The 55,611-nt window shown below is 67.3% G+C and carries 57 protein-coding genes and 2 pseudogenes (1 of these 59 only partly in view); 20 read left to right on the plus strand and 39 right to left on the minus strand.

Annotation, left to right across the window (positions count from 1 at the left end):
* Positions 1–14 precede the first annotated feature (14 nt).
* The 4 genes from GH815_RS19235 to GH815_RS13855 form a co-directional block, all read right to left on the minus strand.
* Positions 15–377, minus strand: a complete 363-nt coding sequence (locus GH815_RS19235) for a DUF4172 domain-containing protein (protein ID WP_343030883.1) — start codon at positions 375–377, stop codon at positions 15–17.
* A gap of 75 nt (positions 378–452) precedes the next feature.
* Entirely contained in the window at positions 453–623 is a 171-nt protein-coding gene (locus GH815_RS13845; RefSeq protein ID WP_153749369.1) for a hypothetical protein, read from the minus strand.
* Positions 624–762: 139 nt separating this feature from the next.
* Complete coding sequence (locus GH815_RS13850) at positions 763–1,197, minus strand: hypothetical protein (protein ID WP_246176442.1); 435 nt, start codon at positions 1,195–1,197, stop codon at positions 763–765.
* 241 nt (positions 1,198–1,438) lie between these two features.
* Positions 1,439–2,158, minus strand: a complete 720-nt coding sequence (locus GH815_RS13855; protein ID WP_153749371.1) for a ParA family protein — start codon at positions 2,156–2,158, stop codon at positions 1,439–1,441.
* Between the two features lie 586 nt (positions 2,159–2,744).
* On the opposite strand from GH815_RS13855, the gene GH815_RS13860 reads away from it, so the two are divergent.
* Genes GH815_RS13860 through GH815_RS13870 form a run of 3 tightly spaced genes read left to right on the plus strand, consistent with a single transcriptional unit; the run spans position 2,745 to position 7,648 of the window.
* A complete protein-coding gene (locus tag GH815_RS13860; RefSeq protein ID WP_153749372.1) occupies positions 2,745–3,335 on the plus strand; it encodes a helix-turn-helix domain-containing protein in 591 nt (196 codons plus the stop codon).
* Positions 3,322–5,673, plus strand: a complete 2,352-nt coding sequence (locus GH815_RS13865; RefSeq protein WP_153749373.1) for a relaxase/mobilization nuclease domain-containing protein — start codon at positions 3,322–3,324, stop codon at positions 5,671–5,673. The genes GH815_RS13860 and GH815_RS13865 overlap by 14 nt, the downstream gene beginning before the upstream one ends.
* Positions 5,666–7,648 (plus strand): type IV secretory system conjugative DNA transfer family protein, encoded by a 1,983-nt coding sequence (locus tag GH815_RS13870; protein WP_153749374.1) that lies wholly within the window; start codon positions 5,666–5,668, stop codon positions 7,646–7,648. Before GH815_RS13865 ends, GH815_RS13870 begins: the two co-directional genes overlap by 8 nt.
* 250 nt (positions 7,649–7,898) lie before the next feature.
* Here GH815_RS13870 and GH815_RS13875 read toward each other — a convergent pair whose 3' ends face one another.
* The gene (locus GH815_RS13875) at positions 7,899–8,342 is read right to left on the minus strand and encodes a thermonuclease family protein (RefSeq protein ID WP_343030884.1); all 444 of its coding nucleotides are present in this window, start codon (positions 8,340–8,342) and stop codon (positions 7,899–7,901) included.
* A 365-nt stretch (positions 8,343–8,707) separates the two neighbouring features.
* Here GH815_RS13875 and GH815_RS19240 point away from each other — a divergent pair, with 365 nt between their 5' ends.
* The 4 genes and pseudogenes from GH815_RS19240 to GH815_RS13895 form a co-directional block, all read left to right on the plus strand.
* Positions 8,708–9,340, plus strand: coding sequence for a hypothetical protein (locus tag GH815_RS19240; RefSeq protein WP_246176443.1), 633 nt, complete (start codon positions 8,708–8,710; stop codon positions 9,338–9,340).
* On the plus strand, positions 9,258–10,679 hold the full coding sequence (locus tag GH815_RS13885; RefSeq protein WP_455363783.1) for a Y-family DNA polymerase: 1,422 nt from the start codon (positions 9,258–9,260) through the stop codon (positions 10,677–10,679). The genes GH815_RS19240 and GH815_RS13885 overlap by 83 nt, the downstream gene beginning before the upstream one ends.
* On the plus strand, positions 10,676–13,978 hold the full coding sequence (locus GH815_RS13890; RefSeq protein ID WP_153749376.1) for an error-prone DNA polymerase: 3,303 nt from the start codon (positions 10,676–10,678) through the stop codon (positions 13,976–13,978). Before GH815_RS13885 ends, GH815_RS13890 begins: the two co-directional genes overlap by 4 nt.
* A 499-nt stretch (positions 13,979–14,477) precedes the next feature.
* Positions 14,478–14,633: pseudogene (locus GH815_RS13895) on the plus strand (helix-turn-helix domain-containing protein); the annotation flags it as partial.
* A gap of 267 nt (positions 14,634–14,900) precedes the next feature.
* Here the strand turns inward: GH815_RS13895 and GH815_RS13900 are convergent.
* The 6 genes from GH815_RS13900 to GH815_RS13925 all read right to left on the minus strand — a co-directional run bounded on the left by GH815_RS13900 (position 14,901) and on the right by GH815_RS13925 (position 19,974).
* Positions 14,901–15,293 (minus strand): hypothetical protein, encoded by a 393-nt coding sequence (locus GH815_RS13900; RefSeq protein WP_153749377.1) that lies wholly within the window; start codon positions 15,291–15,293, stop codon positions 14,901–14,903.
* Positions 15,294–15,464: 171 nt separating this feature from the next.
* Positions 15,465–15,908, minus strand: coding sequence for a hypothetical protein (locus tag GH815_RS13905; RefSeq protein WP_153749378.1), 444 nt, complete (start codon positions 15,906–15,908; stop codon positions 15,465–15,467).
* An 83-nt stretch (positions 15,909–15,991) separates the two neighbouring features.
* Positions 15,992–17,731, minus strand: coding sequence for an alginate export family protein (locus tag GH815_RS13910; protein WP_211365088.1), 1,740 nt, complete (start codon positions 17,729–17,731; stop codon positions 15,992–15,994).
* A 1-nt stretch (position 17,732) separates the two neighbouring features.
* The gene (locus GH815_RS13915) at positions 17,733–18,527 is read right to left on the minus strand and encodes an SDR family oxidoreductase (protein ID WP_153749379.1); all 795 of its coding nucleotides are present in this window, start codon (positions 18,525–18,527) and stop codon (positions 17,733–17,735) included.
* Between the two features lie 46 nt (positions 18,528–18,573).
* Positions 18,574–19,353, minus strand: coding sequence for a 7-alpha-hydroxysteroid dehydrogenase (gene hdhA / locus GH815_RS13920; protein ID WP_246176445.1), 780 nt, complete (start codon positions 19,351–19,353; stop codon positions 18,574–18,576).
* A 36-nt stretch (positions 19,354–19,389) separates the two neighbouring features.
* Positions 19,390–19,974: a hypothetical protein gene (locus GH815_RS13925; RefSeq protein WP_153749380.1), complete on the minus strand. Its 585-nt coding sequence runs from the start codon at positions 19,972–19,974 to the stop codon at positions 19,390–19,392.
* Between the two features lie 293 nt (positions 19,975–20,267).
* On the opposite strand from GH815_RS13925, the gene GH815_RS13930 reads away from it, so the two are divergent.
* The 4 genes from GH815_RS13930 (at position 20,268) to GH815_RS13945 (ending at position 22,306) form a co-directional block, all read left to right on the plus strand.
* Complete coding sequence (locus GH815_RS13930) at positions 20,268–21,083, plus strand: hypothetical protein (RefSeq protein ID WP_153749381.1); 816 nt, start codon at positions 20,268–20,270, stop codon at positions 21,081–21,083.
* Positions 21,084–21,358: 275 nt separating this feature from the next.
* Entirely contained in the window at positions 21,359–21,703 is a 345-nt protein-coding gene (locus GH815_RS19535; RefSeq protein ID WP_407072186.1) for a DUF2252 family protein, read from the plus strand.
* A 19-nt stretch (positions 21,704–21,722) separates the two neighbouring features.
* Positions 21,723–21,977: a type II toxin-antitoxin system HicA family toxin gene (locus GH815_RS13940; protein WP_153749383.1), complete on the plus strand. Its 255-nt coding sequence runs from the start codon at positions 21,723–21,725 to the stop codon at positions 21,975–21,977.
* Positions 21,974–22,306: a type II toxin-antitoxin system HicB family antitoxin gene (locus GH815_RS13945; protein WP_153749384.1), complete on the plus strand. Its 333-nt coding sequence runs from the start codon at positions 21,974–21,976 to the stop codon at positions 22,304–22,306. Before GH815_RS13940 ends, GH815_RS13945 begins: the two co-directional genes overlap by 4 nt.
* Positions 22,307–22,664: 358 nt before the next feature.
* Here GH815_RS13945 and GH815_RS13950 read toward each other — a convergent pair whose 3' ends face one another.
* The 14 genes from GH815_RS13950 to GH815_RS14015 all read right to left on the minus strand — a co-directional run bounded on the left by GH815_RS13950 (position 22,665) and on the right by GH815_RS14015 (position 34,067).
* Positions 22,665–23,690 (minus strand): type IV secretion system protein, encoded by a 1,026-nt coding sequence (locus tag GH815_RS13950; protein ID WP_153749385.1) that lies wholly within the window; start codon positions 23,688–23,690, stop codon positions 22,665–22,667.
* Entirely contained in the window at positions 23,690–24,109 is a 420-nt protein-coding gene (locus GH815_RS13955; protein WP_153749386.1) for a hypothetical protein, read from the minus strand. Before GH815_RS13955 ends, GH815_RS13950 begins: the two co-directional genes overlap by 1 nt.
* A gap of 17 nt (positions 24,110–24,126) precedes the next feature.
* A complete protein-coding gene (locus GH815_RS13960) occupies positions 24,127–25,161 on the minus strand; it encodes an ATPase, T2SS/T4P/T4SS family (RefSeq protein ID WP_153749387.1) in 1,035 nt (344 codons plus the stop codon).
* Between the two features lies 1 nt (position 25,162).
* Positions 25,163–26,485, minus strand: coding sequence for a TrbI/VirB10 family protein (locus GH815_RS13965; RefSeq protein ID WP_153749388.1), 1,323 nt, complete (start codon positions 26,483–26,485; stop codon positions 25,163–25,165).
* A complete protein-coding gene (locus GH815_RS13970; protein WP_153749389.1) occupies positions 26,482–27,198 on the minus strand; it encodes a TrbG/VirB9 family P-type conjugative transfer protein in 717 nt (238 codons plus the stop codon). The genes GH815_RS13965 and GH815_RS13970 overlap by 4 nt, the downstream gene beginning before the upstream one ends.
* On the minus strand, positions 27,195–27,842 hold the full coding sequence (locus GH815_RS13975; RefSeq protein ID WP_153749390.1) for a virB8 family protein: 648 nt from the start codon (positions 27,840–27,842) through the stop codon (positions 27,195–27,197). The genes GH815_RS13970 and GH815_RS13975 overlap by 4 nt, the downstream gene beginning before the upstream one ends.
* 14 nt (positions 27,843–27,856) lie before the next feature.
* On the minus strand, positions 27,857–28,654 hold the full coding sequence (locus GH815_RS13980; RefSeq protein WP_153749391.1) for a type IV secretion system protein: 798 nt from the start codon (positions 28,652–28,654) through the stop codon (positions 27,857–27,859).
* Entirely contained in the window at positions 28,651–29,724 is a 1,074-nt protein-coding gene (locus GH815_RS13985) for a lytic transglycosylase domain-containing protein (RefSeq protein ID WP_211365090.1), read from the minus strand. Before GH815_RS13985 ends, GH815_RS13980 begins: the two co-directional genes overlap by 4 nt.
* Positions 29,725–29,848: 124 nt before the next feature.
* Entirely contained in the window at positions 29,849–30,061 is a 213-nt protein-coding gene (locus GH815_RS13990; RefSeq protein ID WP_132694189.1) for a hypothetical protein, read from the minus strand.
* Positions 30,058–32,454, minus strand: a complete 2,397-nt coding sequence (locus GH815_RS13995) for a VirB4 family type IV secretion/conjugal transfer ATPase (protein WP_153749393.1) — start codon at positions 32,452–32,454, stop codon at positions 30,058–30,060. The genes GH815_RS13990 and GH815_RS13995 overlap by 4 nt, the downstream gene beginning before the upstream one ends.
* Entirely contained in the window at positions 32,444–32,722 is a 279-nt protein-coding gene (locus GH815_RS14000) for a type IV secretion system protein VirB3 (RefSeq protein WP_153749394.1), read from the minus strand. Before GH815_RS14000 ends, GH815_RS13995 begins: the two co-directional genes overlap by 11 nt.
* 22 nt (positions 32,723–32,744) lie before the next feature.
* Complete coding sequence (locus GH815_RS14005; RefSeq protein ID WP_132694272.1) at positions 32,745–33,035, minus strand: TrbC/VirB2 family protein; 291 nt, start codon at positions 33,033–33,035, stop codon at positions 32,745–32,747.
* A 20-nt stretch (positions 33,036–33,055) separates the two neighbouring features.
* Positions 33,056–33,790: a lytic transglycosylase domain-containing protein gene (locus GH815_RS14010; protein ID WP_153749395.1), complete on the minus strand. Its 735-nt coding sequence runs from the start codon at positions 33,788–33,790 to the stop codon at positions 33,056–33,058.
* Positions 33,747–34,067, minus strand: coding sequence for a hypothetical protein (locus tag GH815_RS14015; protein ID WP_246176447.1), 321 nt, complete (start codon positions 34,065–34,067; stop codon positions 33,747–33,749). Before GH815_RS14015 ends, GH815_RS14010 begins: the two co-directional genes overlap by 44 nt.
* 354 nt (positions 34,068–34,421) lie before the next feature.
* Here GH815_RS14015 and GH815_RS14020 point away from each other — a divergent pair, with 354 nt between their 5' ends.
* The 4 genes from GH815_RS14020 to repC all read left to right on the plus strand — a co-directional run bounded on the left by GH815_RS14020 (position 34,422) and on the right by repC (position 37,139).
* Positions 34,422–34,580 (plus strand): hypothetical protein, encoded by a 159-nt coding sequence (locus tag GH815_RS14020; RefSeq protein ID WP_407072185.1) that lies wholly within the window; start codon positions 34,422–34,424, stop codon positions 34,578–34,580.
* 222 nt (positions 34,581–34,802) lie between these two features.
* Entirely contained in the window at positions 34,803–35,456 is a 654-nt protein-coding gene (locus GH815_RS14025; protein ID WP_246176448.1) for a hypothetical protein, read from the plus strand.
* Positions 35,457–35,694: 238 nt separating this feature from the next.
* Positions 35,695–36,537, plus strand: a complete 843-nt coding sequence (locus GH815_RS14030; protein WP_153749397.1) for a hypothetical protein — start codon at positions 35,695–35,697, stop codon at positions 36,535–36,537.
* Positions 36,534–37,139 (plus strand): replication initiation protein RepC, encoded by a 606-nt coding sequence (gene repC, locus GH815_RS19500; protein ID WP_153749398.1) that lies wholly within the window; start codon positions 36,534–36,536, stop codon positions 37,137–37,139. Before GH815_RS14030 ends, repC begins: the two co-directional genes overlap by 4 nt.
* Positions 37,140–37,315: 176 nt before the next feature.
* On the opposite strand, the gene GH815_RS18870 is transcribed toward repC, so the two are convergent.
* Complete coding sequence (locus GH815_RS18870) at positions 37,316–38,206, minus strand: thermonuclease family protein (protein WP_170290354.1); 891 nt, start codon at positions 38,204–38,206, stop codon at positions 37,316–37,318.
* 580 nt (positions 38,207–38,786) lie between these two features.
* Here GH815_RS18870 and GH815_RS14045 point away from each other — a divergent pair.
* The 3 genes from GH815_RS14045 to GH815_RS19410 are packed head-to-tail and all read left to right on the plus strand — an operon-like array spanning position 38,787 to position 39,825.
* Positions 38,787–39,356, plus strand: coding sequence for an ArdC-like ssDNA-binding domain-containing protein (locus GH815_RS14045; RefSeq protein ID WP_343030887.1), 570 nt, complete (start codon positions 38,787–38,789; stop codon positions 39,354–39,356).
* Positions 39,293–39,637 carry a zincin-like metallopeptidase domain-containing protein gene (locus tag GH815_RS19505; RefSeq protein WP_343030888.1) on the plus strand — a complete coding sequence of 115 codons (345 nt, stop codon included), beginning with the start codon at positions 39,293–39,295 and terminating at the stop codon, positions 39,635–39,637. Before GH815_RS14045 ends, GH815_RS19505 begins: the two co-directional genes overlap by 64 nt.
* Positions 39,634–39,825, plus strand: a complete 192-nt coding sequence (locus GH815_RS19410; RefSeq protein WP_153749400.1) for a hypothetical protein — start codon at positions 39,634–39,636, stop codon at positions 39,823–39,825. The genes GH815_RS19505 and GH815_RS19410 overlap by 4 nt, the downstream gene beginning before the upstream one ends.
* A gap of 135 nt (positions 39,826–39,960) precedes the next feature.
* On the opposite strand, the gene GH815_RS14055 is transcribed toward GH815_RS19410, so the two are convergent.
* Both GH815_RS14055 and GH815_RS14060 read right to left on the minus strand, forming a co-directional pair.
* Entirely contained in the window at positions 39,961–40,530 is a 570-nt protein-coding gene (locus GH815_RS14055) for a PIN domain-containing protein (RefSeq protein ID WP_153749401.1), read from the minus strand.
* Positions 40,527–40,991 (minus strand): helix-turn-helix domain-containing protein, encoded by a 465-nt coding sequence (locus tag GH815_RS14060; protein ID WP_153749402.1) that lies wholly within the window; start codon positions 40,989–40,991, stop codon positions 40,527–40,529. The genes GH815_RS14055 and GH815_RS14060 overlap by 4 nt, the downstream gene beginning before the upstream one ends.
* Before the next feature lie 103 nt (positions 40,992–41,094).
* On the opposite strand from GH815_RS14060, the pseudogene GH815_RS14065 reads away from it, so the two are divergent.
* Positions 41,095–41,670: pseudogene (locus GH815_RS14065) on the plus strand (PepSY domain-containing protein); the annotation flags it as partial.
* Between the two features lie 224 nt (positions 41,671–41,894).
* Here the strand turns inward: GH815_RS14065 and GH815_RS14070 are convergent.
* Positions 41,895–43,979, minus strand: a complete 2,085-nt coding sequence (locus GH815_RS14070; RefSeq protein WP_170290355.1) for a methyl-accepting chemotaxis protein — start codon at positions 43,977–43,979, stop codon at positions 41,895–41,897.
* A 478-nt stretch (positions 43,980–44,457) separates the two neighbouring features.
* On the opposite strand from GH815_RS14070, the gene GH815_RS14075 reads away from it, so the two are divergent.
* Positions 44,458–45,591: an IS110 family RNA-guided transposase gene (locus GH815_RS14075; RefSeq protein ID WP_153749404.1), complete on the plus strand. Its 1,134-nt coding sequence runs from the start codon at positions 44,458–44,460 to the stop codon at positions 45,589–45,591.
* 439 nt (positions 45,592–46,030) lie between these two features.
* Here the strand turns inward: GH815_RS14075 and GH815_RS14080 are convergent, their stop codons facing one another.
* The 10 genes in view from GH815_RS14080 to GH815_RS14125 are tightly spaced (at most 25 nt apart) and all read right to left on the minus strand, a layout consistent with a single transcriptional unit that may run on beyond the window.
* Entirely contained in the window at positions 46,031–46,561 is a 531-nt protein-coding gene (locus GH815_RS14080; RefSeq protein WP_153749405.1) for a 2OG-Fe(II) oxygenase family protein, read from the minus strand.
* A 25-nt stretch (positions 46,562–46,586) separates the two neighbouring features.
* Positions 46,587–46,955, minus strand: coding sequence for a response regulator (locus GH815_RS14085; RefSeq protein WP_153749406.1), 369 nt, complete (start codon positions 46,953–46,955; stop codon positions 46,587–46,589).
* A 24-nt stretch (positions 46,956–46,979) separates the two neighbouring features.
* Entirely contained in the window at positions 46,980–47,243 is a 264-nt protein-coding gene (locus tag GH815_RS14090; protein ID WP_153749407.1) for a hypothetical protein, read from the minus strand.
* Entirely contained in the window at positions 47,231–49,507 is a 2,277-nt protein-coding gene (locus GH815_RS14095; protein ID WP_153749408.1) for a chemotaxis protein CheA, read from the minus strand. Before GH815_RS14095 ends, GH815_RS14090 begins: the two co-directional genes overlap by 13 nt.
* Entirely contained in the window at positions 49,500–49,898 is a 399-nt protein-coding gene (locus GH815_RS14100; RefSeq protein WP_153749409.1) for a response regulator, read from the minus strand. The genes GH815_RS14095 and GH815_RS14100 overlap by 8 nt, the downstream gene beginning before the upstream one ends.
* Before the next feature lies 1 nt (position 49,899).
* Positions 49,900–50,766, minus strand: a complete 867-nt coding sequence (locus GH815_RS14105; protein WP_153749410.1) for a CheR family methyltransferase — start codon at positions 50,764–50,766, stop codon at positions 49,900–49,902.
* A complete protein-coding gene (locus GH815_RS14110) occupies positions 50,759–51,388 on the minus strand; it encodes a HEAT repeat domain-containing protein (RefSeq protein WP_153749411.1) in 630 nt (209 codons plus the stop codon). Before GH815_RS14110 ends, GH815_RS14105 begins: the two co-directional genes overlap by 8 nt.
* Positions 51,357–52,484, minus strand: coding sequence for a chemotaxis-specific protein-glutamate methyltransferase CheB (gene cheB, locus GH815_RS14115; protein WP_153749412.1), 1,128 nt, complete (start codon positions 52,482–52,484; stop codon positions 51,357–51,359). The genes GH815_RS14110 and cheB overlap by 32 nt, the downstream gene beginning before the upstream one ends.
* 25 nt (positions 52,485–52,509) lie before the next feature.
* On the minus strand, positions 52,510–54,180 hold the full coding sequence (locus tag GH815_RS14120; RefSeq protein WP_153749413.1) for a chemotaxis protein CheW: 1,671 nt from the start codon (positions 54,178–54,180) through the stop codon (positions 52,510–52,512).
* A 22-nt stretch (positions 54,181–54,202) separates the two neighbouring features.
* Positions 54,203–55,611, minus strand: partial view of a methyl-accepting chemotaxis protein gene (locus GH815_RS14125; RefSeq protein WP_153749414.1) — the 3' portion only. It continues 574 nt past the right edge of the window; the window shows 1,409 of its 1,983 coding nt (coding positions 575–1,983); its start codon lies off the right edge, out of view; it ends in the stop codon at positions 54,203–54,205.

Raw genomic sequence — 55,611 nt, forward strand, 5'->3', positions numbered from 1 at the left:
AATCCGTGACCGGATCAGATCGGAATTACTGACCGGATGTTATCGGAATCGCTGACCGGATGAGCCCGGAACGCACATGCTGGTGCACCGTTAGCCTTCTGCCCGAACTGGCGGCGCAAGGAGGACTGCACGCCTGCGCGGTCCGGCACCTCGCCCGCGATCAAGCTGGTGCGGATTGCCTCTTCGCTCTGGCGTTCTATCCGCAGCCGGTCGCACTCTCCGCCGGTCACATGGCGGACCGCCCCAGAATTCCTCCAGACGACGAACGGAACCATCGCTCGAGAGGTTCGACGGCGGCGCTGTCTAGCGGAAGTTCGGCCAGTCAGGGTGCGTCCAGTTCCAGCGCATGAGCTATAGGGACCCATTCCATAACTCATCAGGCGCGCGTCTTTCGGTGGTGCCGATACCCTGAACTGCCTTGGGTCGTCTTTCCTGCGTGCATGCTTGTGCGTTCAGGCGGCCTTGACCATCGGCTCGTAGCGCACCTCGGTCATGGCTTCTTTCAGCCAGGCGGGTTGCAGATCGCCATTGTTCCACTGGTACAGATAGCCAACGAGCGTATCGGTCTTCTTGCAGAGAATCCGCAAGATGGGTTCGCCGGTCAGGCGGGTGTTCGGGGACATGATGCGCTCCTCTTACCTGGACATCAAAACTGGTGAACATGGAGGTCAATGAATACTTGCCGGTCGTGTTAACGGGAGGATTCTGCAGCTGCAAGATTAACCGGAGCATTGCGCGAGGAATTCCCGCGCCGAGTGCAACTTATCTTTTTGGACAGGGTACTTCCGGCAGGCCGGCCTCTTGCTGCAACGCGGCATCTGCCCTGATCTGGACGAGCAGAGCGTCGATTTCGGCCCAGACACGGGGCTCGACCTGGCCACGGATGAGAGTCCATTTGCTCAACACGTCGAGCGGATCATGGGCGCGCAGGAGAGCGGCCAGCGCCTCATGATCGACAGCGAGGGAGGTGCGCGCGCGCCATGCCGTATTCCGGCTGCGCGGTTCGGTCGATGGCGGTACGAACTCCGGTCCGACCTGCCAGTTCCTGACCGCGCGGCGCAGGGCGGCCCGGATGACCTGGGCGGGCGCGACCCCGCAGGCGAGGAGTTCCGCCTCCTGCCGGGCGAGTGCATTCACCCGGATGTCGATCTTTCGCGTGGTGGCCGTGCGCTGAACGGGCGGCGGCATCATGGGCATTGCCGACAAATCCTCGCCGGGGATGGTTCCCGAACGACCAGATGTGCTGCCCGGCGTGATCAGGACCGGCGGCACCGGCCCCGCAGGTTCCGGCGGAGCCGGGTTCTCGGCACCGGTGCGGCACCCCGCCCGCCCTTCTTCTTCCCTTCCCGGGTTTTCTTGTCCCTCCGGCCTCAGCGCGGCGGCATAGGTCGGGTCAGGCCGGGTGATGGTGGGGATCCTCTTCCGCAACGCTCTGACCTCACGCGGCCAGGATGTCGTTGAGGATGTCGGCCGCCTCTTCCAGGGCTTCGACCACGTGGCGTACATGCGGACGCATCAGGGGATTGGGATCGGCCTGCTTCTGCTGGGCCACCGCATGCAGAAGCCCTTTCTCGTCCATCTCCTTGTAGACGTTGCGCCGCATCATGACGGTCTCGATGACCGGGAACCGGGCAATCGCTGCCTCGATCAAGGCCGCATCCGCGCGGGTGGTTTTCTGGTCGACCATGTTCAGGACGACGTGATGGCGCGGCAGGCTCGCCGGATCGTCGACGCGGGAGCGCAGCTTTTCGAACCAGTCGGCGGTCTGCGCGCCGACATCGAGATCCGAGGTCGAGAGCATGACCGGCGTGACGATGTGATCGGCGAGGACTGCGATCCCGTCCGACCATTCGGCACCTACGCCTGCGGTGTCGATGAAGATGAAATCTGCCGCGTCCGCCGCATAGGCCTGCTCGATCCAGTGATCCACGGCCCCGACGGTATCGACCGATACCGAGCGCAGGAGAGGTGATCCCAGACCCGCCGCATCGGCCCGCCTGTGCCAGGCGCCGAGCACCCCGGTGCTGTCTGTATCGATCAGAAGGACCCGGCGCCCGGCTGCCACGGCGGCGCTGATCAAGGCCCGCGAGAGCGTGGTTTTGCCACTCCCCCCTTTCCGGGCCATTGCGGCGATGACCACGAGATTGTCGTTCGGCATGGGTGCGGGCTTTCGGCGAGGATGGTGCAGGCGGGCAAAACAACACGAAAGGCGCTATACGGTTGATTGGCGCGCGTCAAGCAGAAGACACGGTGCGGGCCGCCGAAGCGCGAGGCGCAGAGGACGTGACGCACCCAGCGCAAGACGTTCCGCGGCGCGCGGAGGGCGCGATGCAGAAGACGCGATGCACAAGACGCGGGACGCGCAGCGGACAGCGCGATGCGGGACACAGAAGACGGGTGCCATTCGCCACCCGGCGCAGAGCGCGATGCGCGGAACGCGGAGCGCGGGACGCGATGCAGAATGCTGCGCGCGACATTTGCCACTTGCCAGAGGGCGCGATGCAGAACGCGGAAGACGCGCTGCAAGGGACGCGATGCGCGGCGCAAAGAGCGCACGACGCGGTGCAGGGGACGCGCGACGCGATGCAGAGAGCGCAAGGCGCGGTGCATTTGGCGGAAGACGTGAAATCGGCCCTGTAGGCCGATTTTCTACATTGAGTACAAGACCTTGATGCCTTCTCCGCTTGCGCTGGGAGAAGGCGGGCTTGTACGAAACTGGCAAGAAATAGGAACGTATACTTCACATGGGCAGCAGTCGCAGACTGACCGATCAGGAGCGCCGTCAGGTCGTCCGGGAGCGGGCGAAAGGCGTCTCGGTGCGTGCAATCAGCGCGACCCTGAAGGTCTCGCCCAAGACGGTCTACAACGTGCTCGGCCGTGGTCGGTCCGCCGTATCCGCCAATGACAGCCGCACCCGTGTGCTGACCATGCGGGTTACCGACCGCGACCTTCGCGGCTTCGACGCCGCCCTTGCGCGGCGCGGCATCGCCCATCGCTCGGACGCCCTGCGCTGCCTCATCGTGGCTGCCGACGACATCCTGCGCCCGGATGACGCCATGACAGAGGAGTTGCGGGGGCTGAGCGCGGCACTGAACCGGGTCGGCAACAACGTCAACCAGATCGCCCGGCGCCTGAACGAGGCGAAGCTCAAGGGCGAGCGTCTGCCCTACACGCCCGCCAGCCATACCGAGATCCGCGACCTCGCGGTGCTCGTCTTCGACATGGCCGACCAGATCCAGGAGATGTTCCGCGCACGCCGCCGCGCGCTGGACCTCGAGGTCACCAGGGCCCTCGCCGGTCTGGCGCGGCCCGGGGCGGAGCATGGCGCGGAGTGAGGCCCGCGGCATCGGGCCCGCCCTTTTCGACCGCGACTGGAGCCGGGTCTCCGGCAGCTGGCAGGGGCTTGCCAGGGGCGCGCAGATGGTCCGGGCGGCGCGCGGCTATACGCCGGCCATCTTCAAGCCGATCTCCAAGGGCGGCTGCCATACCGGCGCGCAGCTCAAGGCCCAGCTCACCTATCTGACGACCAAGTCGATCCACATCCTCGACAGCCGCGGCACCCATGATGGCAAGAAGACCCTCACCGGGGCGGAGATTGATCGGGTTGTGCGGCGCTTCGTGAACCAGTGGGGCGAGCGGCACAGCCCCAAGCTCGGCCATACCTCGCATCTGCTGATGGCCTTTCCGGTTGGGACCAGAGGCGAGGAGGTGCGCGCGATCACCGAGGCGATCTGCGAGCGGTTCTTTCAAGGTGAGGGGTCGCATTTCGACTACATTGCTGCAATACACCAAGATCGCGCGCATCCACATGCGCACATCGTTCTGAACCGCCGCAGCAAGGATGGCGAAATGTTCTTTCTCGGGAAGGATCACCACTTCAACTACGACGCCTTCCGGGTGGCGATGGTCGAGGCGGCGCAAGTCCACGGGATCCGGCTCGAGGCGACACGGCGTCTCGACCGGGGGGTCACGACCTACCGCGCCGAGATCGATGAGGTCTACAAGGCCCGTGACGAGGGCCGGCCACCGGTCGAGCGTCAGCGCATGGGCGGCGATCTGGCGGCAGCCCTCCAGACGGTGGCGCGCAATGCGCTGACCTATCGGGGGCTGGCTGTCGAGGCGTCCCGGTCGAACTTCGATGACGTGGCCGAGGCGCTCGCGCGGGCCAGCACCATCCTTGCCAGTGGCGGTCAGATCCAATCTGATGGAGCCATCTACATGTCCAAAGACGAAACAGCGTTCGACACGCTGATCACCGAGTTTTCCAGGAACGTCCGTCAGATCGAGACGGCGATCGACCGGGCGCCGGCCGCCGAGCGGCCGGAGATCGAGCGCAAGCTTACCGATGTCCTGGCCTCTGTCGCGCATCTCAACCCGCTCGGGGATCGCTCGGCCGCACTGCTCGATGCGCCATCCCGGGACGGCGTCTACGCCCGGGCCAACATGCGCGAGGACCAGTTAGTGCGCCTCGACGACGATGCGGTGAAGGCACGTCTCACCGAGGCGCTGCAAGGTACCGGCATCGATCCCGAGGCCGTTGCCGCCCGCATGCGGGAGGGTGCGGGAAATGCAGCACTCGAACGGCAGTGGCTGGCGCAGGATCTGCGCGCCATCGCCAGGGCCGGCGATCTCGATCTGGAGAAGGGCGAGGATCGCGAGGAAGCGCTCGACCGGCTGGAAGCCGTTCATGTCCGCCTGGGTGACGTCCTGACAGACGCGCGCATCCTGCGGGCGCTTGGCGATGTGGAAAAGACGGACGACGCCGAGGTTGCGCTGGCCTCGCGTCTGACGTTGCCGGAACGCGATCTCACCGAGGCGCGCCCGGACGTCTTTGCGCCGTCCGAGCGGCAGGACTTCCAGCAGCTGGTCGCTCAGTTCCGCCGGACGGATTTCAACTACCCATTCTCGGATGATCCCTCAGTCCGCCGGGCAGGGGCAATCGAGGTGGAAGAGGCCCGTGCCGCCTTCAACGCCTATGCCCAGCGATCGCCCGACCATGCCGAACTGGCCTCGATGGCCTGGGACAAGATCACCGACAGCCGCAAGCCGCAGGAGTTCGCTGTCGAGGAGAAGGACCGCAGGCTTCATGTCGGCGACATGGATCTTGCGTTGCGGGATCCCTACGACCGTTTGGGTCCGATCACTGAGGAGCTTCGTACGATTGCGCGCTACCGCGCTGAAATGCCGGATGGCGATCTCAAGGCGACCATTCAGAAAGAGATTGGTCATCTGCATGCCGAGGGCGCCTCACGCGCCTATATCAGCGAGCGGAGCTTCGACATCGAGGACAAGGCCCGGCAGGATTATGCCGAACGGCGCTTTATGGCCGAGACTGCCCCAGATGTGCTGACGTTCCTGCAGCGGGCCGAGGCCGGGGATATGGAGCCGCTCACCGAGACGGCCGGGCAGCGCCTGGTCGCGCAGATCGACCGCAACCTGTCCCCGAACGCGGTCACCGCCCTGCGTGCTGGCCATGCCGATGTGCTGGAGAAGTTCACCGAGCATCCGCTGCGCCAGTTGGAACTCGCCAAGGCCTATCTCGAAAGCAGTGAGGTTACCGCGCACGGCCCTGCCATGGAGCGGGTGCTGGACGCCCTGGCCGAGGAACAGATCGAGGCGCAGCGCGCGCGTCACGCCGCGGCGCATGGCGAGAAGGGGATCACCCATGGATAAGGGCAGGATCGCGGGCGGGATCCTCAGCCTCACGCTGATCGGTCTTGCCATCGGCTATGTCGTGGCAACGGGCTACCTGACCCTGCGCTACGGGCTCTCGACCGAGCGGATCGATTTCACGCTGCTTGCGCGGGAATACAACGCGTTGGGGGCCAACGCCCCGCGGGATTTCCTCTGGGTGAACCTGATCCTCGGGGTAAGCGGTCTGGCGGCATTCCTGCTCGGCATCACGCTTCTGGGCGAGGCGCTGACCCGGTTCGGCACGACGCATTGGCAGACCCGGGGCGAGATGAAGCGCAACGGGTTCTTCGCCAAGCCGGGCGGCGGCTTCCTTCTGGGCAAGCTCGGCCCCCCGAACTCGAAGCGTCCCTTCCTCGTCTCCAAGACCTTTCCGCATGCGCTGATCGTGGCCCCGACGGGCCGGGGCAAGGGCGTTGGTTTCGTGATCCCGAACCTGCTCACCTACAAGGGCTCAGCTGTGGTGCTCGATGTGAAGGGCGAGAACTTCCGCGAGACCGCGCGCTTCCGCGCCAGCATGGGCGACAAGGTCTTCCGGTTCGCCCCGACCGACTGGGACCGCCCGACGCACCGCTACAACCCGCTGGCGCGCATCGCGGCCATGACCAATCCCGACCGGCAGCAGATGGAGCTGAAGCTCACCGCCAAGCTCTTCCTGCAAACCGACAACGAGAAGCTGAGCGGGCTCCTGGCAGGCGGTATCGATCTCTTCGTCGCGGCGGGCCTTCTGGCCTTCGAGCGCGGGGTGCCCACCATCGGCGAGATCTACCGCATCACCGCCTCCGGCGGCGACAAGCAGAAGGAATACCTCAAGCGCTCCCAGGAGGTGAGGAACAAGTCCGCCAAGCTGATCTTCGAGCGCATGGCGTCGACCAACAACGACACCCTGACCTCTTACCTGTCGCTCCTGATGACCTCGGGTCTCGACACCTGGGACAACCGCGCGATCGACGCGGCGACCGCGACCTCCGACTTCTCCTTCCGGGACATCCGGCGCCGCCCGCATGCGATCTATCTCGTGGTCGAGTCCGAGATGATCCGGCCCCTGGCCCCGCTGATCCGGCTGTTCTTCTCCGACCTGATCGCTTCGCTGCAGGCGCAGGAGCCCGGGGAGGATGAGCCCTGGCCCGTGATGATCATGCTCGACGAGTTCGACCGGCTCGGGAAAATGCCGATCGTGGCCGAGAGCATCAAGACGCTGCGGTCATTCGGCGGCAACCTCGCCATTGTCACCCAGACCATCCCGGCGCTCGACGAGATCTATGGCGAGAATACCCGTCGCTCGCTTCAGGGCGGTGCTGGCGTGAAGCTCTACCTCACCCCGTCCGAGCAGAAGACCATCGAGGAGCTGAGCCAGGCTGTCGGCAAGACCACCAAGCGCGTGGTGACCCGATCCCGCGCCGTCGGGCGTAATCCCTTCGAGGGGCGCAGCGTTTCCGAACGGACCGAGGACACCCCGCTGCTGACCGAGGACCAGGCTCGCCGCATGGATCTGGACGAGGTGATCCTCGTGATCGACGCGCAGATGCCGATCCGGGCACGGCGGATCAAGTATTTCGAGGACCCGGCGCTGAAGGTACTGCATGCCGGCCAAGCCGGGACTTTCCCGTATCCGGATGAAGACGGGCTGCGGCGAGATCGGCAGATTGCGGAAACCCGTGGGACTGTGGAACGGCTGATGCGGGAGCTGATGGCCGTGAAAGCGTCGGGCGCAGTGATGCCGGAGGCGGGGGCCGCCGCGGGATCGGACATCGCGCCGGCTGGTGACGCACGGCTCGAACCGACGAGGTCCTCGCGTGCCCGTGGCCGGGCGGCCCGCGCGCTCGCGGGCGCGGTGAATTCGGAGCCGGCGCCCCTGACGATCGACCTGGACCGGTTGGGCATAGCTGGCGCGGACCAGGCGGGGCTCGTCGCCGCCGTGCAAACCACGCGCTCGATCATTGCGGAATATGCTTGAACGGGTCACCACGCATCCGGGACGCCGGCACGCTTGCGCCGAAGGGGCCGTGATCGGTCATGCCGGTTGGGAACCGCACGGCCGTCAGAACGCGTCCCGGGGTGGCGCGGGAGCTCAGGCTTGCATCGTGAGCGCAAACGCGGCCAGGAGCACGTGATTGTGCCGATTGTCCCGGCGAATTCTTCCACGCCGGGCGATTGCCGTGGGGCGGCCAATCGCTGTGTCCCGCCTGTCCGGTCTGGTCGAGTTTTCAACGCGCGCGACAATAGGGCTTCAGGGGAATGTCGCGCGACTTGTTCGTCTCGAACTTGCGGTAGCGTCCGCCCGAGTAGCGCGGGCAATCCCGCCCATGACCCGCTGCGATTATCGCCGCGCCAATGTCATTTCCATTCGGATCATGGCAGATCCCCACCCAGCGATCATAGCTGCGCTGCCCGTTGAGAATACAGCTCATCATCTTGCCCCGATAGGTGCGCTCCACCCATTCCTTTCCAGCGCGACCGCCACGCTCATTGAGTTCGGGGCTGTCCACACCGTTCAAGCGCACCGCGATGCGTCCACGTGACGAGGCAATCTCGATGGTGTCCGCGTCTCGCACATGAACCAGCCGCCCCTCGATTCTCTGTGCTTCGGCAGTTGTCACGAGGAAGACCAATGCAAGCATTGCCGAGGCGGCACGAATAACCAGGTACACGGAGCACTCCTCAACATGCCGGCAGGGATCAGGAACCGACCGGCGGCTCTCATAGGATATCGGGGGCCAGCGCTCAAGGTCGATGATCTATCTGCCATGACAGAGCAATCCGATCATGCGGCAGCGTCGGCATCTGTTTGCGAGCACAAAGGTCTGCCCTGCCGTCATCCCGATGCAGCGGTGGCGAATCCCTTGTCTGCGCGCCGGCGTTCCCCTATTGTTCTCCTTTGCCCCCACCCCGGTCCGCCGCCGCCGCTCCATGCCCGGCCGCTTGCCGGCCATCGGCGTCGAAAGGTCCGGGCAGCAAGGGGAGAAACCGCTGCCGGAGGGTGAGCAGTCATCACGGGCCAGGAATGCGAACACCGATGCCGGATCCGCTTGCCCTTCGTCCCGCCCGTGTGCACGAGGCCGAGGGGCCGGGCCGTCGGGCCTTTGCGGTGTTCCAGGCCGCGCGCCATCCCGGGCCGCTGGTCTGGATCCTGCCCGCCCATGCCCCGCAGATGCCGATGCCGCCCGGCCTGCCGCCGGGAATCGCCAGCCGTCTGCACCTGGTGCGGCCGAAGGGCGAGACCGACCTGCTGTGGGCGATCGAGGAATCGCTGCGCGCCGCCCCTGTCGGCCTGGTGATCGCCGAGCCGGAAAAGCCCCTGTCGCTGACCGCGGGTCGCCGGTTTCAACTGGCGGCCGAAGCCGGGCAGACCACGGGCCTGATCCTGATCCGCGATGGCGCGGGCAGCAATGCCGCCGAGACGCGCTGGCACTGTGCGCCCCGTGCCGCCGATGCGGCGGACTCGACTCTGCAGTGCTGGTCACGTATCAAGAACAAAAGAGGAACTACGGGACGCTGGATTGTGAACTGGGATGGCGCGTCGGCTGCTTTCGATCTGGTTTCCGCGACTGGCGAGCGACACGAGCCTGCGCCGCCGCCCCGTCCCGGGGCCCTTCGCGCTGACCCTGCGCAGGGGCAATGCCGACCATCTGCACTGCCTGACGCCTGAGGCCGAGGTGCGCGGGCTGTCGCGCGGCATGGCGCTGGCCGATGCCCGCGCGATCTGCCCCGAGCTGGCCACCCGCCCCGCCGATCTGGCGCGCGAGGCGGCGGCGCTGGCCAGCCTGCGCCGCTGGGCGGGGCGCTATGCGCCGATGGTGGCCAGCGACGGGCCGGACGGGCTGATCGCCGACATCACCGGCGTTGCGCATCTTTTCGGCGGCGAGGAAGAGCTGCGCGCCGATCTGCATGCCCGGCTGGACCGCGCGGGGCTGACGGCGGCCAGCGCCATCGCCGACAGCCGCGGCGCGGCCCATGCGCTGGCGCGCCATGGCGGCGGGATCCTGGCCGAGGGCGCGCTGTCCGAAGGGGTCGGGCGGCTGCCGGTCTCGGCGCTGCGCATCGACCATGCGACGGCCGAGGCGCTGGCGCGCGTGGGGCTGACCCGCATCGCCGATCTGACCGCGCTGCCGCGGGCGCCGCTGGCCCGGCGCTTCGGGCCGGGGCTGGTGCTGCGGCTGGACCAGATCCTGGGCCATCAGCCCGAGCCGGTGGCCGCGGCCCCCGATCCCCCGCATTTCGGGGTGCGGATGACCCTGCCCGAGCCGATCGGGTTGCAGGCCGATGTGATGGCGGGACTGGGCCGCCTGCTCGAGCGGCTTTGCCGGACGCTGGCCCTGCATCAGCGCGGCGCGCGGCGGCTGCGGCTGGAACTGCGCCGGGTGGATCGCGGCGTTGCCCATGTCGAGATCGGCCTGGCCCGCCCGCTGCGCGACCCCGACCGGATCGCGGCGCTGTTCGTCAAGGGCGTGCAGGAGATCGACGCCGGTTTCGGCATCGACGCGCTGCGGCTGAGCGCGCCCGTCACCGAACCGCTGGCGCCCGAGCAGATCGGCGGTGGCGGCGCGGCGGTGCGGGGCGAGGATGCGCTGGCCGACCTGGTCTCGCGGCTGGGCAACCGGATCGGCTTTGACCGGGTGCTGCGCCTGCTGCCCGCCGACAGCCGCATCCCCGAGCGCAGTTTCCTGATCGCCCCTGCCGCCTATAGCGCCCCCGCCCCGGAACCGCCGCGCCGCGGTCCCGCCCGGCCGATCACGCTCTTTCCGCCCGAGCCTGTCAGTGCGGTTTCCGGCCACCCGCCCGCGCGGTTTCGATGGCGGCGGATGGAGTTCGCCACGCTGCGCGCCATCGGCCCCGAACGCATTGCACCGGAATGGTGGCTGGACGATCCGGCCTGGCGCACGGGGCTGCGCGATTACTGGCGGATCGAGACGAAACAGGGCCCGCGGCTGTGGCTGTTTCATACCCCGCTGGCGCCCGGCTGGCAGGTGCAGGGGGAATTCGCATGACCCGCTATGCCGAGCTGTGCGTCACCACCAATTTCACCTTCCTGACCGGCGCCTCGCATCCCGAGGAACTGGTGGTGCGCGCCGCCGAACTGGGGCTGGACGCCATCGCGATCACCGACCGCAATTCGGTCGCGGGGGTGGTGCGGGCGTTCTCGGCGCTGAAGGAACTGGCGCGGCTGGCGGATGAAGGCCCCGCGATCCGCTCGCAGCGGGTGATGGACCATTCCAGCCGGCAGAGCGTCGCGGCGGGCAGCGCGGCCATCGCCCGGGCCGCGATGCTGCCGAAGCTGATCGTGGGGGCGCGGCTGGTGCTGGCCGACAGCCCGGTGGAGTGGCTGGCGCTGCCCACCGATGCCGCCGCCTGGTCGCGGCTGACGCGGATGCTGTCGCTCGGTAAGCGGCGGGCGGCCAAGGGTCAATGCCACCTGACCCGCGCCGATCTCGAGGAATGGGGCGAGGGGCTGATCCTGATCGCGCTGCCCCCCGACCCGATGGAGCACGCCACCCCTCCGGACCTGCGCCGCCTTGCGCGCCGCTTTCCGGGGCGCTGCTTTCTGGGGGCGGCGCCGCAATATGACGGGCGCGACCAGGCCCGGCTTGACCGGCTTGCGGGGATGGCGCAGGCGACCGGGATGCCGATGGTGGCGGTGGGCGAGGTGCTGATGCATCGCGCCGCCCGCCGCCCGCTGGCCGATGTGCTGACCTGCCTGCGCGAGGGCTGCACCATCGACAGCATCGGCACCCGGCGCCTTGCCAATGGCGAAAGGCGGCTGAAATCGGGGGCCGAGATGGCGCGGCTGTTCCACCGCTATCCCGCCGCGATCCGCCGCACGCTGGAAATTGCCGATGCCTGCGCCTTCCGGCTGGATGACCTGCGCTATCAATACCCGGACGAGGCGCTGAACGGCGAACCCGCGCAGGACCGGCTGGAACGGCTGACGCGCGAGGGGCTTTCGTGGCGCTATCCCGAAGGCCCGCCGCCGAAGATCGTCGCACGCGTCGACAAGGAACTGACCCTGATCCGCGAGGTCGGCTATGCGCCCTATTTCCTGACGGTGCACGACATCGTGGCCTTTGCCCGCTCGAAGGGGATCCTTGCCCAGGGCCGCGGCTCGGCGGCCAATTCGGTGGTCTGCTACCTGCTTGGCATCACCGAGGTGCCGCCCGAGTCCATCACCCTGATCTTCGAACGCTTCATCTCGAAAGAGCGCGGCGAGCCGCCCGATATCGACGTGGATTTCGAGCATGAGCGGCGCGAGGAGGTGATCCAGTGGATCTATGACCGCTACAGCCGCGAACGCGCCGGGCTGACCGCCACCGTGATCCATTTCCGAAGCCGCGCCGCGATCCGCGAGGTGGGCAAGGTCATGGGGCTGAGCCAGGACGTGATCGCGCGGCTGTCGGGCCAGATCTGGGGCTGGTCCGCGACCGCGCCGGGCGAGGACCGGCTGCGCGAGGCCGGGCTCGATCCCGCCGACCATCGCGTGATGCTGGCCACCCGCCTGATCGCCGAGATCATCGGCTTTCCCCGCCACCTTTCCCAGCATGTCGGCGGCTTCGTCATCACCCAGGGTCGGCTGGACGAGTTGTGCCCGATCGAGAACGCCGCGATGGAGGATCGCACCATCATCGAATGGGACAAGGACGATATCGACGCGCTGGGGCTGATGAAGGTGGACATCCTTGCGCTGGGGATGCTGACCGCGATCCGCAAGGCGTTCGGGCTTCTGGAAATCCACCGCAAGCGCCGCCTGACGCTGGCCAATGTCCCGCCCGAGGACCGGGCGGTCTATGACATGCTCTGCCGGGCCGATGCCGTGGGTGTGTTCCAGGTCGAAAGCCGGGCGCAGTTGAACTTCCTGCCCCGGATGCGGCCGCGCAAGTTCTACGACCTGGTCTGCGAGGTCGCCATCGTCCGCCCCGGCCCGATCCAGGGCGGCATGGTGCATCCCTTCCTGAACCGCCGCATGGGCCGCGAGCCGGTCGAGGATCTGGGCCCCGCGATGATGGAGGTGCTGGGCCGCACCTATGGCGTGCCGCTGTTCCAGGAACAGGCGATGCAGATCGCCGTGGTCGCCGCGGGCTTCACACCGGCCGAGGCCGACCGGCTGCGCCGCAGCCTTGCAACCTTCAAGCGGATGGGCACCATCGGCGGTTTCCGCGACCGGTTCGTGTCGGGGATGCTGGAGCGCGGCCATGATGCCGGTTTCGCCGAACGCTGCTTTGCCCAGATCGAGGGCTTCGGCTCCTACGGGTTCCCCGAAAGCCACGCGGCCAGCTTTGCACGCCTTGTCTATGTCTCGGCCTGGCTGAAATGCCACCACCCGGCGATCTTTGCCTGCGCCCTGCTGAACAGCCAGCCGATGGGCTTCTACGCCCCCGCGCAGCTTGTCCGCGACGCGCGCGAGCACGGGGTCGAGGTACGGCCCGTCTCTGTCAACCATTCCGACCGGGACTGCACGCTGGAGCCGCGCTCGGACGGGGCGCTGGCGCTGCGGCTGGGGTTTCGCCAGATCAAGGGCCTGCGCGCGGAGGATGCCGCCTGGATCGCCGCCGCCCGCGGCAATGGCTACCCGGATGTCGAAAGCCTGTGGCGCCGGGCGGGGGTCGGGCCGGAGGCGCTGGAACGGCTGGCCGAGGGCGACGCCTTTGCCGCCCTGGGCCTTGCCCGCCGCGATGCGCTCTGGGCCGCGCGCGCGTTGCGGGCGCCTGCGCCGCTGCCGCTGTTCGGCGCGGATGGCGAGGGCGGCGCGGAGCCCGCGCTCGAGCTGCCGGCGATGACGCTGGGGCAGGAGGTGATCGAGGATTACCTGTCGCTGCGGCTCTCGTTGCGCGCCCATCCGCTGGAACTGCTGCGCCCGGCCCTGCCCGAAAGCCTGCCCCATGACCGGCTGGCCGGGGCGAGCGGCCGCGTCACCGTCGCCGGCCTTGTCATCACCCGCCAGCGGCCCGGCACCGCCTCGGGCGTGATCTTCGTGACGCTCGAGGACGAAACCGGCGTGGCGAATGTGGTGGTCTGGACGCGGGTCTACGAACGCTTCCGCCAGGCCGTGATCGCCGGGCGGCTCTTGCGCGTCACCGGCCGGATCGAACGCGACGGCCCGGTGGTGCATGTCATCGCCGAACAGGTCGAGGATCTGTCGCCCCGGCTCGCCACCCTCGGCCGACCGGTGCCGATCCCCGCCAATGACGGTCGCGCGGATGAGACCCGCCGCCCCGCAGGCGGCAGCCTGCGCCCCTCGGCCCGCCACCCGCGCGACCAGGCCAGGCGCCTCTTTCCCAGCCGGGATTTTCACTAGGGCCTGCCGCGCCCCCGGCCTCAGTCGACCGATGCGCCGGGCATAGGCCGGGAGCTTCCCGGCGCGAGGCCCTCAGCCAGGGACAGCCGCGGTCACGAAAGGTCTTGTCCGATCAAAAGTCGAGACGGAAGTGTTCCCGCAGAGATCAGCGGCGCTCTGCATCGCTGGCCGCCGTGCTCAGGAAGCGACAGGCGCACTTGGGCGACACCGAGCAGGGCGGACGAGCAAGGTCGGCGCTCTCCGGACATCGGCCGCTGCTTCCGTTGCCGCGGTGCGGCCCGTCACTCCAGCCATTCGCTGCGCCTTCGAAGCCGGGGTCCGGCGAAACAATGCCGCGCGGTGTCTTTCGGATATCCAACAAAACCGTCAGATGTCGGAGCCCAGCCCTCTCTTTTCGGCAGGAAGCTTAGAGCGTTGTCCCAGCAAACTGAATCGTTGGGGATTCCCATGAGGGAGCAGTTCTGATTCAACCTATCCGCGGGGGAGGAGGCCGGCGATGATGGTGAAAGCGCTGTCCGTCGATCTTCGCGCCCGCGTCCTGAAGGCGGTAGCCGAGGGCGCGAGCCATCGCGCCGTGGCGGAGCGGTTCGGCGTCAGCGCAGCCAGCGTCAGCCGATGGCGGGCGCTGGCGCGATCGAAGGGTGAGCTGCGCCCCGGCAATATCGTAGTCATGGACAACCTGTCCAGCCACAAGCCCTGCATTCAGCCCATGACAAGCGGGTCGGACTCCTGCGCCGAGAGGCCCCGGGAGAGCTGCGACGACATGGCCTCATCGCCATTGCCTAGGGGGTGTCTGTAGCGAACGCGCGGCCGTTCCGTCTCGGTCTTTGAGAATTGTCATCGTGCCGAACTGCTGTCACGCCCGAGCAGGATGGACACCCCCTCTCTATGATCTGCCATGCGTCGGCCACCGGCGCCGCGGCTAGAGTATCGCCATTGCGTCCCGCATGAACTCGAGCGCGACTGCGAATTGCAGGACGCCGAATACTAAACCGAGCAGTTGCAGCGGCACCGGTCCGATCATGCGCATGATCGCCTTGGCGCGCAAAATGAGGATCCAGTTCAAACCCACCATGCCGAGTACCATGGCAAGGATGCCGAGCTTGGTCTCGATCCCCGGAAAGGCCAAGGCGAAGATCAGCGGGACCGCCGCGGCCTGTATCTGCGCAGGGTCGACCTGCCTTTCCGCCGCCGGGGTTGCCAGCAGGGCCTGGAGCGACATGGCGAAGAGTGCCACGCCTCCGGCGCCGATGAGCACCGGAAAGGAGATACCCCAGGCGCAAAGCACCCCGGTCCCGAGCAGGACGGTCAGCACGAAGGCGCCTGCCACGAGACCTGCAGACCGGCCGGCCAAGGGCCTTCACACCCGGCTCCATGTCGCTCTCGCCCACGACGGAGAAGGTGGCAATGGCGCGGATCGGTTCCATCGTCATGAAGACGAGCCCGAACAGCTGAGCCCAAGGCATCTGGCTCGCGTTGTCCGGGGTCACTTCTCATGTACCACGATTGCCGAAATGGTCATGTAGTTCACGACGGCCGCGACAACCCCTGCGACCACGCCGAGGATCAGGACGGCCGTGCCGAGGCTCACCTCGACGGTGCCCATGATGTGCTGCCACAAGACCGCCCCGGCGACGACGGCACCGAAGGCGAAAAGACCGTGCTTGATCACCAGCCAGAGCGTGGTGGGTATGAACGGCTTCTTGGGCGCTTTCGTGGTCCAGTGCGCGACGGCGGTCAGGATCATGGCAAGCGACACCGCCAGCGGCACGGACGAGCCCAGCACGGTGTGGGTCTCCGTGCCGATCGAATCCACCGACACCGGGATGGGGCTGGTTCCGCGCAGGATGAAGAACTGGATCGCGCCGTTGATCACGGCGTTGATCACCCCGCTGATCAAGGCGCCAACGAGGATTCCGAGCGTCGTCATGGTATGGGGGGTAGCGTCCGTCATGTCGGTCTTCCATGTCTGGGCCGGGGCTGCCGGTCGGTTGGTCGGATGAGCGGGCGTGCTCAGAAGCTGATGTAGAGGCTGGCCTGAAGCGTGGTCCAAGGGTCGTCCGCGCCGATGGTTTTCAGCGCCTTGCCGGGAAGCGCGTGGGAGGCGACGATCTGAAGATACCTGTTGCGGTCGAGCGCCCAGCGCAGCGTTGCGGTGTATTCCTCGCCTAGGTCGCGCGATGTCAGGGTCGAGAGCGCCGGGTTGCCACCGATGTTGTTGATCTCGTCGGCGCGCAGGCGGTGCCAAGTCAAGGTGAGGTTCATGCCCTCGCGCGGGGACAGGTTGGCCTGGATGCGGTGGGTGTTCAGGTTTGCGTTGCGGTAGACCTTGCCGAAGGACACGCCTTGCAGCCAGTTGCCGAGACCCGTGCTCATCATGGAATCGAACCGCTCGAAGCTGTCCGTGTCCGGGTCGTCGCCGGAAAAGCTGGCGAACCGGTAGGAGATGCTGGGGCTCCAGCGCACGCTTTTCCAGATATGGCCGATGGTGCCGTAATAGGCCCTGGCCGACATGGCGAAGTCGTCGTTGGTCTGGTAGTAGGCCTCGCCCTCCAGCCAGAAATGATCGGGCGTCGTCGGCCGGTAGAGGCCATGCAGGCCCCAGGTGGTCGTCCCCTCGCGCGCCAGCGTGTCGCCGCCCGGCGTCCGGTAGGTCGAGTCCGAGGTATGAATCGTGATGACGCTTGCATCCGCCGAGAAGGCATCCGTGAACTCGTAGCCGAAATTCGCACCGGCGAAGGTGGTGTTCGACTCCAGATCCTCCAGCTCGTCGGGGTCGATGTAGAACAGCGCCACGCGCGCGCGGCCGAACTCTCGGGTGAAGATCGCCGAGAAGTCGGTCGTGTTGCGCGGGCCGAGATAGGTCGCCCCGCGCTCGCCCGCATTCGACGAGCCGGCCACCATCGAGATCAGGAAACCGTCGTTCAGCGTCCAGGTCTGCCGACCGAAGGACAGCTGGGCCGAGTTCCCGCTGTCCGGGTCGGCATAGAGCAGGCCGACATAGCCCTTGTCCGGGTGCAGGAAGTCGCGGCCGTCATCGCGGAAGATGTCCTGCCCGCGCGAAGCGCTGAAAAGCCCGCTCGCGGCGCCGAAGAGGTAGTAGTCGGTCTCGCCCAGCCGCGTCGCGCCGCCGATCCCGAATTCGAGATACGCCTCGGCCCAAGTGCTGCCGCTGCCGGGAAGCTCTCCGGCCAGCGGGTTGGAGCCGTTGAAGAGCGCCGGCGCGCCGAACCAGGCGTTGCTGTCGGAATAGACGCCGACGCCGGTATTCAGGATGAAGGTCAGCTTGGACCGGTCGTCCTGATGGATCACCGGGAAACCCGGCGCGGCCTCGCGCGCCTCGGGCAGGGGCGCGGGCGCGAGGTCGAGGGTAACGACGATCCCCAGCGCATCCCGCGCGCCCTCGTAGGCCGGGCGGTGCGTCGCCGCGCGCAGCGTGCCGTCCGTCACGAGGTGCCCGAGCGCGGCGTCGACCAGAACGGGCCGGTACTCGCGTCCGACCAGCGCCCCGGTCGCGGCGCGGGCCGCCCGCAGCGCGACGGCGTCCCGCGTGCGATCACCGCTCGACGCGGCGAGCCTGACATCCACGCGCGAGATCGTCAGGCCCACGGCGGCGTCGGGCAAGGGCAGGAGCGACGGGCCGTACTGGCCGATCCCGGCATCCTGCGCCTGGGCTGCCACGCCCGAAAGGCCGCAGGCGATGGCCGCGGCGCCGGTCAGGCCGTGGACCGGATGGCGACCGCGGGAGCCCACCTCATTCCCCGAACAGGCGCACCACGTTGCCGCCGCCATGGACGTTGATCGTCTGCCCGCTGACCCATTGCGCGGCGGGCGAGCAGAGCCAGAGCATGGCGTTGGCGATGTCCTGGGGCCGCCCGGGATGGCCGATCAGGTTGTCGGGATGCATCATCCGCTCCTGCATCTCGGGCGTGATCCCGGCGCTGGCGTAGCCCTCGGTGATGACGGTGCCGATCAGGATCGAGTTCACCCGCACCCGCTTGTTCAGCATGTGCGCCAGCGAGACCATCATCTGGTTCAGCGCGGCCTTGGCCGTGGCATACGGCAGGATGTCATAGGCCGGCACCGCCGAGGAGAACGAGCCCGAATTGGTGATCGAGGCGTTCCCGGCCTTTTCGAGATACGGTAGGCAGGCCATGCTCATCCGATAGGCGCTGATCGTGTTCAACTTGTAGGAAGCGATGAACTCGTCCTCGGGGATCGCGGCCGGGTTGTCCTGGCGGCCGCCCCAGCCGACGTTGTTCACCAGCGTCGAGATGCCACCGAAGGCGTCGACAGTGGCCTTCACCACCGCGTCGATCTGCGTCTTGTCGGTGACGTTGCATGCCATCCCGCGACAGTCGTTGCCGGTCTCCCTGGCGATCTCGTCGGCCGTTTCGGCGGCCTTTTCGCCGTTGAGATCGGCGATCATCACGTTGGCGCCCGCGCCCGACAGCGTTTTGGCGATGCCCGCGCCGATGTTCTGCGCGCCGCCCGTGATGATGACGTTATGGCCGTCCATGCGGAATTCCGCGAAGGCGTCGAAGCTCATGTCATGGTCCCTTCTGAGATTTGGTCCGGTTCGGTCGGGGCACGGCTCAGTCGAGTTCCTGCACCCCGCCGCCGGATACGGTGAGGATCTGCCCGCTGACCCAATCGGACGCAGGCGCGCAGAGGAACAGCGCCGCGGCGGCGATGTCTTTGGGAAGACCGAGGCGCTTGAGCGGCGTGTGCTTCAGCATCGCCGCCTCCACCTCGGGCGTCAGGACGGTGGCCAGCGCATCGGTACGGATCGCACCCGGTGCGATGGCGTTCACGCGGATGCGCTTGGGGCCGAGATCGAAGGCGATGTTGCGGGTCAGATGGCTGATCGCGGCCTTCGACGAGGAATAGGAGGCCATCCGCACGTTCTTGTTCTCGGCCGACATGGACGAGATATTCAGCACCGCGCCGCCGCCGACCTTCTCCATGTGCGGTACCGCCAGCTGGGTCAGGCGGAACGGCGCGAAGACGTTGATCTCATAGGCCCAGCGGAAATCCTCCATCGGCATGTCGAAGGGCTTGGGCCCCCCGCCACCGGCATTGTTGACAAGGATCGTAAGCCCGCCGAACTTCTCGACCGCCGTGTTCACGGCCGCCGCGAGGTCTTCCTCCTTCGTCACGTTGCATGCGATGCCCACCGCCTTGCCACCCGCGGCCAGGATGGCGTCCGCGACGGCCGCGGCGGTCTCCTGCTTGAGGTCGCTCACGACCACGGCCGCGCCGGCGCCGGCGAACATCTCGGCGATGCCGCGCCCGATCCCGGCCCCCGCGCCCGTGACCAACGCGACGTGCCCGTCCAGGCGGAAACTCGAAGGGTCGAACATGGCGTCCTCCATCTGCAGCCGAAGAAGGAGTAAACGCCCGAATCGGGGTCAGGGAACGCCCGACCCGCTCGATTTGAGCACGTTGCCCGACTGTTCGGTTTGTCCTGCACGAGAGGCACGGTCGGCTTGCGCTTCGACCAGCCCTTCGAGCTCGACGAACAGCTTCGCGATCCGCTCCAGAGCGCGACCATCGACATCAGAAAGGTCGCGCCTTGCCGTGGATCTGCCCCCCGACGACGCGAGGCGGTAGGCTCCGTCGTCATTGCGCAGAAGCCAGCCTCGGCGCTCCAGCTCCTTCAGCTTGCGGCGGACCGTCTGGCGCGGAATGTCGGTGACGTCCGATATCCGCGAGGACGTAATGCTCAGGCGATCCTGCGGGATGGCGTCAGGATCCTGCCCCTCGGCCTCGGCCGCGCGCACGGCCTTAAGCCAGACCTGCCCAAGAACGGCAAGCACGAGCACCGACTGCAAATCGCCCTTGAAGGCCCGGCCGACATCCACGACATGCTCGATGTAGAACTCGACGAAACGGTACTGATAGGCGCGATAGTCCGCCCTGAAGGCCGTCGAGACCTCCTCGGCGCGCTTCGCACGCGACATTGCGACGGGCATGTTGCGATTGCGGGATGGCATGCCGAACTCCCTGGCAGCTTCTGTAGTCTAGGGCGAAAGCCCTCCGCGGACAATGATCGAGGCGTGGGTGCCGGATGGCTGCCGTCGGGGTGGCGCAAGCCTATTCGCCGATATGGCGCGACTTCTGGCAGTCCTCGCCGCATGGCTGTCCATCGAAAGCCGGCTCTGAGCGGGCGCCCAGCCACTCGGCGGGGGCGGTTTGATGATCGCGCCGCTACCGGGAAATCATTCCTGTGGAAAGGTGCCAGGTCCGGCAGTAATGCTGAGCGTGACTCACATGCCCGGGGACAGCCTTGACACTGACCGAGGGACTCGAGAATTCGGATCTCACTTTACTCGGCCTGATCATCATGGCGGGGATGATGCTGGCCCGCGAGGCCGGATACCGGCTCGGCAGATGGCGGGCCCGCCACCGCGAAAAGCCGGATGACGGCCTGTCTGTCCTCGTGGGCAGTCTTCTTGGCCTGATGTCCTTCGTGCTGGCGATCAACCTGTCCACCTCCATCACGCGCTTCGAGGACCGGCGCCACGCGACCCTGAACGAGGTGACTGCGATCAGCACGGCATGGTTGCAGGGGCGCGCCGTTGCCGAGAGCGAGGGGCAGCAGATCGCCCGCCTGCTCGAACGCTATCTGGCGGAGCGCCGGGCCTTTGCCGACGCGCCCCAGGGCTCGCCTGAGGTTGCAGCGGCCGCGGCGGCGACGAGCATCCTCCAGGCCGCGATCTGGACCGAGGTCACCGCGCTCCTGCGCGCGCGGACAGATCCGCAAACCGTCGGCCTCTCGGCTGCGCTTACGACCACGTTCGACAACACGACCGCACAGGTTCTGGCCATCGAGACCGGCCTGCCGCGACGGCTCGTCTGGTTGCTGGTGATCGCTTCGGCGCTCGCGATCTCCGCACTTGGCCTTTACCTCGGCGTCCTCGGCCACCCGCGACTGGTCCTGTCGCTGGTGATCGTGACAGTCTGGAGCGGGATCATGGTGCTTATTCTCGATGTCAGCACTGCCCGTATCGGCCGCCTGAACACTGACCTCCGCCTCTACGATTGGACCGCCGAAAGCTTCGCCGCATTTCCGCCCATCCTGGCTGCCCCGGGCCCCCGATGAGGAGAACCGACAATGGTCGACGGCGCCCCCGAACCAGACTGCGACTATCTGCGGATGATCGGAACCGAACCATCGGGCCGGGGGCTGGAGAGGTTCCTGCGGCCCCGGCCCACCCTCGCCGAACGGTTTGCCCAAGGGAAGCCTTGCGGCAGGACGTGCCGCGCAGCAGCCACGCCGAGTTCCGGCCCGATCCCGATCGCCCTGATCCCGTTGCCGTCATCGCGGCCCAGAATGCGACGCGGATCGCCAGTCTGGTGCCGCTCCGCTTGGCCCGGATGGCCGAATCGCCCTTCGGCTTCCTGCGCGGTTCCGCCGCCGTCATGGCTCGGGATCTGGCGCATACGCCGCGCACGGGGCTTGAGGCGATGGCCTGCGGCGACATGCATGTCGGCAATTTTGGCGTCTTCGCATCCCGTTTCCCGCATCGCGCATGCTTCACCTCGGCCCATCGAGCAAACCCACCGAAACGGACTCCAAGCCCCCCGCCTCCGCTGACGCTGGGAGGCGGGGGGCTTGGAGGAAGTTGGCAAGAAGTAGGAACGTATACTTCACACGCCGGCCGGCCCGCCCCTTGGGTGATCTTGGGCAAGCGCTGCCACCGAGCTTGCATTTTTCGCTAGCAATCCCTATCTTGCCCCGATGAACAGCAGGCACCGCAAGACCCTTGCCGCCGTCTTCACCGATCCGGTGTCAGGCACCATCGAATGGGCGGCAGTCGAAAGCCTGCTGCTGGCCGCAGGGGCGCGGCTGATCGAAGGGCGCGGGTCGCGGGTGCGGTTCGAAAAGGATGGCGAGGTAGCGACGTTCCACCGCCCGCACCCCGCAAAGGAAGCGAAGCGATACCAGGTGCGCGATGCCCGCGACTTCCTGGAACGGATCGGGGTTAGACCATGACCAACACCATGACCTACAAGGGCTATGCGGCCCGGATCGAGTATGACGACGAAGACGGGCTTTTCACGGGCCGGATTGCCGGTATCCGTGACGGTGTGGGCTTTCATGCCGACACCGTGGAAGGGCTGCGCGAAGCCTTCCATGAGGCTGTCGAAGACTACACCGAAACCTGTGCCAGGATCGGCAAGGAACCGCAGAAGACCTATTCAGGGCAGGTCATGTTCCGGGTCAGCCCCGAGGTTCACCGCAAGGCCGCGCTCGCCGCCGAGCTGTCGGGCAAGAGCCTGAACCAGTGGGCCGAAGAAGTGCTTGACCGGGCCGCAGGCTAGGGCGACGGGCGGCAATGCGGGCTGGGCCAAGTCATCTGACGGTTTTTGTCAGCTATCCGCAATGCCCCGCGAGGTGCGGTTCGCCGGCTGCGCGACTTCGCAGGCGCAGCGAATGGCTGGAATGACGGGCCGCGCCGCCGCATGCCAACCTGCCCGCGAACGGAAGGTAAGGGCCGACCTCGCCCTTCAACCTGCGCGGTGGCACCCCCAGTTTGCGCCGGTTGGCCTGCACCTCATGTGATCGACCACATTCGTCGAACTCTGCGGGTGTGTTGCTTCAGCGGCGTTAGGCAGCTTCCGCGCATGGCCCATTGGCTCCCTGGGCGGCGGACTTTTAAGTGTGCATGCGAGAGTGCCGTCATCGCCCCAACCGCTTCGCCCGTTCGGCTATCCGGACCACCTGCGCGCTGGCCGTCGCTGCAGCGGTCCGCACCGCCGCCGGTGCCTGCAATGCCCCGCGCCCGATCGCCTCGCCCGTCGTCAAGGCTCCGATCCGGGCTCGGTTCTGAACACCCGATGTGTTCAACAGGCCACGCATCACACCTGCCGACCCGCTGGCGATGGCCGGTGCCGCCACGACCATCAGGTTTCCTGAAATCCCCCGCACGATCAGGGGTGTTGCGCCGACGAAGCCCTTGGCCAGAAAGACCATCACGAAGAACGGCACCAATGCGCCGATATTGGTGGCGGAGTTCGGGTCCCCAAGCTGGGCCAACAACGAATTCGCCATGCCGATGACGGTCGAGAACATGGCGGCGATGACGATGGGGTAGAAGGCGTAGCTGATCGTCGTCGAGACCCACCTGTGGAAGAAATCCCTGGTTACATCGAAAAGGGAAAGCGCGATCATGATCGGGGCGAGGCCGAGCATCAGGGTCAGCATCATCTTGGCGAAGATGAGGACGATGCCGGTCATGAAGCCGAGAAGGCTCAACAGAACGAGGCCGATCCCGCCAAGGATCGCGCCGGTCATCCAGTTCAGGTTGCTGCCAATGGCGTTCAGGTACTGGCTGAACTTCTCGATCAGGATGTCGAATTCGCCCGCGAAGTGTGTTGCCCCTGCCCCGCCCGCTCCCACAGAGGAGATCAGCGCGCCTGCGACATAGTCGAGGCCACCAATGATGGCATTCGCGACGGCGTTGAAATTGGTCCAGTTAAAGGCGAAGAGCCCTATCAGGGTCAGCTTGACGAGGTACCAGAAGAAGCTGGCCCCATCCATGCTGCGGAACTGGAAGGCCATGTTGATGCAGACGCCGATCAACGAGAGCGTGACCATCAGCAGGATGATCGTGCCGGTATTGCTTGCCACCGCCCCGAACTGGGACTCCGCAGCATCGACGAGAAAGCCGTCGGCGGTTGCGACCATCCAGCCGACCACCCCCATTACCAAATCCCCTGAGCTTCACAGATTTCGCGAACCTTCGGCTCAAGTTGTTTGCGCAGATCAATCCATTCGCGGCGCATTGCTGAGTGTTCAGCCTGGGTGAGACTGGCATAGTTGTCGCGGTATTCGCCTTCGACGCTATCCCAATCGGGGAACCGGACGGCGCACCCACAGTCGCCGGTGCCTGCGATCACCTCCCAAGCCCGAATCTCGTATAGCTCCATCAGCGCAATGACCCTGTAGGCCTCGCGCGGATGGATCTCATTCATCCAGGCCGGCCGTGCTGGCCGGTCATTGCAGATCCGGTACTGCTGCTGCGACAGGGTAACGGTGAGATCGCTCGTCACCTGAGGCGGGGTCTGGGCTGCGAGGGGTGCGGCCATCATGACGACGGCTGCGGCGAAGGTGATCTTGCGCATGGGGCTCTCCTTTCGGTTCATTCGGCCGCGACAGCGGGGCGTTTGGCCTCCCCGGTTCCGGCAGTGCTCTGGTCTGGCTCTCTTGCCTGCCCCGGCAAGAAGAACTCGGTGATGCCGCGCGCGCCGTCATGGCGGCCGGCCTGGATGATCACGTCGATGGAGCCCTCGATGTAGTCGACCATGTCGGCATAGGTCATCGGCACTTGCGCTTTCAGGGCGGCGATGGCGAGGCGGCGGACGGCGAGTTGCGGGGTCTCGGCATGCAGCGTGGTCAGCGAGCCGCCATGGCCGGTGTTGATCGCCTCGAGGAAGGTCATCGCCTCGCGCCCGCGGACCTCGCCCAGCACGATCCGGTCGGGGCGCATGCGCAGCGTCGAGGCCAGCAGCACGTCGGCGCTGCGGATTTCCGAGTCCCGGTCGGCGATCAGCGTCACGGCGTTCGGCTGCTCAGGGCGCAGCTCGGCCGCCTCTTCGATGGTGATGATCCGTTCCTCGGGTGGGATCAGCGAGAGGATCTTGCGGGCTGCGACCGTCTTGCCGGTCGAAGTTCCACCAGAGACGATCATGTTGAGCTTGTTCTCGACGCAAAACCGCAAGGCGGCATCAATGTCTCCCGAGGCCACCACGTCGCGCAGTGCGGCGTTCCGTTCCCGGCGCAGGCCTTCGAGGCTGCGTTCCCTGCCGTAAAGGAAGCCGAGCCGGATCGCCTCCAGCGGCAACGACGAGAAGAACCGCAACGAGATCGAGAACCCGCCCTCGACAGCCGGGGGCTGGATTACCTGTGCCCGGATCGGGCGGTCGCGATAGAGGATGGAGACCGAGACGATGGGCTTCCGGGCGCCGAGCGTGGTCGAGGCGGCCGAGGCGATCTGGTTGCCGAGGTCCCTGATCTCGGTCTGGCTGAGCGGGGCGCCGAGCCCCCGCATGAAATGGTCGCCCTGGAACTCGCCCCAGGCCCGTCCGTCGGGATTGATGCAGATCTCGATCGTGTCGTCCCGCCGGACCGCGGCGCCCAGCCGGTCGAGCGAGGCCTCGAGATAGCTTGCCGCCATGTCAGAGTATCTCCAGGTCGCGATCGACCATGACGGTGATCCGGCTGCCCTGATCGACATGAATCACCGGACGGATCGCGAGGTAGTCCCGCAGGGTACCCTGGGCGGCATCACGCAGATCGCCCGAGACATCGCGCGCGGCCCCGGCAATCGCGCCATCCTCGATCTGACCCGCGGCCAGGGCCGGCACCGCGCCGATCAGCGAGATCAGCGCCGCCGAGCCGAACCGCTGGGAAAAGCGCGTGTCGACAAAGCCGGTGGTGCCGGTCCGGCCGAGCGCGTCGCCGCCAAAGGCGCTGATCTCGACCGTCTGGTTGTCGGGAAGGATGATGCGATCCCAGGCCACCATGACCCGCGCCTGCGCCAGCGCGACATCCGAGCGGTAGCGCCCGATCAGGCGCGCGCCGCGCGGGATCAGGACGCGGCTGCCATCGAAGGAGTGGACGTCCTCCGAGACGATGGCCCGGATTGCGCCGGGCAGCGTGCTGTCGAGCGCAGTTTCGGTCACCGCCTGGATCATCGTGCCCTGCACGACGGTATGCGACGGGTTCACGATCACCTCGGCCCGCGTGGTCGGGGCCGGCCTTGCGCCTGTGCGCACGAAGGCCTCGTCGGCACTCAGGCGCGCCTGCTCCTGCGCATCGGCGCGCCCGCCGGCGGCCCCGGACCAGGCAATCAGCGGCGAGGCCACGCGCGCCGCCCGGGCCTCGGCTTCGGCCAGGCGGCGCCGCTCGAGTTCCGCAAGGCGCAGTTCCTCCTCGGTCGGTCCCATGCGCGCGGGCTCCGGCGGATTGAGGCGCGCGAGTTCGAGATCCATCCGCATCTGGTCAAGCTGGCGGTCGCGCTCGGTCAGTTGCCGTTCCAGCGAGCGCTGCGCCTCGTGCGAGGCCGCCTGCAGGGCCGCGATCTGGGCGGTCAGTTCGGCAATTGCCGCTTCGGCCCGGCTATCGGGCACCTCCGCCGGGCGCGCGCGCAGTTCCTCGAGTTCCGCCCTGAGCGTGGCAAGGCTCTCCATCAGGGCCAGTTCGGCGGCCGAGGGCCCGGCGTCTTCCGGCGCGGACAACGGTTCGGGCTCCGGCAACCGCAGGGGTGCGAGATCGCCGAAGCCTGTGCCGAGCGTCTGGAACTCGTCCGGGGCGGCCGTTGCCAGAAGCCCCTCGGGCTTGGGCTGCAGCGCAAGCCAGAGCACGCCGCCGAGGGCCGCAATCCCGGCCACGCCGAGAAAGGCCGTGATCGGGGAGGCCCGCCGACGGTCCATGCGCTTGCCATTTGCCCCCTCCAGGGCCGCGAGCCGCGCGGCGAGGTCTTCGGTTGCCTCCTTCATGACGCGGCTTGCCCGATGTCCTGGACGCACACCACGTCCTCGCCGAGGCGCAGCACCCATTGTCGGTTCACGCCCGACACGCGGATGACCCCATCGCCTTGTGCCGTGCTGTTCACCGCGCGCTCGGCCCCGTTCGTGTAGCGGAAGATCGCTGGCACCGGGGCGTTCCGCGCGAAGCGAAAATAGGTGAAGGTGCCGTCATCCCAGATCGCCGTAGGCGTGAACTCCAGGCGGCTGCTCACGGCATAGGTCGCGTTCGGCGGTCGCGCCGCGACCGCGCGCGCGGGCTGGACCCTGGCCTCGGGATAGCGGAACTGCACGACGTAATGCGGGGTCTCGCGCGCCTCGATCACGTGGAAGTAATAGGAGCGGCGGTTCGTATAGACCGTGATGTTGGTCGCCACGCCGGCGGCCATCGGCTTGATTGCGAAGGCGCGCCCACCGGGGACGCCATCGAACTGGAAGCCCACGGTGTCGCCCGCGATGATCGAGCGGATGGTCTCGCCCTCGCCGAACTCGACCGATGTCACGCGGGTGAGGGTGGTGACGATGCGGTAGACCTGCCCGTCGGTCCAGCTTGCGATGCGCACGCGATTGTCATGCGGGCCGGGGCGTGGGGTCATTTCGGCGAGGGCCGGGGGCGCGAGAAGCGCCAGCGCGCCGGCAAGGGTGGCGGCAGGAACAAGGGCAGGCTTTCCGGGGGTGCGGGTCATTCGGAACGGTCCGATCGGATGGCATATTGGGTGACGGTGAAGCCGAAGGGGTTCTGCCAGACATCGTCGATCGAGCGGGTCCGTTCGGGACGAAAGGCAAACATGAGCGTGGCGGTGAACATCCCCGCCTGCGCCCCCTGGGGACCGGAGAGCCGCTTCCTCAGCCTTACCTGGGCGCGGTTCTCGCCGATCAGCGTGATCGAGGCGATCTCGACGGCCATCTCGGAGGATGGTCCATAGCGCGTTGGCGGATAGCTCTCCTGCCCCGAGGTCCACATCGCGCGCATGCTGGCCTCGGCTGCCCCGGTCGATTGGGCCAGAACCCGGCGCACGCGCAGGTCGTTATCGAGCTGGTTGTAGCTCTCGCGGTCGAGGATGTAGCGGTAGATCTGCGCCTCGATGATCGCGGGCCGCTCGGCGAGCGAGACCGCGGCGACGCTGGCATTCGGCAGCGCCATGCCGGTTTCCGGGTCATAGGGCACGACCACGGGCGGCGGCGTTTCGATCATCAGCGCGACCGCGGCCGCAGCCAGACAGCCGATCACGCCGAATCCCGCGCCGCTGATCCCGATCACCTGCCAGAGCCGTTCGCGGCGCAGCGCGCCATGGACGAGTTCTTCCTCGACGTGTTCGCGCGCGCTCATCGCCGACGCTCCGCTCATGGCCGCAGGCTCGGCAGGGTGAAATCCATGTAGCGCCGCTCCTCGGCGATGGTGGCGGCATCCACGACCCCGGCATTGCCCGCGCCGACGGTCTGGATCGCCTCGAGCTCCCACATCCGCGTCATGGCGATGGCCAGTTCGGCGGTGACCCGGGTGTTGTGGTCCATCGCGGCCTTCAGGTCCTCCATCTCGGGGATCTTCGCGACCAGCCGCTCGACCCGTTCGAGCGACTGGGCGGCCTCGGCATGGCTGTTCTGAGCCGCGGCCGACATGACCGCGCCGGTGGCGGCGCGCGTGGCCACGCCCTCGGCCCCGGGTTTGCCGCTGGTCGCGATCTCGCGCAGCGAGGTCTCGTCAAAGCCGGCGCGCGCCAGCGCCTGTTCCATCTGCGTGCGCATGGGTCCTGCCGTGACGCCGAGAAGGTTGCTCCAGTCGCCCGCCTGGATGCCGCGAATGAGGCCTGGCAGATCGCGGAACTTGGCCTTGAGGAGCCCGTCGAGACCGTCGCCCATGACCATGCCGAGGATGCTGCGCGGGCCGGTGAGCGAGGCATGCATCTGTTGCAACTGATCGAGCTGGTTCTGGACCACGTCGAGCTGTTCGAGGGCATTGTCCAGAAGATCGGTCTGGATCCCGAAATCCTGCAGCATCTGCTGGAGCTGGCGGATTTCCTGGGCGATGTTCTGGGTGTCAACCGTGGGCACACCCTGCGCGGTGACAGGGCCCGCGAGGGCGGTGCTCACCGCGAGGGCCACGGCGCCGGTGGCGAGGGAACGGGTCAGGCGCGGGATCATCGCAACGTCTCCAGGGTGAAGTTCATGAACTGCCGATCGGCGGCCCGGGCCGCGGCCATGGCGAGCTGTTCCTCGCTGAGCGGTTGGGTATGGACGGCCTTGATCCGGGTGCGGATCGCGACCAGCCGGGCGAGCTCGGCCCGGGCATAGGTGTTGAGCGCGATGGCCTCGTTCAGGTCCCCGGTCTCGCCGATGCGGGCAATGATGTCCTGGACGCGCAGCGCGGCCGCCTGGACCGAGACCAGCGAATAATCGCCATAGACGCCCGCGCCATGGGCCGTGAGGCTGAAGCTCGCGTTGGCCAGCAGGACAGGGTCGATGGTGCCGAGGGCATCGATCCCGCCCACGGCCGCAAGGTAGCGGTTGTATTGCTGGGGGATCACCACGACATAGGTCTGGGTCTCCGCGAAGGGGGGGACGCCGCCATGTTGCTGCACCCGGCCCGGGCCCGCGTTATAGGCCGCGAGCGCGTGGATGATGTTGCCATCGAACATGCCCAGCATCTGCGCGAGGTAGCGTGCGCCGCCCGTGACCTGCAGCCAGGGGTCGTCGTAATAGGCGGGGTAGATCCCGAGATCGCCCGCGGTGTCGGGCATGATCTGGGTCAGGCCGAAGGCGCCCGCGGGCGAGCGGGCGCCGATCTGGAATCGGCTTTCCTGCCAGATCAGGGCCTGCAATAGACAGCGCCATTGCACGAGCGTGAGCCCGGCGCGGCCCACGCCGGGCAGGCCGTGGGTATGGCGCGCGGCGCGGATGATCAGCTCCTCCACCCCTTCCCGTGCATCGCCGAACATTCGCGCGGCGGCCGGGTTGGGATCCTCGGGCGCATAGAGGCTGGCGGCGGCGGTGCTGATGCCTGCTGCTTCCCCCTGCCCGGCCTCGAGCCCGGCCACGCTGCCCGCGACGTTACCGGCGCGCAACGTCATGGCATCCATGATCCCGTTCAGCGCCGCGAGCTGCTGGCGCTCGATCTCGGCCAGTTCCTGCGCACGGGCGAGGCGGTCCTGCTGAAGTGCGAGATCCTGTTCGCGCTGCTCGACGATCGCCTGCCGCCCCGCGAAGAGGCGCATGTCGAAGGTCGGCACCCCTTGGGCGGAGGCCGGGGCGCCGCACCATCCCCCGAACGAGCTGGCGAGTGCGCTCGCAAGGAGCGCGCACCGCGCCGCGCCATGGAAGCAGGTGGCGGTCATCGGATCAGCCGCCCGTCCCCGGCATCACGAAGTCGCAGGCCGACGCGCGCCGCGTGACCTCGCCGCCCGTGCCGGCGATCGAGGGCTTGGACGCCACGCCTGCCGGCGCCTCGCGGAAGGTGAAGCAGTTCGCTTTGGCAGGGTGATGCTGGGCGCAGGCCGAGAGGCTCGAGATCAGGCCGATCAGCGCAAGGCTGCGGGCAATGGGACGGGTCATGTCACTCTCCAGAAATCGGGGCGGTCGCGATAATCGGCGCCGACAAGGGCCTCGCCCTTCTCCATGCCGCCAAGGATGGTCACGAGGGGGCCGAGGGCGCCGAGATCGGCATCGATCACCACGGCGCCGCGATCGTCGCGCACGAGCGCCAGCCGCGAGGCGGAGCCGACGCCCAGAAGCACATCGAGTTCCTTGTCGCCGAGGCCGAGCATCGCGTAATCGGCGGCCGAGGCGCGAATATTGGGCAGGAGCACCTGGGTCGGCACGGCTTCCACGATGGTCTTGCCGGTGCGGGTGCGCTCGAGCTGGCTGGCATATTGCGTCATCATCACGACGACGGCGTTCTGCTTGCGGGCGGTCACCAGCCAGTTGCTGAGCCGCTCCGCGAAATACGTGTTGTCGAGCGCCTTCCAGGCCTCGTCGATCACGATGATCGTGGGCCTGCGATCCTCGATCACCCGCTCGATGCGCCGGAAGAGGTAGGAAAGCACTGCCATGCGTTCCCGTTCGCTTTCGGAATCGAGGATGCCGGTCAGATCGAACCCGGCAATGTCGCCGTCGAGGCTGCCCCCGAACTTGAACGTGTCCTCGGCATTGGCGCCGAAGATCCAGCCGTAGCGGCCGCCTGCGGTCCATTCCTGCATGCGCTCGAACAGATCGCCCCCGTCATCGGTCGAGACCAGGAGCGAGGCGAAGTCCGACCAGTTCCGGAGGCCCGCGTTCCGCGCGCTTGCGTTCTGGCGCACGACCTCCTGCAACCGGTTGGTCTGCACCGGCGTGAGCGGCCGGTCGCGGCGCTCGAGCAGGCTTGCCAGCCAGTCCGCAAGCCAGGCCTGGCCACGTAGGTCGATCTCGGTCTGCAGCGGATTGAGCCCCGTGGGCCGACCGGCCCGCACGGTCGAATAGCTGCCGCCGAGCGCGCGGACGGCCATTTCCATGCCCGCGCGATAGTCGAAGACGAAGGTCCGCGTGCCCGCACGCCGCGCCATGGTCATCAGAAAACCCGCCAGAACGGATTTGCCCGAGCCGGGGCGGCCGAGGATCAGGGTATGCCCGCCCGTCGGCTCGCGGTCGGGTGCGCCCTGTTCATGGAAGTTGAAGCGAAAGCCGCTGCGGTCCGGGGTCGGAAAGAGCGCGATCGGCACGCCCCAGGGGACTTCCCGTCCGGCCTTGCCGAGCGGCGTGCGGTGGAAGGTGGCGAGATCGGCGAAATTGTGGTTCGTGATCGCGGCCTTGCGGCTGCGCGCGCCCGTGTTCCCGGGATGCTGCGCCATGAAATGCGCCCGCGCCCCGAAGGCTTCCGAGATCAGGTTGATGCCGGAGGTGGCCGAGATGTTGCGGATCTCGGCCGCGATGTCGTCGAGCGCGGCCTGGGTGCGCGCATAGACGGCAACCGTCATGTGGTGCTCGCCGAAGATCAGGCGTTTGGATTCCAGGTCGTCCTGGGCCAGTTCCAGTTCCTGCGCGAGGCTGACCGCCCCGTCATCGGCCGCCTGCATCAGGCGCAGCTGCCGCTTGATCCGGCCCGCCATGATGTTGGCGTTGATCGGTACGAAGGAGTGGGTGACCACCATGTCGACGGGCAGGTTCAGCTCGTCGAGCATCAGGCTGTCGGTCCTGGCGGGGTAGGTCTTGACCGCGAAGATCGTCCCGAACTTGTCGCCCACGGCGCCATCGGAAAGCGCGATCGTCGTGCCGCGGAAGGTGACGCGGGTATTGGCAACATCCTCGGCGATCACGCCCAAGCGTGACCTAGGGAAGAGCGGGTGCTCCTCGCCGGTGTTCAGCGCGCCCAGAAAGCCCAGGAGCTCGCCGGTGCTCGCCGCGAGAAGGCGGGGGTTCAACGCGTCGAAGCAGGAAAGCAGAAAGCCTACGACCTCGTCGAGCTGGCGCAGGCGCCGGGTGGTGTCTGCCGCAAGCCGCGCCCGCGAGGCCGCGAGGCCGAAGGGCAGACGGCTGCCGCTGTCGGGACGCTTCAGGACCGAAAGCGTGAGCGTCTTGTCCCGCAGACCCGACCGGCCGAGATGGGCCTGCCAGCGCTGATCGACGGCAGCGGCAAAGCCGTCGCCCGGGATCGGCGGCAGGGTGACATCGACGGCTTTCGAGACCTTGTGCAGGTAGAAGGAGAACGGGGTTCCAACCTGCGCGAGGATGCCTGCAAGCAGCCCGCCGATCCGGTCGAGATGGGCGTCCTCGCTCGTCGTGCTGTTCACCCCCTCGAGCCGGATGCATTGCATCAGCTCGTTGCCGCGCGTCCGGATCGTGCAGTCGGTGACGAGGCTGACATAAGGCAGCATGGCCGAGAGCCGCTTCTCGCCCTTGACCCAGGCGGGCAGCGCGGTCTGCGGATCGAAGGCGTCTGCGTCCGGATCGGTCACTCCATCACGGGGCATAGCTGTCACCCCCGTGGATCCTGCGGTTCGCCGTCGGCGGCGTTTCCTGCAAGGTGATCGCCAGCACATCGAGGAAGTTCGGATCCCAATCCGCGGCCTTCCACAGCGCAGGCCAGGCCAGCCCCGCGACCACGGCCACCACCCAGCTCTGCACCCAGAGGAACAGAAGCGCCGAGCCGAAGAGCCAGACCATGGCATACATGATCGGAAGGCCCATCAGCTTGGGTGGCCTCAGAAGGCCGATGAACACGCGGGACTGCTCAGCCATGGCGGGACTCGGGGTCGGAAGCTCAGGTCGACCAGATGGCGGCGACGATGGTGGGCGCTGCGGCGATGCCCGCAATCGCGACCACCACCCAGAGCGCCTGCCGGAAATCGAGGATGCCGAAGAGCCAGGACAGGAACACCCCGATCAGCGCCAGCGTGCCGATCACGATGCCCAGGGGCCCGGTGATCGCATCGACGATGCCCTGCAGCAGGGTCTGGACCGGCGAGAGGTCGATGCTCTGGGCAAGCGCGGGGCCCGCCAGCGCGATGAGGGCCGTCGCGCCAAGCGCGGTGAAGGCCCGTGTGCGGAGCAGGCTGTGAATGGTCCGTGACGTCACGACAGTTCTCCTCTGAGCCGCTGGAACACGGCTGTCACGCGGGCGACATGCCCTTGGGTTTCTCGAAAGGGGGGAATGGTGCCATGGCGGGCGACCGCATCGGGCCCGGCATTGTAGGCGGCAAGCGCGAGCGCCGGATCGCCGAACCGCTCGAGCATCATCAGCAGGTAGCGCGCCGAACCATCGAGGTTCTGTGCGACGTCATGCGGATCGACGCCCAGATCGCGCGCGGTGTCGGGCATGAGCTGACCAAGCCCGATGGCCCCGACAGGGCTCAGCGCGCGCGGGTCATAGGCGCTCTCGACCTCGATATTGGCGCGGTAGAACAATGCCCAATCACTGACCGACAGGCCGGCACGGCGAAGCCCTTCATGGCCGCCATAGCGCAGCGCCGTGGTCTCGATCGCGTGCAGGATCTCGGGGGCGGCACGTACGGTGCGCGGGGCGACAGCCGCAGCAACCCGGCCTGGCGGGCGCTCATCGGCATGCGCGTTTGGTCCTGCAAAGAGAAAGAGGCGATCCGCTTGCGCCTCGGCCGCACCGTCAAACGCGCGCAGGAGGCTCCTGTCCTCGCTGACAGAAATCAGCCGGCCATCCGGGCCAACCGAGAAAATGAACCCGTCAGCCAGGGCCGGCGGCGCGGAACAGACGCCTGTACCCAGGGCAATGACGAGCGCGATCGCGCGGTCAGCTGTCCTTGACCAGAACCGGGCCGGTGCGCGGCGGGGCAACGCGGCCGGGGGCGGCGTGACGCTCGCGTCCGCCCTCGAGGAGCGGGATGCTGGCGCTTGTGCAGCCCATCTCGGCAAGGAAGCTGACAAGACCGACGATGGTCTTGAACTCCCGCACCTTGAGAATGCTGCGGCTGGTGACGAGCATCTTGTCCGTGCGTCCGTCTTCCGCGACGGCCCGCGCAACCCAGGTGCCGTACCAGCTGTTGTGGCGTTTCTCGGCCCCTTCCTTGCAGACGACCTCGAGGAGGTATCCGTCGGCCAGGAGGCTGCGCAATCCGTCTTCTGTAACCACATTCGGTGCTTCTTCTATCATGGCTCCCGCTTCGGGTCCTTTCCTGGCTGGGGTGCAGCATCGGTCCCGCGGGGTCGCAACACCGCGGGCGATACAAAACAACGTGGACATTGGCAAGACAATAAAAGTGTATTGACGAAGATCGCCTTGCCCTGATAACGTCCCTATCTCATGACATAACAACATTAAAGGCACAAAAGGAGGTTTGCCCTGCACATGTCATGCGTGCGCAACGCCGTCGCCGCGCTGCTGCTCGGCCCGGCCTGCACGCAAGGTGCGATGGCCTTCCCCTGCCTGGCCCCCGACCCTCCGTATCTCCCCCAATCGCCTGGGGACATGCGCGCCTTTGCCGATCTGCTCAGGGCGGATTTCGAGGGCTATTTCGCCGCGGTTCAGGCCTATTTCCGTTGCCTTGATGACGAACGCGCGCGGGCCTTTACCGAGGCGCGCGAGGTCAGCGAGGCCTATGGGCGGTTCCAGCGCGCGCAGCAGTGAGCGCGCCCTGAGGCGGAAAGGAGGGAATGTGTCCCGGCGGATGACAGAGGGGAGTGCCTCCCGAAACCGGCCGGGGTCCGGGGACTCGAGCGGCGCCGTACGGGCGCCCGGCCCCCTCGGGTCGAGGCATCCGATCCGCAGGTGATTCCGTTGCGATGAAATCCGATTGAAGTCGTGCAAGGTGTATTGTATCGGCCATGCTATTTTGTAGGGAGTCGATACATGTCGCCATCGATCAGGTCACTCGCAACCATGGCGGTTGCGCTCGCGGTCAACATGCCAGCTGCCGCACCCGCCCAGAGCTATCAGGTCGATTGTGCGATCCTGCTCTGTCTGGCCGGAGGGTGGCCGGCATCGGCCCCTTGCGCCCATGCGCGCGCCGTCTTCATCCGACGGATCACGCCGTGGCCGGTGGAGCCTCCCCTGCAGATCTGGCGCTGCCCCATGGGCGCTTCGTTTGCCGCCCCGGCCCCGGCACCCCCGCTGGAGCGGCTCCACGACATTACCTTCCGGACCGGATACTCGATCGGCGTGCCGACCGCTCCCTTGCCCGTCCTGCCGGTCCAGGCCACCGAACAGGCCGATATCGACATCTCCGGCGACGCCTTCGACTTCGTGCGCAGCATCCGCGTCTTCCATATCCAGTTCCATCAGAAAGAAGACGGGGACGGTCACTGCATCCGCTCGGACGCGACCCGGCTCGGCTCCTACGGAGAACAGGGTGAATATCGCTGGGCCCGGTCGAGCGTGACGGCCGTTCCGCCGGCGTCCGCCCTGCCCCGCCCGAAGCATTGCGACCGGCTGGTCTACCGTTCGGTCTTCGTCGACTGGCGCGATCATGCGGGCAATTACGGTTTCGAAGAGGTCCGCTACTGAACCTGCGCGGACCCGCGTTCATCGGGTTCGCCGCCTTGCAACCCTGCACGAGAGGCTGTGCATACAAACAGGAAAGGACAACGACGCCAGACCGTGAAGCCTGACGCCGCGCCAGAGAAACCCATGAACAAGCTTTCTCTAGCGCATATTCCGAACCTCTGCAACCGGCAAAGTTGTTTTGCTGGCATGAATGGTGTCTGCTTACGGTATTGCGTTGGTGCTCCCCGGAGGCCCAAGCATGGAACCGACCACTGGCCTGATCCTGCGACGGATCACGCAAACCGATCTTTCCGTCTCTGCCCACAAGCTCGCCACGCTGATCCTCGACGCCATCGCGTGGAAGGACGGCTATAACGGATTGCCCCGCGGCACGGCCGCCTTCACCCTCTCGGCCCTGGCAGAGAAGATGGGTGTCTCGCGGCAGTATCTGAGCGTCCTGCTGAGCGAACTCGAAGCGTCCGACCTGAAGCTCGAGCGCCGCAAGCCCAACGGCAAGTTCGCCCCCTGGCTTTTTCGCTTCGCGGCCTTCGATGACGGCGAGCCAGCCCACGATGCAGTGTCAGACAGAGGCGACACATCACTATCTGGAGAAGATTCAAACAAAACTATCTTCTCGGGACGGATCAACATCGACGAAAGTCCGAACGTGTTCCAGACCTGCTGGGCCGACCTGATCAAGGCTGCAAAGAGAACGCTGCCCTGCTGGAACGTCGACACCCAGGTGATCTGGGATCGGTTCCTTGCCTTCAATCGCGCAAGGGGCAATGTCGCGGTTCCGGCAGGTTTCCTGCTCGGCTTCATGCGCCGATGGCGCACATCGCCCGGCGCGGCGCCCCGGCCAGAGGAAGCTCTCGTGCCTCAGCGCGCCCTTGAGCCAAGGGAACGGGAACTGCTCGCGCAGATCAACGCCGCACCGATCGCCAATCGGGAGTTTCACGCCTCGGATCTCTGCCGCGTCATCGGACAGGCGGCATATGATGCGCGCGTTCGCGACGTCATCCGGCAGTTCGGCTGCCCGAGGTTCACGGCAACCCTCGCGGTCCATGGTCGGGCGGTCATGGCGGGGGAGATCGCGAGGTGATCGTCGGCGCTGCGTGGCCTCGCCTGTCAACGGCCCGTCGACGACAGGATCATGCCCTGCCGTTCGAAATCGGGTGCGCGAATCTACAAGTCGCCACACAGGCTCCGGACGACGGAACCTCAATCCTCGATGACGAATTGGGGCAGGCGGGCGCCGGGGCGTGGCCGGACGTCCCCGGAACGCCCGGCGAACCGCGCACCGACAGGGACGCCGCTCACCGCTCGGACATCCTCGACAGGCTGACGCCCGCCCGGCTCTCCCATCTTGCCTCCGAGGAGATGCGGCTCCATCTCGACATCCGGCGGCAGGACCGGCCGATCCACCGGCTGCATCCGCATGATTTCACCGTGGCGGCGATGATGAGACTGCCCGAGCTCGGCATCGATCCCGCAGCCTGGCGCGCCGCGACCCGGGCCATGGGAGAGGCCGCGGCCACGATCTGCGTGCTGCTGGCCGATGCCAACCGCACCGCCCCCCTGCCCGTCCGAAATCCCGGTGGCTATCTTCGCGGCATGATTGCGGCCCACCACGCGGGCCAGCTCAATCTCGTCGGGGGGTTGATCGGGTTGACCGAGCGCCGTCGTCGCGAGGGGGCGGGTTGATCGTGGTCGTCAAGGAAATCGTCACCACGTCGGGAGCATGCTCGCGGCCCTGCGATACTGGAGCTTCCGCATCAGCGACGATCCGGCAGGAGGGGTTTCAGCGATACAGCCTCGCAGCGGCCCGACCGCATTGTCCAGCCCGAACTCGGCATTCTGGACTGACCGGCGGCCCCTGCTCACCCGCACCAGTCCCCGGGGGCCCGGGGGCAGCTGTAGGGGCCGCATCTGTAGCGCGCTGCGAGCCCCTCCGAGATCAGCACGTCGCCCACGTCGCGACCGTCGACATGCAGGCTGCCGCAGATACGCCCGAAATTGCAGGCACTGGTGCCCTCGGTCCCCGGCGGGCAGGCACAGGCAACCCGCTGAAACTCGATGCGCGCCGCGCCCTTCAGCATCTCCCGCAGCCGCTCGGTGGCGCGGATGCCGAGCTGGCGCTCGCGCTCGCAGCGCGGCGAAAACACTTCGGGCGTGTTGAACCCGACAAGGCGGACCCGTCGGCTGTCCCCCGGAACCCGGATCGTGTCGCCATCGACCACCTGGATATCGCGGGCAACGAGCGCAATGCGCGGATCGCTCTGCCGGGCGGGTGCAACGCTGATCCAGCCCCCCGCTCCCGGACCGGCCCGGGCGGTATCGGAACTGGCCGACAGGATGCCGTCAATGTCGGTCTGGGCGAGAAGCATGGCAAAGACCACCGCGATGACACCCAGGGCGGCAGTTCTCATTCGGCGCAGCAGAGCGTTGCCGCGCCGTCGGCCGGGCGGGCGGCTTGCAGACCGCCGGGATCTGTCCTGTGGCGGCCGTGGCGACGAGCGCATCGGGCGTCCCGGACCCGATGCAGATGCCGGCGCCATGGAAGGGCCGGTGCGGTCCGCGCCGTCCGCCTGGCAGAGCCGCATCAGAAGTCCGTACTGCTTCGCGCTCAGCCTCGTTCTGCGGCCGTGACGATCGAGCCGGGCCTGCATGTCCAGCACAAAGCGCTGCTCCCACGCGCTCAGGGTTCCGGCAGCCAGCGCGCGCGCAATCCCCGCCTTTACCTCGTCCAGCTTGTTCTGCGAGAACGCCATCCCTGCACCATCAGTACGGTTCGAACCATGCAATCGAGACCTGCTAGATCACCGGGATGGCCGGATTTGGGCAACCTGACCGATCTGCGACACTCTGGCATCCGGAGGACGCAGATCGCCCGCGGCTCCAGGCCTCCCCGCAGCCGGCTGGGCCGCCGCCGCGATGCGCGCATAGCGCGGTTGATCGAGGAGATCCCGACAGGGCGCCGGGATCGCGCCCGCTTGGGTCGCGCCGGGGATGGCGGCGCGTCGGCTCTTTCGATCCGTGGCCCCGGGGGGATTCGTCGCCGGGCTCCGAACGCCCCCGCGGCGGTGGGGGAACCGCCGGTTCCCCCATGCAAGTCGGCCGCTGTCCGGCCCGGAAGGGGTGTCCCCGTCTTCCTCCGCCTCCGGCTCCGTGCAGACGGGTGATCCCCCTCCCCTTCCGCGCCGGCAGCCAACTTGCATGGGCCCCCCTCCTGCCCTCGCCGGGAGGCAGTCCGGCAAGAGAGGCGCGCGCAGGGCGCGGCTCACTTGCCAGACCGCCCAACAGTTTCGGCAAAAGACCGGACACGGGCGCACCACAAAGGAGCGACAGAAAATGGCTGCTGAGAAACTCGACATCTACCAGCATGTGACCGACCAGATCATCGGCCAGATCGAGGCGGGAACCCCGCCATGGCGCCAGCCCTGGACCGGCGGCCAGTCCGGCGTCCACTTCCCCGTCCGCCACAATGGCGAGGAGTATCGCGGGATCAATGTCCTGATGCTCTGGGCGACCGCGGCGCGCAAGGGCCACGTCTCGGCGCGCTGGATGACCTATCGGCAGGCCCAGGAGCTGGGCGGGCAGGTCCGCAAGGGTGAGAAATCCGCCATTGTGGTCAAGTACGGGACCATCGAGCGGGAAGACGAGGACGGCGAGGAGCGCAGCATCCCCTATTGCCGCGCCTACCGGGTGTTCAACGCCGACCAGATCGAGGGTCTGCCCGAGGCCTGTTACATCCGGCCCGAACCCCCGCGCGATCTCGGCACGACCGCGGACCCCGCGCTGGACGCCTTCGTCCGGGCGACGGGCGCCGTGATCATCACGACCGAGACCACATCCACATGCCGCCCATCGGCACGTTCTTCTCGGCCAGCGGCTATTACGGCACGCTCGCCCATGAACTGACCCACTGGACCGGGGCCGACGCGCGCCTGGCCCGGATCCGGCGGTTTGCCGACCGGAAGACCTATGCCTTCGAGGAACTGGTCGCCGAGATCGGCGCCTGCATGCTCGCTGTCCGGCTGGGCGTCGAGCCGCAATTCGACCAGAGCGGTGCCTATGTGGAAAGCTGGCTTGCGGCCCTCAGGCAAGACAAGCGCGCGATCTTCCGCGCCGCTTCGGAAGCCGAGAAGGCGGTGGATTTCATCATGGCGCAGGCCGGCAAGGAAACGGAGGCAGCCGCGTGAGCGGCCCCCCTGCCCCACGTCTCACTGCGCCGCGCGAAACCATGGGCGGCTCGTCGATGGTGATCTGTACCGTGCCGATGACCGCTCTGGGAGGCGGGCGGATCGCACTTCAGGCCATGGCGGTCTCGACCGGCCTGCCCTTCACGCTGGTGCTGCTGGCGGCCTGCTACGTGATCATCCGCGGCTAGCTGAACGAGCCGCGCCGAGGCTTCGTCCCGGTGCCGACCGGTGTTCGGCCGCGTAACCACCGAGATCAGTTGCCGGCAAACCCGGCGCGGTTCACAACCGAGGCCAAAACGTATCCGGTCAGGACGATCCTGCGATCAAAGCAGGTCGGCGAATTGCTCCAGATCGGCAACCGTGGCGACCAGCCCTTGCTGCGTCAGGATCGCGAGATACTCGTCAACGCTTTTAGGCGGGTTCTTCAGACGCGCGCGAACTCTGCGCAGCGCCGAGCAAACAAGACCGGGCGCGAGAGAAAGTTGATTTCGGAAGAAATCGTCCGGATGCTGGGTCTCTATGCCGAAGGGCGCAAGGGCCTCTGGTGGGAAGTCCTTCAGGTTCTGGGTCAAGATGGCGTCACAGCGCCCGATGATTGCGGCCGCCAGAACGTGGCGATCATCGGGGTCGGGTAATGTGATGGCCGGCACCAAGGCCTCATAGCCGGTGACCAGACAATCGCGTGTGGCCCTGTCCATCAAGTCGCGGGTTCGCTCCAGCGCCGCCCGCTCCCGATGAGGTTCGTTACGCAGAAGAGCGTCGATCCATTCCCGATGGATGTCGGCCGTCCACTTGGCCTTGAAAAGGTCCGTGACCGCCAACTGCATCAGCGCATCGCGCATCGGGGCGGGATATAGGACGTTCGCGTCGAACAGTACCGTGTACTGGCTCATCTGGACCCATAGCCCATGTCCTGCTCTTGAGCGTCCGCGGCCAGTTGATCGAGCACCGCTTCGCGCTCGCTGTCGATCGCGGCCTTGTAGGACATCACGTCCTCCATGCGGACGCGGCGATGCTTGCCGACCTTCCGATGCGGGATGCTGCCATCCTCGAGCAGCTTGATCAGGAACGGCCGCGAGACGTTCAGGACCTCAGCTGCCTGCACTGTCGAGAGCTCGGCGTTCTCGGGGATGAGGGTGACCCCGCGCCCCGCTGCCATCGCCTCAAGGATCTCCATGAGCAGCGACACGGCGCCCGCCGGAAGCTCGATCGGCGTCGCCTGTTCCGAGTCTGTAACGCGAAGCTTCAACGGTGCCCGCGCCTGCACATAGCGTGACAACGCCTGCCCAGAGACGCGCGCGATCGCCGCGTCCTGCGGTGTCGGTGGCAGGTGCCGGTGTGCCAACATGGCCATGATGGTGTCCTCTCCTTCCTCTGCTGTCTATCACCATATATGAAATAAGTGCATTAAGTGCAGCGGTTTTTGTGCAAATCCTGCTGCGCGCGGGCTCTGACACCTCTTCCCTGCGGCCGAGCGGCTTGCCGCCCCGCAGTCCGAGGCCGGACTGACGGTTGCCGCGCTTGCGGAGCGCATCCAGGAGGTCCATCCGGGCGTCGCGCAGATCCGCCGGTCGCCCTCGGGCCGGATCACCGCCTACTGCTTCGATCAGGGCGCGCCCGGTGCCGCCGTGATCGACCCCGCGACCAGGCAGGACGTGGCCTCGGCCGACCCGAACCAGCTCGAGCGCTGGCTCACCAACCTTCATCGCTCGCTGTTTCTCGGTGACGGCGGGCGCATCGCCATGGCGACGGGTGCGGCTGTGACGCTGGTCGCGCGGCGTATGGGCGGTTGGCGGCACTGGTTCGCGCCTCTGCGGGGTTCCCTCGCGGGAAGGCTGCACGTCGAGATCGCCCGGATCGCCGTTTTCGGCCTCATTTTGTCCTCCACCACAGCCCTCTGGATGACGGCGTCCACCTTCGGTCTTCTGCCCGACGGAGGCGCCATGCCAGCCGTCCCCGCCGAGGTCAGCGGTGAGACGGGGATCGCTCTGGACCAGATGGTCACGCTGCGGCAGACGCCCGTCGCCGAGCTCTCGGCCGAGGCCTAGGCAAATGCCGGACCGCACAGGGTTCGCTGACTCGACGGGACAGCATTTGCATTTGGCAAGTCGCCGGTGATGGCGTGGTACTTCCTGGCCGACGACGGCACCACCATGCGCAGGATCCCCCCGCAAAAAAGGCCGGGGTCGTCAAGGGCGGGCGGATTGCGGGCGCGTCCTGGGCAGCCCCGGCGGCGCGGGGCATGCCGGGCCGCGGATCACTCGGCCGCGATGCGGCTGGTGCGCATGACGCCGTCCGTCGGCAGCCGGAACTGGCGCACCAGATCGACCAGCGCGCCGGCTTCATCGCGCAGACCCTGACCGGCCGCCGATGTCTGTTCCAGCGTGGCGGCGTTGTTCTGCACATCCTTGTCGAGCGCACCGACCGCGGTGTTGATCTCGGTAATCCCTGTCGCCTGATCCACGGTATTGCCCGCGATCTCGGTGACCTTCTCGACGACATGCAGGATCGACTCCTGGATCGCCGACAGCGCCGTGACCGAATCCGATACCAGCCTCACGCCATCGGCCACATGCGCTTCGCTGCTGCGGATCAGGTCGTTGATCTCACCCGCGGCCTCGGTGGCGCGCTGCGCCAGCGCGCGAACTTCCGACGCCACCACGGCAAAGCCGCGCCCTGCCTCGCCCGCCCGCGCGGCCTCGACGCCGGCATTCAGCGCAAGAAGGTTGGTCTGGAAGGCGACATCCTCGATCATGTCGGTGATCCGCCCGATTGCGCTCGACGAACCCTGAATCCGCGAGATCGCGTCGACGGCCTTGTCCGCGACAATCCGCGTCGCCTCGGCGCGCGATCGGGCGCCTTCGACGAATTCCTCGGCGCTGCGGGCGCTGGCGGCGCTTTCCTGAACGGTATGCGCAAGCGTTTGCAGCGCGGCGGCGGTCTCTTCCAGCGAGGCGGCAGAGTTCTGCCCGCGATGCGACGCTTCGTCTGCCGCCCCGGCGATCTGCTGCGCGGTCATGTTCAGCCGGTCGCTGCTGCTGGCAAGCTGACGCAGAATGTCCGACAGGCTCCCGATCAGCGCATCGATCGCGTCCGAGATTTGGCCAAATACCCCCTGATGCCCCTGCGGCATGCGCCGGGTCAGATCGCCCTGTGAAAGGGCGTCAAGAACGACCAGAACATCGCCCAGACCCTTTTGCGCCGCCTCGCCGATGGCATTGACCCCGCGCACCAGCTCATCCGAGCCGCTGCCCTCCCCGGGATGGTCGATGCGCCGGGAAAAATCGCCCGCGGCGCATGCGGCGATGACCACGGCGATCTCCTTGTCGATGGCACCCTTGATGACAAGATCGCGGCGGAATGCCTCGACCGCATCGGCGATGGCGGCCGATTCCGTGATGCGGGTGGCGTGCAACGGGTGGGTATAATCGCCCGCCATCATCTGTTGCAGAGCCGTTCGGATGGCGCGCAGCGGACGCGAGATCGCAAAGGACAGCCACAGCGCCAGCACGGCAAAAAGGCCCAGCCCCGCCAGACCGAGGCTCAGGGCCATCGCGCGGCTTTGCCGGTTCGCCTCGCTCACCCGGGCGAGAATCGCCTTGCCGCGGCTTGCGACGGCCTGTTCGATGCGTGCCAGCACCGGCTCGGCCTCGGCAAAGCGGTCGGACAGCGCCGCGCGCAGGTCGGTCTCGGTCAGGCTTTCCGCGACAAAGGCGGCGAACGACGCCTGATAGGCCGTCAGCAGGCGGTCGATCTCGGCCTGCTGGCCGGGATCGGCGTAATGGCTGTCCGGAAAGGCGCGGAACTCGTCGACGCGAGCGTTCAGCCGCTCAAGATAGATGGGATCGCCGCGCAGGATGAAATCCTTCTCATGCCGACGCATCATCAGCATCTTGACCTGCATCTCGGGCTGACCGATGGCCTCAAGCCCCTTTTCGATGCCGTGCACCGCCTCGCGCAGACTGCCCTGAAGCCCGGATTTTTCGTCAAGGCCGAGCCGTCGCTGGCTGGCGACCAGCTCGCCGAATGTGGCCTGATAGGCCGCCACCGCTGCCGCCAGCGCCGCGAAATCGCTTTCTGCGGCAGAACTGCCCGAGATCTGGCCATCCTGACGCCGTGCCCGGTCGATCTGCTGGCCGATCTCCGCCAGGGCGGCCGCGTGCTGTTCGACATGGCTGTCTTCACGGCGCAACAGGAAGTCCTTTTCCGCCCGCCGCGCCTGAAGGAAGGCGATCTCGAGCGCGTCGAGGGTCTGCAACTGGGTTTCGACAAGGCGGCTTTCAGCCTCGTTCGCATCACGGGTCTTGCCCGACAAAAGCATCAGGCCCAACAGCCCGATCATCACGACGGCCGCAAGTGCAACAATTGAGGATATGGCAGTCCTGATCGAAACGGCGAGGCGCATGCGGCAAGTACCCTTCGGAAAGTTTGCCCGATGCTGCCCGTCAAGCATTAACGCAGCATTGCGCAAGGGCGGATGAAATCGAAGGGCAAACAAAACATACAGAGAATGCGCTGGACCCCGCGCGCGGCGGTCGTGGCGCGGCGGCCAGAACGCCGCCCCTGTCCGGGCCGACGGATGGGCCGCCGCGACGTGCGGATGAATTGCCCGGCCGCGCGCGACCTCCCTGTGAGGACCATCCAGGCGGTTGCATGCCGAAGCAGGCCGCAATCGCGCCGGTCAATCGCATGGCCCGGATGTTCCATGCTCTTGTCAGGAAGGACCCAATGTTCGTTTTGGGGTGGCCCGTCTCCGGCGTGTTATGTCGGGGATTGCCCGCGCGGCGCGGAGCAGAGCCCCATACACGAGGAGACGAGCCATGGGAGAGAATACAGCATTCGTCGGTCTGGACGTGCACAAAGAAACGATTGCAGTGGCGGTGGCCGAGGACCGGCGCGGTGGCGAGGTGCGCTATCTCGGCGAGATCGCGAACTCGCGCGAGGCGATCCGCAAGCTGGTGGCGAAGTTGAGCAAGGCGCACGGCACGCTGCATTTCTGCTATGAAGCCGGCCCCAGCGGCTATGGCATTCATCGCCTGCTGACCGAAATGGGCCACGACTGCGAACTGGTCGCGCCGTCGAAGACGCCCGCGCGCCCCGGCGACCGGGTCAAGACCGACCGGCGCGATGCGGTCCTGCTGGCGCGGCTGCACCGGGCGGGTGAGTTGACGCCGGTCTGGGTGCCGGACGAGGGCCACGAGGCGATGCGCGATCTGGTCCGCGCCCGCACCGCGGCGATGGAGAACCTGCGCCGCGCCCGCCAGCAGCTCTCGGGGTTCCTGCTGCGCCATGACCGGGTGTTCCGCACCGGGTGCAACTGGACGAAGAAGCACCGCGTCTGGCTCTCCGGCCTGCGCTTCCAGCATCCCGCCCACCAGATCGTGCTGCAGGAATACATCCATGCGGTCGACGATGCGGCTGCCCGGCTCGCCCGCATCGAGGATCAGATCCGCACGCTCATTCCGATCTGGTCGCTGGCGCCCGTGGTCGAGGCCATCCAGGCGATGCGCGGCGTCAGCTTCATCTCCGCCGTCACCGTGATGGCCGAGACCGGAGACCTCGGCCGCTTCGACAATCCCCGCCAGCTGATGAGCTGGCTCGGGCTCGTGCCGTCGGAATACTCGAGCGGCCCACGGACGGCGCGGGGTGGGATCACCAAGGCCGGCTCGAAGGATGCGCGGCGCATGCTGATCGAGGGCGCCTGGACCTATCGCTGCCACGCCGCCGTCGGCAAGGAGCACATGGCCCGGCTCGAAGGACTGCCGCAGGAGATCCGCGATATCGCCTGGAAGGCGCAGATCCGGCTCTGCGCCCGGTATCGCCGGCTGAGCGCGCGCGGCAAGCCCGCAACCCTCGTCGTCACCGCCATCGCCCGCGAACTGGCCGCCTTCATCTGGGCCATCACCAGGATCGTCACCCCGAGCACCCGACCCGCAGCGGCGGCAGCTTGCTGAGAAAAGAAAGGAGCTGACACCTCCCGACATCCCCGGCGCGTGTCACTGGGGGCAGAGCCATCCGGGAATCCACGAGGTCCCTTTGTGGCCGGTGATCCGCTCCGGATCTCCGACGCCCGCAGGAAGACAGTCGGCAAGCCCCAGGACGGATCAACGGTCATGCGGTACCCAACCCGCGCATCAGAGTGTGATCTACCGTCGTCTGAAGGCTCTGCCCCCAGCCATGCGCGCCGCACACATCCACGATCCCCGGCTCCCAGAACGGCGCCGGGTCATCCGATCGCGCGAAAATCTTGACAAACGAACATGAGAGGAACCGGCTGTCGGGCGGTGCGAGGCACCGGCACGAAACGCGCTGCCCCGCGGGCGCCGTCCATGCATGGTTCGGGCAGGCCAGAGAACGATCGGGTGCCGCCGCAACGTCCGTCACGACGCGCGGTCAGAACAGTTCGGCTGTCGGCCCGCCATCCTGTCCGGCGCCGCGCAGGGTCGGGGCAAATGCAAGGCGCTGTTCCGCCATGACGAAACCGGCGTGCGCGGTCTCGACAATCCTGCGCGGCAAGGCCGCCGCCTCGGGCGAGGCCGAAAGCGCATCCAGATCAAGGGTTCCGATCGCCCCTGCCATCTCGGCTATTCCGGCCAGCATCTGGGCGGTCTTGTCCTGCACCTGGCCTTCGGCGACAAGCGTCAGAAGACGCGCCTCTGCACTGGCGGCATAGTCAAGCACCTTGCCAGCCAGCGCGCCGCCATCCTCTGGCGGGGCATGTCCGGCCGCCTCGCGCAGCGCATCGAGGTCGGCCAGCAATTCGCCGATCGTCCGGATGCGGTGATCTGCCGAGGCGTTGCACAGCGCGGTGACTGCCCCGAGCTGTCCTTGCAGCACGCGGGCATAGTCGCCAATCGCGGCGGCGAAGACCGCAGCCGGGCGCTCGGGTTCACGCTTTGCTGCACGCTCGCGCGGCGGTTCCATTGCGACTATCTCCGTCCCTGCGCGATCACTGCGGAAGCACCTGATTCAGAACCGTAAACAGCTTGTCGGGCGTAATCGGTTTGACAAGCCAGCCGGTGGCGCCCGCGCTCTTGGCGCGGTCGCGATGCTGTTGGCTGCTTTCAGTGGTCAGCACCAGGATCGGCGTGAACCGGCAGCCGCCCGACTTGCGGGCGTGGGTGATGAACTCGACCCCGTCCATCCCGTCCATGTTCAGGTCGGTGATGATCAGGTCGGGCTTGTAGCCGGTGCCGAGCTTGCGGATGGCATCCTCGCCGCTGCGGCAATCCTCGACGGCATAGCCGCCGCGCGAGATGATCTGGCGCATGCTGGCCAGAACGGTCGGGCTGTCGTCGACGAGCAGAATCTGTTTCATGGGCTGGTCCTCGGTTCTGGCCGCTCAGGCGGCATGCGTCATTGCGGGTGGTTCGGCCGCGAGCACCCGGCCGAGCAGCGCCCGGAGGGCTTGGTCAACTGGCAGCTCGGTGGCGGCGGGGCGATAGGCCATCAGGGTCTGAAGCACCGCCGCATGGATATGCGTTGTCCCGGAAAGCTCCACCATCCGGTTGGCGCCGCCTTCGAGAAAGGCGACCAGCGTCTCGGCCTCTTCGACCGAGACCACGGCCGTTATCCGGGCAATCTCGCCCTCGATCAGGATCGGCATGTCAGAAGGTCCTCCAGGTTCAACAGAAGCAGGATGCTGCCATCGCCCAGCAGCGCGGCACCCGACACCCAGCCGACCCCGGCCAGAGGGCCGTCCAGTGGGTGCGGGATCACTTCGGTTCCGGCGCGGAAATCGTCCACGATCAGGCCAAGCGCGTCGTTGCCCTGCGTGACCACCAGAACCGAAAGCTCTGCGGGCGGCGGGTCCAGGGGCGCCAGACGCAGCGCGCGGCGCGTGTCGAACAGCGGCACCAGCCGGTCGCGCAGCACGATCTGCGCCTGGCCAAGATGGCGGTGAACGGCGGATTGCGGCACGCGAATGGTTTCCAGAACGCTTTCCAGCGGCACGCCGTAAAGCCCGCCATCCAGTTCGATCATCATCACCCGGCGCACCGCCATCGACAGCGGCAGCCGGATCGAGACGGTCGTGCCCTCGCCACGGCGGCTGGCAAGCGTCAGACTGCCCCCGGCCCGCTCCACCATCGAGGCGACCACATCCATGCCGACACCCCGCCCCGACAGGCTGGAGACCTGTTCGGCGGTGGAAAAGCCCGGTTGCAGGATCAGCCGCATCGCCTCGTCCTCGGGCAGCGCGGCGGCCGCCTCGGCCGACAGAAGCCCGCGCTCGACCGCCTTGGCGCGCACCCGCGCCACGTCGATGCCGTGGCCGTCATCGGCAAGTTCGATCACCACCTGATCCTCGGCCAGCCGCGCCGACAGCCGCACCAGCCCCTCGGCGGGCTTGCCTGCGGCGGCGCGCGCATCAGCGGACTCGATGCCGTGGTCCATCGCGTTGCGGATCAGGTGCACCAGCGGATCGGCCAGATCCTCGACCACGTTCTTGTCGGCCTCTGTTTCCTCGCCCGCGATCTCGAAGCGGATCGGCTTGCCCAACTGGCGCGACAGGTCGCGCGACAGGCGGCGGAAGCGTTCGAAGACCGAGCCCAGCGGCACCATGCGCACCTGCATGACCGCGGACTGCATCTCGTCGACGATGCGGTTGAAGACCTCGTAATGGGCCTTGATCTCGCGCGCCATCGCCCGGCTTCCATAGGTCTCCTCGGCGCGCGCGGCGAGATAGGGCAGCGCGTTCTTGGCCACGATCAGCTCGCCCGCCAGCTTCATCAAGAGGTCGATCCGGGCCTGATCGACGCGGAATACGCTTGCGCGGCGGGGCGGCGGCGGGGCTGCGGGTTCCTCGGGGCGGGTGCTGGACGCCGCCGGCGTACCGGCGGCAAGCGCCTCGGCCACAAGCGCGATGAGCGGGGCGGGATCGCGGGCGGCCAGCGCGGCGGCCCGGTCCCCGGGCACGCGCGCGGCCAGCGTGGCATGACCGGACCGGGCCAGCGCCGCCTCGATCACCCGCGCCGCCGACCCGATCCGCCCGGCCAGCGTCTGGGGCGGGGCCGCGGCGGCCAGCATTTCGGCTTGCGCCGTCAGCAGATCGCGCAGCATCGGATCGACCGGCGCCGCCGCAGCGGGCGCCGCCTCGGCCGCGATCGGGTACAGGCTGACCTGCGCGGCGACATAGGCAAGCCGTTCGGTCAGCTCGTCCAGCGGCGCGCGGCTGAGCACGCGGAACCGCAGCACGCAGCGGAACGGGTCGAAGGCGATGCCGGGAACCAGCGGCTCGGAGGTTGCCACCGACATCCAGACCCGCCCCGGCAGCGCCAGAACCGTCAGAAGCGGATCGTCGCCGCGGAAAAAGCAATCCTCCTCGGGGCGGTAATCAATGGCGACCAGCGACCCGCCACCGGCGATCAGCGCCTCGGCCTCGGCGCGGTCGGCCGCGGGCAGATCGTCCAGCCAGCCGCAGGGCGGCCCGCCTGTCATGTCGGTGCCCGGGCCCTCGGCGGCAGGTTCTGTCGCCCCCGGACCGAACGCGGCCAGCCGTTCGGCCAGTGCCGCGCCCACCGGCACGGCATCCGCGGGAAGCGCGTCGGTCGCCTCGAACACGTCGAGCCAGGCACCGACCCGGTCAAGTGCGTCGAGCAGCGCGTCGGCCATCTCGGGGCGCAATGCGATCTCGCCAGCCCGTACCCTGTCGAGCAGGTCTTCGGCCCGGTGTACCACGCCGGTCAGCGCGGCGATGGGAAACAGCCCCGAATTGCCCTTGAGCGTGTGCACCGCGCGAAACAGGGCCGCCACAAGGCGCGGCTCGCCCGGCGTGCGTTCCAGCGCCAGAAGCGCTTCGCTCGCACGCTCGATCAGCTCGCGCGCCTCGCTCAGGAAGCCGACCTTCAGATCGTCCTCGGCCTCAGCCATCGCGCCGTCCTCCCAGCAGGAGGGTCAACAGCCGGGTGAACCATTCCGGCTCGACCGGCTTGACGCGATAAAGATTGGCGCCTGCCGCGAATGCCTTGTCGCGGTCTTGCGGCCGTGCCTCGGTCGAGATCATCACCGCCGGGATATCGGCGATCTCCGGGCGGCGGCGCATCTCGTCGAGAAAGCGGTAGCCGTCCATCCGCCGCATGTTCACGTCCACCACGAACAGGCCGAAGGGTTCCGACAGGGCCTTTTCCAGTCCCTCGGCGCCGTTCGCGGCCTCGGCCACACCGAAGCCGGCCTTTTCGGCAATGTCGCGCATGTAGCGCCGGATCGTCACTGCGTCGTCGATCAGGAGAATGCGGGGGGGCAGGGTCGATGCGTCTGCCATCTCATTGGTCCTCGAAGGGTTTCTGGTACACGATGCCATCGGGAAAGCGGCGCACCTCGAACAGGTCGGAGATACGGCTCATCGATTCGGAATGGCCGAGCAGCACGAAGCCGCCGGGCCTGAGGGCATCGGCTAAGTTCTCGACCGCCTGCCGCTGGGCCTTCTGGTCGAAATAGATCAGCAGGTTCCGGCAGAACACCACGTCGATGTCCCGGCGCCGGAACCGGGGCGGAGGCGACAGCAGATTGACCTGCGCAAAATCAACCACTTCGCGGTTCGAAGGGTTGATCCGGTGACGCCCCGGCCCCGAGGGCTTGAAATGCCGCCTGATCAGCTCTGGGGGCACATATTGCAGCGAGCGGTCGTTGAAATAACCCTCACGCGCGGCCTTGAGCACATTGGTATCGATATCCGAGGCCAGCAGGCTTACGTCATGCTGCGCCAGGCCCGGCCAGTACTCCATCAGGTAAAGTGCGACGGAATAGGGTTCTTCGCCGGTGGCGCAGGGCATCGACCAGATCGTGATCGGCTGGCGCGGCCTGCGCGCCGAGATCTCGGGCAGGATCGAGTCGACAAGGCACTGGAACTGGTGCTTCTCGCGGAAGAAATAGGTCTCGTTCACGGTCATCTCGTTGACCAGTGCCTGAAACTCGATCTGCGAGGGTTCGAGGCGCATGAACGAGAAATAGCTGTTGAACCGCGTATGCCCGGTCACCTGCATCCGCCGCGCCAGCCGCTTGGCGACGAAATAGCGTTTGGAGCTATCGAAGGTGATGCCCGTCTTTCGGTAGAAGAAATCGTGGAACTGAGAGAAATTGGCTTCGGTCAGGCTGTTTTCGGCCTCGATGCTGGCGGCGCGATCACGCATGTCGGCCACCGTCCGGATCGTCGGGGGGCAGACCAAGCCGCTCAAGGGCGAAATCGCAGGCAAAGCGCAGATAGGAAACATCGGCAAAGCGTGCGCGAACCGCCCGGATCGCTGGGGCCATCTCGGGGCGGGCGCATTCGGCCAGGCGGTCGATCGCCGCGCCGATGACGTTGGGATCGTCCTCGTGCGCGATCAGCTCCGCCAGCCAGTCGGGTGCGTCGGGATGCGGCAGATCCTGAAGGATGTCGAGCGCGAAGATGCGCAGGTCGGGTTCGGGATCGGACAGAAGCGCCCCGATCCGTTCGGCCACCGGGCCGGGCATTGCCTGCGCCGCCTCGACCGCGGCATTCCGAAGGCCCGCATCCTCGCTGGCAAGGCAGGGCAGCATCGCGTCAAGCGCCGCGCCCGTCCCGATCCGGGTCAGGGCGGCAAACAGCGCGCTGCGCACGAAGGGCTCGGTCTCGACGGTCAGGCGCTCGGCGAGCGCGGCGACCGTGCCGGGATCGTCCGCAGCGGCCAGCGCCGCGTCGCGGCGGGCCGAGGGATCGGGATCGTCCAGCGAAGGCGGGCGCAGGTCGAGCCCGGCGGCGTCATCGGGGGAGGTATTCTGGACGAAGGGCATGAGAAGTTCCCGTTCTGGCGCCGACGAAGCGGATCAGGGTGGCGGCGATGCGGTCGATATCGACCACGCGGTTGGCGCCGCCGGCCTCGACCAGGGCGCGGGGCATGCCATAGACGGCGCAGGTGGCCTCGGACTGGGCGATGGTGCGCCCCCCGCCAGAGCGCAGGCGGGTCATCGCGGCAGCGCCGTCATCGCCCATCCCGGTCAGCAGCGCGGCCACGATCCGATCCGCGGCGACCGCCTCCAGCGCACTGTCCACCATCCGGTCTACCGAGGGGGTCCACACGAAGCGACCATCGGTCGGCACCGGCCCGGCCACCAGATGCCCGCCGCGGCGCGAGATCTGCACATCGGCATCGCCCTGGGCCAGATAGGCCGCGCCGGGTACCAGTTCGGTCATGCGCGACAACTCGATCACCGGCATCTCGCCCTGGCGCGACAGCCGCTCTGCAAAGACCTGGGTGAAGCGGCGCGGCATGTGCTGGGCAATCACGATCGGGGCCGGAAAACCGTTGTCGAGCCGCAACAGCACCTCTTCGACCGCGCTGGGGCCGCCGGTCGAGGCGCCGATAAGCACAAGCTCGCAGGGTGCGGCGGCACGCCCGGCCCGCTCGCGGGGTCTGTCCTGGGCTGGCGCAGGTCTGGTGGCGGGTCTGGCAGATGCTCTTGTCGACGGGCGGGCGGCCCTGGCCGTCCGGCGCCGCGGCGCGACCCCGGCCGCGGCGCGCACCTTGGCCACGAGGTCGGGAAAGATGGTCCTCAGATCGTGCGAGACGGTACCGCTGGGCTTGGCGATATAGTCCACTGCGCCCAGTTCCAGTGCTTCGAAGGTGGCCAGCGCCCCGGCATCTGTCAGCGACGAGACCATGATGACGGGGCGCGGAGCCTCGGTCATGATCTGGGCAAGGCAGGACAGCCCGTCCATCACCGGCATGTTGATGTCCAGCGTGACCACGTCAGGGTCGAACGAGGCGATCTTGGACAAGGCGTCCCGACCGTCGCGGGCGGTTGCACAGTCGATGCCGGGCTCGGCGGACAGGCACTCGGCCAGCCAGCGCCGCATCAATGCAGAATCGTCGACGATCAGGACGCGCATGGTTCAGGACTCCCTTGACGGATGGTCAGGCGGACATCGCCATATCCGTCGCGTCGAGCCCGTCAGCGCCATGGCTTGCCAGCAGCGCGGTGGCATCGAGGATCTGGATGATCCGCCGCCCGCCATCGAGGTTGGCGACATTGCCGATGAGGGTCCGCTGCTCCGCCGACAGATCGGGCGCGGGCTCGATCAGGCCGCGCGAGAGACGCAGCACCTCGGAAACCGAGTCCACGATGAAACCGGTTACGGTCCCTGCGCGCGCCAGCACCATGATCCGCTGCCGGTCGCACCGACCTGCATCGGGCAGGCCGAACCGGGTGCGCATCGTCACCACCGGCAGCACCGCGCCGCGCAGCGTGATGATCCCGGCGACCCAGGCGGGCGCCCCGGGCACCTTGCGCAGTTCGGAGGGGACGCGGATGATCTCGCGCACGGCGCCGATCTCGACCCCGTATTCCTGATCCGCAAGCTGATAGACCACCAGTTGCGTCTCGTCGCCGGTCTCGCCGCCCGTTGCGCCGGTGCGGTCTGAATCCTCTGCCATCGCGTCGCTCTCCTCGTCGCGGATCTCGCTTGCGGCCGCCTCGGCCATGGCGGCCCGGATTGCACCGTCCTGAAACAGCGTGTGCCCCGACAGCACGCCAACCAGCCGCTTGCCGCCTTCCAGCCGGCACATCGTGCCGATCCGGTCGATCCCCCCGCGCGAGATCAGCGCCGACACGGCAACCTGATCCTTGCGCGAGACGGTCAGCACCTCCCGCACATTGTCCACGACAAGGCCCACGCGCGCCTCGGGCTCGCCGGTGGCGGCAACATGCAGCACAAGGATGCGATTGGTTTCCGAAACCGGAAGGTCGGGCAGCCCGAACAGGCCGCGAAGGCTGACGATTGGCAGCAACCGGCCGCGCAGGTCGATCATCCCCAGCACATGCGACGCGGTCTGCGGAACCTCGAAGATGGTGTCGGGCGGGCGCACGATCTCGTCCACCTCTGTAATGTCGAAGGCGTATTCCTGCCCGTCCACAACCAGATTGACGAACTGGGTCAGCGCGTCATCCCCGCTTTCGTCCTCGGTCTGGGCGCCCGCGCGCACCGTCGTGGCGCCCCCCGGCCCGGCCCCCGTGACCGGCACGCTGGCCGACAGGACGGCGCGGCTGGCATCGAGGATCTGGATCAGCCCTACCCCGTCGGCATCCTTCACGACGCCGTCAAGAAGCCCCTCGATCCCGCCTGCCGCAAAGGTGGCGTTGGCCTCGGGCGTCTCGATGCGGTCGAGGGCAAAGCCCACCACCTGCGAGACGCGATCCACGATCAGCCCCACCGGGCGACCGCAATCCACCACGATGGTTCGGCTGGCATCGTCCACCGGCCGGGGCTCCAGGCCGACGGTGCGGCGCAGGTCCATGATCGGCAGTATCGCGCCGCGCAGATTGGCAAGGCCCTCGAAACCCGAAGGCGTCAGCGGCACCTGTACCACCTGCGGCACGCGGATGATTTCAAGCACGCGGTCCATCGGCAGGGCGAAGCATTCCTTGCCCATGAAGAAGGTCACGAACTGGCGAAGCTCGCCCAGATCGGCCTCGTCCCCTTGCGCGCCGGTTCCTGTCCCGGCAGCTTGGGTTTCTGCGACGGTTTCGGGCGTCGCGGCATCTGCGGCGAGGCTTTCGGCCTCGCCCACGGGTCTTTTCCTGGCCATGAGATGTCTCCGGGTTCCGGGCTCAGACGGCCGATTGCAGTTCGTCGGCGGTCGAGGCGATGCTTTCGACGGCGGTGGCTAGTTCGCTGATGCCCACCTTCTGCTGCCCGGCCGCGGTCGCAGCCTGACGCGCGGCGGTCGAGGCCTGTTCGGCGGCCGTCGCGATCTGCTCGGCACCGGCCTTGGCCTGCGTCACGGCAACCATGATGCCCTGTGCGCTGCCCTGGATCGCCTCGGCATCGGTGATGACCTCGGCGATGGAACCTTCAACCTCGACCAGCGCCGAGGTCGTGGTCTGGGCCTGGCGAACATCCGCAGCCGAGGCTTCGGCGATCTGCAACATGTCGGTGCGCACGATCCCGATCTGGTCCTGGATGCCCTTGACCAGATCCTTGATCGTCTCGGCATTCTCGGCGGCGTCATCGGCAAGGTTCTGGATGTCCGAGGACACGACGGCAAAGCCCTTGCCATATTCACCCGCCCGCGCCGCCTCGACCGCTCCGTTCACGGCCAGCATCGAGGTCTGGATGGCGACATTGGCGATCGCGTCCACGATCTTGTCGATCTGGCGGCTCAGCTGGTCCAGGGTCTGGATTTCCTGGGCGCTTTTCTTGCCGGCCTCGTTCGAGGCGGTGATCCCCGCGATGATGTCGTCCACGGCAAGCTTGTTCTCGCCCAGCAGCGTCGAGATCGTGCTTGCCTGGGCCAGAACGTCGCTCAGCCGCTCTTCGGTCTCGCGCGTGCTGCGCTCGATCTGCGTGATGCCCGCAACGCTTTCCTCCGAGGCCGAGGCCTGGGACATCGCCACCTGCTCGATCTGGTTGATCGCGGTCAGGATTTGGTCGCCGCTGGCCGAAAGCTCCTCGATCGTGGCCGACAGATCCTCGGCGGCGGTTGCCAGTTCCTCCGAACTCTTGGTGATGTCGGCGCTGGTGCGCAGGTCGTCGGCCAGATCGACCAGTTCGGTCGAGGCCTCGTCGGCATTCTGCAACGCCGCACTCTGGGCTTCCACGGCCGAGATCGTCTCGTTTGCGGCGGCGCTCTGCTCCTCGGCGGCAGCGGCGATTTCCTCGCTCGCCCGCAGCGCCTGCGCGGTGGCGGCCGACATCTCGGTGGCGGCACGGTCGATGCCGCGGTTGGCCTCGACGATCGTGCCGATCTGCTTGAGGATCTGCTCGATATTGCCGATCACCACCGCGCTTTTCTCAACTTCCGAACGCGAGGTTTCAGAGGCCTGGGTCACGCTGTCGGAAATCTCCTGGATGCCGCCACGGATCTGGGCGACCAGATCCTGGATGCTCGACGCGTTCTTCTCGGACGCCTCGGCCAGCTTGCGCACCGTATCCGCGACCACGGCAAAACCCTTGCCGTGGCGGCCCGCGCGGGCGGCCTCGATCGCGGCGTTCAGCGCAAGAAGGTTGGTCTGGTCGG

It is taken from the genome of Rhodovulum strictum (assembly GCF_009649175.1).
Lineage (GTDB): Bacteria > Pseudomonadota > Alphaproteobacteria > Rhodobacterales > Rhodobacteraceae > Rhodovulum > Rhodovulum strictum.

Bases quoted from the DNA above. Each gene is read 5' to 3' on its own strand.
- GH815_RS19235 (WP_343030883.1), bottom strand. From the start codon at position 377: ATGAGTTATGGAATGGGTCCCTATAGCTCATGCGCTGGAACTGGACGC.
- GH815_RS13845 (WP_153749369.1), bottom strand. From the start codon at position 623: ATGTCCCCGAACACCCGCCTGACCGGCGAACCCATCTTGCGGATTCTC.
- GH815_RS13850 (WP_246176442.1), bottom strand. From the start codon at position 1,197: ATGCCCATGATGCCGCCGCCCGTTCAGCGCACGGCCACCACGCGAAAG.
- GH815_RS13855 (WP_153749371.1), bottom strand. From the start codon at position 2,158: ATGCCGAACGACAATCTCGTGGTCATCGCCGCAATGGCCCGGAAAGGG.
- GH815_RS13860 (WP_153749372.1), top strand. From the start codon at position 2,745: ATGGGCAGCAGTCGCAGACTGACCGATCAGGAGCGCCGTCAGGTCGTC.
- GH815_RS13865 (WP_153749373.1), top strand. From the start codon at position 3,322: ATGGCGCGGAGTGAGGCCCGCGGCATCGGGCCCGCCCTTTTCGACCGC.
- GH815_RS13870 (WP_153749374.1), top strand. From the start codon at position 5,666: ATGGATAAGGGCAGGATCGCGGGCGGGATCCTCAGCCTCACGCTGATC.
- GH815_RS19240 (WP_246176443.1), top strand. From the start codon at position 8,708: ATGCCGGATCCGCTTGCCCTTCGTCCCGCCCGTGTGCACGAGGCCGAG.
- GH815_RS13890 (WP_153749376.1), top strand. From the start codon at position 10,676: ATGACCCGCTATGCCGAGCTGTGCGTCACCACCAATTTCACCTTCCTG.
- GH815_RS13905 (WP_153749378.1), bottom strand. From the start codon at position 15,908: ATGACGACGCTCGGAATCCTCGTTGGCGCCTTGATCAGCGGGGTGATC.
- GH815_RS13915 (WP_153749379.1), bottom strand. From the start codon at position 18,527: ATGAGCTTCGACGCCTTCGCGGAATTCCGCATGGACGGCCATAACGTC.
- hdhA (WP_246176445.1), bottom strand. From the start codon at position 19,353: ATGGAGGACGCCATGTTCGACCCTTCGAGTTTCCGCCTGGACGGGCAC.
- GH815_RS13925 (WP_153749380.1), bottom strand. From the start codon at position 19,974: ATGCCATCCCGCAATCGCAACATGCCCGTCGCAATGTCGCGTGCGAAG.
- GH815_RS19535 (WP_407072186.1), top strand. From the start codon at position 21,359: ATGGCCGAATCGCCCTTCGGCTTCCTGCGCGGTTCCGCCGCCGTCATG.
- GH815_RS13940 (WP_153749383.1), top strand. From the start codon at position 21,723: ATGAACAGCAGGCACCGCAAGACCCTTGCCGCCGTCTTCACCGATCCG.
- GH815_RS13945 (WP_153749384.1), top strand. From the start codon at position 21,974: ATGACCAACACCATGACCTACAAGGGCTATGCGGCCCGGATCGAGTAT.
- GH815_RS13950 (WP_153749385.1), bottom strand. From the start codon at position 23,690: ATGGGGGTGGTCGGCTGGATGGTCGCAACCGCCGACGGCTTTCTCGTC.
- GH815_RS13955 (WP_153749386.1), bottom strand. From the start codon at position 24,109: ATGCGCAAGATCACCTTCGCCGCAGCCGTCGTCATGATGGCCGCACCC.
- GH815_RS13960 (WP_153749387.1), bottom strand. From the start codon at position 25,161: ATGGCGGCAAGCTATCTCGAGGCCTCGCTCGACCGGCTGGGCGCCGCG.
- GH815_RS13965 (WP_153749388.1), bottom strand. From the start codon at position 26,485: ATGAAGGAGGCAACCGAAGACCTCGCCGCGCGGCTCGCGGCCCTGGAG.
- GH815_RS13970 (WP_153749389.1), bottom strand. From the start codon at position 27,198: ATGACCCGCACCCCCGGAAAGCCTGCCCTTGTTCCTGCCGCCACCCTT.
- GH815_RS13975 (WP_153749390.1), bottom strand. From the start codon at position 27,842: ATGAGCGCGCGCGAACACGTCGAGGAAGAACTCGTCCATGGCGCGCTG.
- GH815_RS13980 (WP_153749391.1), bottom strand. From the start codon at position 28,654: ATGATCCCGCGCCTGACCCGTTCCCTCGCCACCGGCGCCGTGGCCCTC.
- GH815_RS13985 (WP_211365090.1), bottom strand. From the start codon at position 29,724: ATGCGCCTCTTCGCGGGGCGGCAGGCGATCGTCGAGCAGCGCGAACAG.
- GH815_RS13990 (WP_132694189.1), bottom strand. From the start codon at position 30,061: ATGACCCGTCCCATTGCCCGCAGCCTTGCGCTGATCGGCCTGATCTCG.
- GH815_RS13995 (WP_153749393.1), bottom strand. From the start codon at position 32,454: ATGCCCCGTGATGGAGTGACCGATCCGGACGCAGACGCCTTCGATCCG.
- GH815_RS14000 (WP_153749394.1), bottom strand. From the start codon at position 32,722: ATGGCTGAGCAGTCCCGCGTGTTCATCGGCCTTCTGAGGCCACCCAAG.
- GH815_RS14020 (WP_407072185.1), top strand. From the start codon at position 34,422: ATGCGCGCCTTTGCCGATCTGCTCAGGGCGGATTTCGAGGGCTATTTC.
- GH815_RS14025 (WP_246176448.1), top strand. From the start codon at position 34,803: ATGTCGCCATCGATCAGGTCACTCGCAACCATGGCGGTTGCGCTCGCG.
- GH815_RS14030 (WP_153749397.1), top strand. From the start codon at position 35,695: ATGGAACCGACCACTGGCCTGATCCTGCGACGGATCACGCAAACCGAT.
- GH815_RS18870 (WP_170290354.1), bottom strand. From the start codon at position 38,206: ATGGCGTTCTCGCAGAACAAGCTGGACGAGGTAAAGGCGGGGATTGCG.
- GH815_RS14045 (WP_343030887.1), top strand. From the start codon at position 38,787: ATGGCTGCTGAGAAACTCGACATCTACCAGCATGTGACCGACCAGATC.
- GH815_RS19505 (WP_343030888.1), top strand. From the start codon at position 39,293: ATGCCGCCCATCGGCACGTTCTTCTCGGCCAGCGGCTATTACGGCACG.
- GH815_RS14055 (WP_153749401.1), bottom strand. From the start codon at position 40,530: ATGAGCCAGTACACGGTACTGTTCGACGCGAACGTCCTATATCCCGCC.
- GH815_RS14060 (WP_153749402.1), bottom strand. From the start codon at position 40,991: ATGGCCATGTTGGCACACCGGCACCTGCCACCGACACCGCAGGACGCG.
- GH815_RS14070 (WP_170290355.1), bottom strand. From the start codon at position 43,979: ATGATCGGGCTGTTGGGCCTGATGCTTTTGTCGGGCAAGACCCGTGAT.
- GH815_RS14075 (WP_153749404.1), top strand. From the start codon at position 44,458: ATGGGAGAGAATACAGCATTCGTCGGTCTGGACGTGCACAAAGAAACG.
- GH815_RS14080 (WP_153749405.1), bottom strand. From the start codon at position 46,561: ATGGAACCGCCGCGCGAGCGTGCAGCAAAGCGTGAACCCGAGCGCCCG.
- GH815_RS14085 (WP_153749406.1), bottom strand. From the start codon at position 46,955: ATGAAACAGATTCTGCTCGTCGACGACAGCCCGACCGTTCTGGCCAGC.
- GH815_RS14090 (WP_153749407.1), bottom strand. From the start codon at position 47,243: ATGCCGATCCTGATCGAGGGCGAGATTGCCCGGATAACGGCCGTGGTC.
- GH815_RS14095 (WP_153749408.1), bottom strand. From the start codon at position 49,507: ATGGCTGAGGCCGAGGACGATCTGAAGGTCGGCTTCCTGAGCGAGGCG.
- GH815_RS14100 (WP_153749409.1), bottom strand. From the start codon at position 49,898: ATGGCAGACGCATCGACCCTGCCCCCCCGCATTCTCCTGATCGACGAC.
- GH815_RS14105 (WP_153749410.1), bottom strand. From the start codon at position 50,766: ATGCGTGATCGCGCCGCCAGCATCGAGGCCGAAAACAGCCTGACCGAA.
- GH815_RS14110 (WP_153749411.1), bottom strand. From the start codon at position 51,388: ATGCCCTTCGTCCAGAATACCTCCCCCGATGACGCCGCCGGGCTCGAC.
- cheB (WP_153749412.1), bottom strand. From the start codon at position 52,484: ATGCGCGTCCTGATCGTCGACGATTCTGCATTGATGCGGCGCTGGCTG.
- GH815_RS14120 (WP_153749413.1), bottom strand. From the start codon at position 54,180: ATGGCCAGGAAAAGACCCGTGGGCGAGGCCGAAAGCCTCGCCGCAGAT.